The following is a 56828-nucleotide window of genomic DNA, read 5'->3' as shown; positions in this document are numbered from 1 at the left end:
AATCGTGAGCACCCAGACAAGCGGGGGCATGACAGAAACCATGAGCGATCCTCCGGACGCGTGACAATGACATGGTCCGGAGGTCTCTTCCGCCTGGATCACTCCAGGCCGGCAGCACCGGTTCGGCCGCCCAGGCCTCCCGTGATGACGACACTGCCGTTACGGAATACTCCCCTCCACAAACACACCAACTGTATCCGATACCGATACAGGAGCGTATACCGCATACAGTCGCCCGCGCTACCCCCGCCGCGTCGGCATCACCACGAACACCGTCGGCGTAGCCCCGTTGAACCGCAACACCCGCTCCCGCACGACCTTCACCCCACGACAGCCGGCCACCGCATCCCGCAACAGCCGCTTGTCCTCGGTCAGCAACACCGCCCGCCCATCCGCGGTGAGCACCCGCGCGATCTCACCACCCGTACGCCGTCCGCCTGCCGACTCGCCGCGACCAGCAACGTCCCCGACCCACAACGGATCCAGCACGCGTTGCCCAGCCCGGACCTTCGCCAACCGCACCAACGCCTCAGCCACCACCGGATTAGTAGCCCAAGGCAACCGCTCCAACCACCCGAAACCTCCGGGGAGTGGTATCGCGGCTGACGAGTTCGGCGGCGAGCAGGTCTACCGCCCCTCGGCACACCGAAGGCTCAACACCCACCCCACAGCTTTCCGGGTCGGGTGGGTCTCGTTAGGCAAAAAGTTTCCGTTTCTGTCGAGGTCTGGGAGATTTCTGCTCTGAGGAGTACAAAGAAGTTCTGAGGTCTTACCGCCCCTAGACCTGGAGGAACGTCATGGATGTGATGTACGGACTTGTCGGCGAAGCGTCGTGGTTCTGTTGCGGGAACGCATGGGGACCTTGTGCGAGTACCGGGACCGGCGCTTGCGGGACGTGTCATTCGGGGAACTTCCAGCATGCGTGGACGAATACGTCGGACGCTTGCTACGCGATCACCAGGCCGGATCAGTGCGGGGTCACCGGGGTTTCCCGGCGGACCTGCGGGTTCCGGCATGCGACGACCAACCTGTGCAACGGGGCACGGGTGGTGACGTCGATCGCGGACTGTGGGCCGCGGACTCGGTCGTTCTGTGGTGAGCGGGCTTGCTGCGGAGGGACTTGTGCGTCGAACCGGGTGATGGATCTGACTCCGGCGGCGTTCACGCGGATCGCCAGTCTGAGCGCCGGGTTGATTCCGGCCGGCATCGATGTGGGATGAGGTGAGCTGAGATGACATCGACGATGGATCGGCGTGCTCTGCTCACGCGTGCCGCACTCGGCGCGACCGGGCTGGTTGCGGCCAGTGCGATGGGATCGCTGGCGCCGGAGGCTGCGTTCGCGGCGTCGGCGCAGGTACCGGATCCGGGTGCTCCGGATCCCAATTTCGCGGAAGGTCTGATCACCGGCCGCAACCAGGATCTCCTGCAGGTACAGGGATCTGACGGCCGGCTGCACAAGATCCAGTTGACCGGAGTGACGAGCGTCTGGAAGCTTCAGCCGACCACGATCGACCAGGCTAGGATCGGCGACGGTCTGTATGCACGTGGCGTGAAGCTGCCGAACGGCGTACTCGCGGCCGAGTCGGTCTGGATCAACATCGTCAACCTCGACGTGATGATCAACTCGATCGGCCGGACCGGTCTGAACCTGGACCACCACGGCCAGAAGGTCGTCGGCCATGTCCAGCAAGGGATCACGGCGGCCGTCTACAACGGGACACCCGCGGTCTCGGACCTGTCCATGCTGAAGGTCGGCCGGCACGTCCAGGTGATCGGCGCCTGGCGGCCGGGGACCAACGAGATCGACCTCGCGACGATCTACGCGGCGAACTGAACGGGGACCGCGATGTTCGCACAGCAGGTGGCGGCCGCCCAGCCGCTGCTGATCGGACTACTCCTCCTCTGGACGTCGTACGGGAAGTTGGCCCGGCCGGAGGAAGCAACCAAGACCGCACTCCCGAAGCTCGTCGGTGAGAAACGGGCCAAGCCCGCCTATCGCACCGTCGGCGCGATCGAAGCGGTCCTCGCCCTGGCACTGCTGAGTCCGCCCGCCTGGACTCCAGAAGTGCTGGCGGCAACCGCACTCGGCGTGGGCTTCACGGCCTACCTCATCTACGCCAAACTCGTCGTCCCCGAGGCGTCCTGCGGCTGCGCCGGTACGGCGGCCAAACCCGTGGAAGCGCGGTCGATCGGCCGCGCATTGTTGCTGACAGCAACAGCAACAGCCGCGCTGACGGCACCCCAAGGATGGTGGTCAGCCGGACCGGCGGCACTCGTCCTGATCGCGGAGGCGGCAGCGTTCGTCGTACTGTCTCCCGAGCTTGACCGCTACTGGCTACTCCCGCTCCGGAGACTGCGCATCCAGCTCAGTCACCCACTCGCCGGCACCGCGAGCAACGCCGTACCGCTCGCTGCCACCCAGCGCCTGCTCCTCCTCAGCCCCGCCCATCGCGCGGTGACCGGACTCCTGCGGTCCGACATCCGCGACTACTGGGACGAGGCGGACTGGCGGTTCGTCAGCTACACCGCCCGGTACGACGGTCGCCCGGCCACCGCCGTGTTCGCCGTACCGCATGGCGACACCACCCCGGAGGCCGTCCGGGTCGCCGTCGTCGACGAGACATCGGGTCACACGCTCTACCGCCCAGCGCCACTCGGCCTCGCCGGTTAACCAACCCACCCAGCCCTCGTGGAACCGCCCGACCGGTTCCACGGGGGCTGACCTCTGACTGCGCCTTTTGTTCACTCGCTGCGCTCGCTCACAGGGAAAGCGCATGCCCACCCGTGCGATCATCTTCGGAGGGCAGGCGTCACCCGTTGACACCAGTTGCTCACTGGTGGTGTCATGCCCAATATCGTTAGGAAACTTTCCTAATGATATGTGGTTCCCCTGCAGCTCCTACCGCCCCGGAACACCAGGAGACCTCCGATGACACCACGCACGCTCCGGCGCAGGTTCGTCTCGAGCGCGGCCGTACTGGCCACCGCGCTCGCCCTGACCTCCGCACCTCCCACCGCCACTGCGGCCCCGACTGATTACCAGGCGGAGACCGCGACCATCTCCCAAGGAGTGGTCGAGTCGAACCACGCCGGGTACACCGGCACCGGCTTCGTCAACTACGACAACCTCGTCGGCAGCTACGTCGAATGGACAGTCACGGCACCCGCCGGTCCGGCCGACGTGACGCTCCGCTTCGCCAACGGTACGACGGCCACCCGGCCGCTCGACTGGACCGTCAACGGCGTCTCCGGCGCCGTCGGCATCACCTATCCCGGCACCGGCGCGTGGACGACTTGGGCGACCAAGACCGTCCGTCTCCAACTCGCCGCCGGCAGCAACAAGATCCGCGCCCGCGCCACCACCGCCGACGGCGGACCGAACGCGGACAAGCTCACCGTCAACCCGGTCAGCGACGACACCACCCCGCCGACCCCACCGAGCAACCTGGTGGTCAGCAACATCAAGTCGAACGCGGCCACCTTCAGCTGGTCCGCGGCCAGCGACAACGTCGCGGTCACCCGGTACGAGATCAACCGTGGCGGCAACGTCCTGAAGGTCGTCGACGGCAACACGTTGACGGCGACAGTGGACACCTTGACCGCCAACACGGCGTACGACATCTCTGTCGGCGCATTCGATGCCGCAGGCAACGCTTCACAGCAGAGCAACGTCGTTGCCTTCACCACTCCGCCGAGCAACGACACCCAGCCGCCGACCGCGCCGGGCAACCTGCGCTCGACGGCGGTGACCTCGAACAGCGTCTCCCTCGCCTGGAACGCGTCCACCGACGACAGCGGCAGCATCGCCGGGTACGACGTCTACCAGGGCACGACCAAGGTCGCCTCGACCGGCTCGTTGACGACGACCGTGACCGGGCTGACCCCGAACACCAGCTACACGTTCACAGTGAAGGCCCGAGACCCCAACAACAACGTGTCGCCGGCGAGCAACGCACTGACCGTCCGTACGTCGACCACGGGCACCGGCGGCATTCCGGCGTACGACCGGGATATCGCGAAGGTCGACCTCGGCTGGAGTGTCGCATTCCTGCCGGACGGGTCGGCGCTGGTCACCGAACGAGACCGGTTCGAGGTCGTGCGGGTGACGGCGACCGGCCAGAAGACCACCCTCGGCAAGGTGCCGGGCGCGGTGACGACCACCGGTGAAGGCGGTCTGCTCGGTATCGCGATCTCGCCGAACTTCGAGACCGACCACTGGGTGTACTTCTACCACACGGCTTCGGGCGACAACCGGGTCGTGCGGATGAAGTACGAGAACGGCGTACTGGGCACGACGTCGTCGCCGGTGCTGACCGGGCTGTCGAAGAACCGATACCACAACGGCGGCCGGATCGCGTTCGGTCCGGACGGCAAGCTGTACGCGTCGGTCGGCGATGCGCAGAACACCGGCAACGCCCAGAACAACGGTTCGCTGAACGGCAAGATCCTGCGGATGAACGCCGACGGGACCCCGCCCAGCGACAACCCGTTCTTCAGCAGCGGCGGTAACGCCCGCTATGTCTGGAGCCGCGGGCACCGCAACCCGCAGGGCATCGCATGGGACTCGCGCGGTCAGCTGTGGGCGTCCGAGTTCGGCGACAGCAGCCAGGACGAACTCAACCTGATCCAGAAGGGCGGCAACTACGGCTGGCCCGCCTGCGAAGGAACCATCGGCGACTGCAGCGGCTACATCGCGCCGAAGCGCACCTGGTCCACCTCACAGGCCGGACCCAGCGGCCTGGAGATCGTCAACGACTGGATCTACATCGCCGGTGTCACCGGTCAGCAGTTGTGGGTCACCCAGATCAACTCGGCCGGCACCGGCGTCGGCACCCCGCAAGCCGTCTTCTCCGGCCGCTGGGGCCGCCTCCGCAGTGTCACCAAAACCCCAGACGGAGGCCTCTGGGTCACCTCCACCAACAACGACAAGAACGGCGGCAGCCCGAACACCCTCGACAACGTCATCGTCCGCCTCAAGTTCGGCTGACCTCTTGTAGCTAAGAACACGTAGTAGTCCCGAAAAGCCGCCCGGCCGCTCATCCCCTGAGCGTGCCGGGCGGTCTACGTAGACACCTACTACATGTCGTTACCGACGCCGACCGAAGTCGGAGTACTGCGGGATGCCGGTCTCCAGGGCGTGCAGGGCGAGGGTGAGGCGGCGGTGCATGGACGGGCGCATCTGGGGTGCGGCTTCGTCGAGGGTGAGGAAGACTGCTTTGCGTACCTCGGTCGGCTGCAGGACGAGGTGCTCGTCGCCGGTGAGGACACCGCCATCGAAGACGAAGGCCAGGGCGTCGTGCCAGACCCCGCGGGCCGGATCCCAGTCGGCGACCAGCATCGGACCGATGGTCAGATCGAGGCCGACCTCCTCGAGCACCTCCCGCTGACAGGCGTCGTACGGCGATTCGTCGGGCTCGGCGATGCCGCCGGGGATGTCCAGCAACGGCTTGTACGTCGGCTCGATGAACAGGATCCGGCCGTCCCGATCGCGGATCAGCGCACCACCCGACACCCGCTTGCGCGGCAGGATCTCCGCGATCCCCGGCTGAAACTCCTCCTCGGGCTCGCCGTCGGCGATCAGGTCGTCGTGTCTGCTCATGGGATAACCCTAGGAGCACGCTTGACCTCAACTCGGGTTCAGGTTGCACGATCGCCGGATGAGCATCTTCAGTAGCGGTGAGCTCGACTTCCTGAGCGGGCAGAAGCTGGGACGGCTGGCCACGAAGGTCCCCGACGGCACGGTGCAGAACAATCCGGTCGGGTACTTCGTCGGCGACGACCACATCGACATCGGCGGGCACGGCCTCGGTGCCAGCCGGAAGTTCCACAACGTCCAGGCCGACCCGCAGGTGTCCCTGGTGATCGACGACCTGAACACCGAGCAGGGCTGGGAGGTGCGCGGGATCGAGATCCGCGGCCGCGCCGAGGCCCTCGAGGACGTAACTCCCCCGATGCCGGGCTTCAGCCGCCAGATCATCCGGATCCATCCCGAACGCATCCTGAGCTGGGGTTTCGAGGGCAGCAGCCGCCGCAACGTCTGACGCACTGGGTCATCCGTCGCGACGGTGGAAGCGGCGGATGGCCACGGCGGCGAGGACCGCGATCCACGCGCCGATGACGAGCGTGCCGGTGGTCGCGGTGAGGACCGAGTCGGTTGGGCGGTAGAGCTCGGCCGCCGCTCGGTCGGGGAGCCAGCGGGCGTGTTCGGTGACCGCGGCCAGCAACAGCGACACGATCAGGACCAGGCAGAGCATGCCAACCACCGCAGGGACGAGGTGCCGGATGAGCAGTGCGACGGTGTACGCGAGTAGCCCGATCAGCGTGAGGTACGCCGCCGCTCCCACTGATCGCTCCGACTGCGCGAGGGCTGTTGCAATCGCGGTGAGCACAAGGGTGATGAGGGTCGCCACGGTCTTGCCGATGAGCAGCTGACCACGGGCCGGTACGGCGAGGAGCGTCGTACTGAATTGGCGGCCGGCATGCTCGTGTGCGACCGGGATGATCCCCAGGAGCACGAACCCTGCTTGGACATACGGCACCACGTCGACGGGTTCGCCGGATCGCTCCAGCGCGATCGCGATCAGGAGTGCGACTGCGATCGTGCCGGTGATCGTGAAGGTGGTGATTGGGAGGGTGCGGAGTTTGGCCAGCTCCGCTCGGATGACGTTCACGCGTCCCGGCGGATGAACACGAACCCGGCGGCGATGCAGAACAGCACCGCCCAGGCCGTCATCACCAGACCACCCGGTACGGCGTCGAGTCCGCCTTCGACCGTTCTGACGCCACCGAAGAGTCGGCGGCCGGCCATGTCCGGGAGGTATTGGGCGAGCGGGGTGAGCTTCGACAGCAGGAGCGATACCGAGACGAGCGAACTGTTCACGATCAGCACGATGAGCGGGATGACGCCGTTCCGGAGGATGATCGTGATCGCGAAGCCGAGGAGTCCGCTGAGCACCCAGTAGAGAGTTCCACCGAGGGATCGCTCCACGATGTTGGTCGCGGGCGCGGTGGTGTCGACGAGCAGGTGGGCAACGCCGGTTGTGACCGGCAGAGTCACCGCCGCGGAGGCGACGATGAGCAGGACGATCGCGACGATCTTGGTTGCCAGGACCTGCACCCGTCGTGGCGTGACCGTCAGAGTCGTGATGATCTGCCGACCACCTCCGGCGTCTGCGTTGTTGGCGGTGTATTCGCTGCTGAAGGCAACGACTCCGATCACGACCGCGCCGACCGTCCCCAACGGCATACTCGCGAACGCCGTGTCGAACGCCGACCCGGTCGCGTGACCTGCGTTGAGCGCCGTGATCGCTACGGATCCGAAGAGCGTGACGGCGAGACCGGCCCAGACCGCGGGGAGCGTGGATGCCTTGCGTAGCTCGGCTCTGAGCGCGTTCATCGGGTCACCCCGGTGAGCGCAAAGAAGGCTTCCTCGAGATCGGCGTACCCGGCCGTCACTTCGGTGACGGTTCCCGTCGTCACGATTCGGCCGCCTGCGATCACCACGAGATCGTCGGCGGCATCGGCGACTTCGGACATCAGGTGGCTTGAGAGCAGCACTGTGCCGCCCGCCTCGGCTCGGCCACGTAGCAGCCCGCGGATCCAGCGGATGCCCTCGGGGTCGAGGCCGTTGACCGGTTCGTCGAGCACGAGCATCTCGGGTTCGCCGAGCAGCGCGGCCGCGATCCCCAGACGCTGGCCCATCCCCAGCGAGTACTTCGCCACGCGGGCCTTGGCGTCTCCCGCCAGACCGACCTCGTCCAGCACCTCGTCGACCCGGCGCTGCGGGATGCCGTTGCTCCGGGCGATCCAGGCGAGGTGGTTCCGGGCTGTGCGGGAGCGGTGTGCTCCTGAGCCTTCGAGCATCGATCCGACGGTGCGTAGCGGGTCGGACAGTGTTCGGTAGGGGCGCCCGTTGAACAAGGCGCTGCCGCTGTCGGGGTGGTCGATCCCGAGCAGGATGCGCAGCGTGGAGGACTTGCCAGCGCCGTTCGGGCCGAGGAACGCGGTCACCCGCCCGGGGCGAGCCTCGAAGCCGACGTGATCGAGGATCGTGCGGGACCGGCGGCGTTTGACGACTTGGTCGATCGTGATCATGCGCCCATCCCAGCCGTTGTCGATCAGGTCCGGATCGGGCCCGGGTCCGGACCTGCTCGGCCTGAGGTCTGTCAGACCTAGGTCCGATGTGCGGGAGCCGTCGGCTACCTAGACTGGTCAGGTGGAAGCCAGCGATCGGCCTGTACTGCGTTCCCGCGCCTGGCCGATTGCGCTTGCCGTGCTGGGTTTTCTGGTACTCGTCCTCGCGGGTGTCGGGGCCAGCCCGCAGGCAGCCGCGATTGCCGTCACTCTCGTGTTGGTGAGCTGTGCAGCGGCGGTCGTTGTTTGGGCGCTGTTGTCCACCCGACGCAGGCGACGCCAGTACGAGGAGGAACTGACCGCCTGGGCCGCCGAGCGAGCGATCCAGGCCGAGCGGCTGCGAATCGCCCGCGACCTCCACGACCTCGCCTCGCACGGCCTCGGCCTAGTCACCGTCCGCGCCGCCGCCGCACGCACGCTAACCGGCCCAGCCGGCGACGCCGAACGCATCGCCGCCCTAACAGACATCGAGCACACCGGCCGCCAGGCCACCACCGAACTCCGCCGAATGCTCGCCGTCCTACGCTCCCCCGAAGACGACACGTCCCTACGCCCAGCCGACACCCTGGCCGACCTACCACAAATCGTCCAGGTCGCCCGCACCAGCGGAGTCCGTGTGAAGCTCGCCGTCGGCGAGGCCGGGGAGGGGTCGAGTGAGGTTAGCGAGATCGGCAAGGTCGCCGAGGTGGGCGATGCGTCGGGCGGGGATCAGCCGACGGTCGGTGACGTCGGCAAGGTGTCGGGTGGGGTTCAGTTGACGGTGTGTGCGATCGTCCGCGAGGCGCTTGCCAATACCGCCCGGCACGCCGGTCCAACATCCGCCGAGGTCGCCGTACGACGGGAGGCCGACGCGATCCTGATCACGGTCACGGACGACGGGCCCGGACCGGACTGGGTTCCGCATCCGGGTGCTGGTGCCGGGCTGGCCGGCCTGCGGGAACGGGTGGGCGCCCTGGACGGGACATTGGAGGCAGGCCCACGACGCGGCCCGGGCTACCAGGTCATCGCACGATTGCCCGATCGCCGGTGAGCGCCGTACGGGTGTTGGTTGTCGATGATCAGCCGATGATTCGGCACAGTCTGCGGTTGATTGTCGACGGGGCGAGTGATCTTGAGGTGGTCGGCGAGGCCGGGACCGGTGAGGGGGCGGTCGCGAAGGCCGTCGAGTTGCGACCGGACGTCGTACTGATGGACATCCGGATGCCCGGCGGAGACGGGATCGAGGCGACGCGACGCATCACCAGCGAGCTGCCGGGGACCCGGGTTGTCGTGCTCAGCATGTTTGAGCTGGACGAGTACGTTCACGCCGCGCTGCAGGCCGGGGCCAGCGGCTTCCTGCTGAAGGATGCCGAACCCGATCGGTTGGTCGACGCCGTGCGGCGGACGCACACTGGCGAGTCGCTCTTCGCCCCCAGCATCCTGACCCGCCTGGTCGAGCACTACCTCGGCCGATCGATGCCCAAGGCAACCTCTGCACTGCTCACCGAGCGCGAGACAGAAGTCCTCACCCTGATCGGCCGCGGCCTGTCCAACCAGGAGATCACCCACACCCTGACCATCTCGATGGGCACAGCCAAGACCCACATCGGCAACCTCCTCGCCAAACTCCAAGCCCGCGACCGGGCCCAACTGGTAATAGCCGCCTACGAACGAGGTCTGGTAACCACCCCACACCCGACCTGACTACCGTCAGCCGGACGCCCCCCACTCACCAACCACACCCAAGCACCCCAAACCAGGCGTGTCGCCGAGCAAAAGACGAGTTGGTGAGTGGCGGCGGTCCGCCCCAGGCACATACCCGAGATACCGCGAGTGCTGGGCCCGGTTGTCGTGGGGTGTGCGGTCGGAGGGTGGCATTACGGACAGGAGGTGGTGGGTGGATTGGGGTTGGTTCGGGGTGGGTTAGGCGTGTGGGGTGGGTGTACGTAGGTGGGTATGTCCTGTTCTCGTGCATTTGGGTGTGGGTCAAGCGGCTGGCGGAGGCCGCCACTTCCAGCTCCGGATCGGGCTTCGGAACGTTTCCAGCGTCTTGAGTAATCCGGTGGAATAGTGTTCGATTCTGAGTGATCTGACCCGATTCATCCGCCCATGTCTTGAGGTCAACCATGTCGCTGCGCCGTGCCGCCCTGTGGACCATCGCCGCTCTCCCGATGTTCGCCATGCTTCCCGCGACGGCAGTACCAGCAGCTGAGCCACCGCCGGACGTCTACCAGTACGTGGAGAATCCGGAGATTGTCGGCGAGGGGCAGCAAGCGCCGCATGCGGAGCTCAGGCCGTACGCCGATGCTGCGGCGGCGGTGCGGGCCGGGAAGGAAACGCCGTGGACGCGGTCGCTCGATGGCAAGTGGCGGATCCAGATGGCCGACCGGCCGGAGGACGTGCCGGCCGGGTTCCACGCCGACGGGTACGACACCAGCGGTTGGCGTGAGGTCGACGTACCGCACACCTGGCAGACCGATGGGCTGGATCATCCGATCTTCCGGAACATCCCGACCGAGATGTGGCCGGACAACCCACCGAAGGTGCCGCACGACGTCAACCCGACGGCCGCGTATGTGCGTGAGTTCGACGTACCGAAGAACTGGCGTGATCGCGAGACGTTCTTGAGGTTCGAGGGTGTCACGAGTGCTTACTTCGTGTGGGTCAACGGCAAGTACGTGGGCTACGACCAGGGCGGGTATCTGCCCGCCGAGTTCGACGTCACTCCCCTGCTGAAGGCCGGTCGCAACACCGTTGCGCTGCAGGTGCATCGGTGGTCCGCGGGGTCGCACCTGGAGGACTACGACCAGTGGCGGTTCGCGGGGATCTTCCGGTCGGTGTGGATGTACTCAACGCCGCAGGTCCGCGTCCAGGACGTCACCCTCAAGCCCAAGCTCGACGCCCAGTACGGCGACGCCGTGCTGAACGCCGAGATCGAGCTCGCCGGCCAGTCGGCCGGGTACTCGGTCCGGGCCACGCTGCACGATCCGGTCGGCCGCAAGGTCGCAACCACGACCGGGAACGCGATCGTCAACGGCAAGATCCAGCTCAGCGCACCCGTGAGCAATCCCGCTAAGTGGAGTGATGAGACGCCGAATGTCTATCGCGTCGTGGTCGAGCTGATCGATCCGACCGGCCGCGTCACGCACACGACCAGCCAGCCGACCGGATTCCGCACCATCGAGATCAAGAACAAGCAGCTCCTGGTGAACGGCAAGCGGATTCTGATCAAGGGCACCAACCGGGCCGAGACAGATCCGAATACCGGCCGGCACGCCACCACCGCGCGGATGCTCGAGGACGTCGCGTTGATGAAGCAGCTCAACATCAATGCAGTCCGTACGTCGCACTATCCCAGCGACCCGTATTTCTTCGACCTGGCCGACACCCGGGGTATCTGGATCGCCGACGAGATGGAGATCGAGACCCACCATCACGACGGCTGCCCGAACAACTGTCTGGCCGAGAAACCCGAGTGGCAGAAGGCGTTCCTGGATCGCTTCATCGGCATGGTCGAGCGGGACAAGAACCACCCGAGCGTGTTCATGTGGGATACCGGGAACGAGGCCGGGCTGGGCAAGGCGCACTACTCGATGGCCGAGTGGGCCACTGCCAACGACCCGAGCCGCCCGCTGTACCACCAGTCGAACGGGCCCGACGGTGATGCGCCGTTCGCGCACGTCTGGGGTCCGCGTTACCCGTCGCCGGACGGACTCGAGGCGATGGCGAAGACGACCGAGAAGCCGATCATCATGGGCGAGTACGCCCATGCCAGCGGCAACGGTTTCGGCAACTTCAACGAGTTCTGGAATGTCGTCCGGCGCTATCCGCAGGTCCAAGGCGGATTCATCTGGGACTGGGCCGAACAGAACATCTACCAGCCGCTCAAGATCACACCCGATGCCTCCGGCAACAACATCATGGCGTGGTTCACCGGCCTCCCCGAGCAGGTCGAGGGCAAGCAGGGCAAGGGTTTGTACCTGTCCGGCCTCGACGACTGGGTCGAGGTGTACCGCGACCGCAAGTTCGAAGAGGTGTCGACCGGTCTGACCCTCGACGTGTGGGTGAAGCCCGACAGCTGGACCGGTGATTTCACCATGATTGCCAAGGGCAACCGGCAGTACGCCTTGAAGATGGCCGACCAGAACACGCTGGAGTTCTTCGTGTACGGCGATGGCGGCTGGCACACCGTGCAATCCGCCGTACCGGCCGACTGGCGCGGCAACTGGCATCGCGTGAGCGGCACGTTCGACGGGCACACGCTAACGCTGTTGCTGGACGGCAAGGAAGTCGGGCGCACAGATTGGACCGGCACAGTCGCCGGTTCCTCCGACCCGCTCAACATCGGTCGGAACCCGGAGCCGCAGGAGAACCCGACGACGCGACCGTCCCACGGCACGTTCGACAACGTGCGGATCTACCACCGGGCGTTGACCGACGCCGAACTCGCCGCCGATCCGAAGATGACCGCCGTACTGGCTCTGGACTTCGACGAGGTCGAGACGAAGGGGCGTTACCTGACGTACGGCGCTGGGCCGGGCGGCGTGGATGGTCTGGTCAATCCCGATCGGACGCTGCAGCCCGAGACGCGTGAGCTCGCGCTGGTGCACTCGCCGATTCGCTTCACGAAAGCGCCTGGCTACGGTCGTGTGACGGTGACCAACGAGCGCGCGTTCACCGGCACCGACGACCTGCAGCTGCGGTGGTCGGTGCGGGAGGCGAAACGCACCATCGCGAGTGGGCGGCAGCCGCTCGATGTCGCGGCGGGGACGACGAAGACACTGCAGTTGCCGAAGCTGCCCGCCAATCCGGACGGCCTTGAGCGCTGGCTCGACGTACAGGCTGTTCTGCTGAAGGCCACGAGTTGGGCGCCGGCTGGGCATGTAGTGTCGCTGGGCCAGTTCGCGGTTGGCGGCACGCAGGTTCGCGGCGTCACCTCGCCGGAGCCGAGTGGGAAGCTCGCCGTTCGCCAGAGCGGATCGGACACGGTCGTGTCGGGTCGCGACTTCAGCTACACCTTCAACAAGACCGCCGGCACGCTGACCTCGATGAAGGTTCGCGGGCGCGAGCTGCTGAGTCGCGGACCCAAGCTCGATGCCTGGCGTGCGCCGCTCTACAACGAGATGTGGGGCGAAGGCGGCAGTTGGCGCAACGCCGGACTGGATCGCCTGGCGACCACAGTGTCCGACTTCACCGTCGATCAGACGACTGACGCAGTCACCGTCACGGCCCGTAGTACGGCGGCAGCGCCGGGCTCGTCGTTCCAGCAGACGATGATCCACACCGTGACGGGCAACGGCGAAATCAACGTGTCGCATCGCGCGGACCCGCAAGGGAAGGCACGGACGGTTCCGTACCTGCCACGCATCGGTTTCTCGCTGAAGGTTCCGGACATCCTCCAGCAGTTCACGTACTACGGCCGCGGCCCGGTCGAGAACTACAGCGACCGCAAGGACGCGACACCGATTGGCGTCTACTCGTCCACCGTGGCCGACCAGTACTTCCCGTACGTGCAGCCGCAGGACCAGGGCAACCACAGCGATGTGCGCTGGGCGACCCTCACCGACGGCAAAACCGGCGGCCTGCTCGTGGCTGGCGATCTGAACGTCGCAGTCGACCAGTACGACGACGCCGACCGCGCGCTCTATCCGCACGCCCTGCAACGCAACCAGGACGGTACGACGCTGCACGTCAGCCACGCAGTCACCGGAGTGAGCGAGACCTTCCACGAGCCGCTGCCGCAGTACCAGGTGGAAGGCGACCGCGAGTTCGCCTACTCCGTCCTACTGCGGCCGCTCAGTCCGGCAGAGGTGCGGGCCAACGGACAGCCGCACGACCAGGTGGTGTGCACACCGGACGCGACGCTGGTACCGAGCAAGCAGAACGTTGAGGCCGGCGAAACCATCGATGCGGTCCTCACGGTCACCAATCCGTGCCGCGACAACCTGTCCGCCGTCTCCGCAGCCCTGCGAGCTTCTGACGGCTGGACTGTCCAGCCCAGCGTGACCACCCTCGGCACGATCGCCCCCGGGCAGTCGGCCATCGCCGTCGTACAGGTGATTCGTGGAGCCGGCACACCACGCGGCCTGCGGCCGCTGACTGCTGAGGTCTCCGCTCAGGCAGCAGGGGTGCGCCACGTATCGGCCCAGCTCATCGGAGCGCCCGAACCACCGCGCGGAACCGTCGCCGTCAGCGCACTGGACTTTGTCTCCCAGCAGAACGGCTGGGGACCGGTCGAACGCAACCGCAGTAACGGCGAACAAGGTGATTCCGACGGACTCCCGATCACGATCGGCGGTACGACGTACCCATCCGGGCTCGGCGTGCACGCGGAATCCACGGTCGAGCTGTATCTGGGCGGTCACTGTACGTCGTTCACCGCCGACATCGGCGTGGATGACGAGGTCGGTGACGCCGGCAGCGTGCAGTTCGAGGTCGTCACCGACGGCACCAGCCGCTACACCAGTCCGACCCTGACCGGCGCCGACCCGGCAACCCCCATCACCATCGACACCACCAACGCCACCACTCTCCGCCTGAAAGTCGGCGCCGCCAGCAACGGCAACGCCCACGATCACGCCGACTGGGCGGCCGCCACCCTCCACTGCACATCCTGACCAGCAAGCGACATGGCAAGATCTGCGGAGTGCAGATCGCGATGCTGGGGCCGTTCGAGGTTCGTGGGGATGATGGCGTCCTCGTGGATGTGCCGGGCGCGCGGCTGCGAGGCGTGCTGGTAGCGCTGGCGCTCGACGCAGGGCAGGTAGTTCCGAAGGCGCGGCTGGTCGACTGGGTCTGGGGCGAGCAGCCGCCGGCGGAGGCTGCCAATGCCCTGCAACGGCTGGTTTCGCGGTTGCGGAAGGTCGTCGCCGTCGACGGTACGCCGGATGGCTACCGGCTCGTGGTCGAGCCGGACGCGGTGGACGCGGTCCGGTTCGAGCGACTGGTTGGCCAAGGACGGTTGCGCGAGGCGCTGGATCTATGGCGAGGCGCCCCTCTCCAGGACGTCGGGCTGCAGGACAGTACGGCGTTCGACGCGGCCGTCACGCGGTTGGAGGGGTTGCGGCTGACCGCGGCCGAGGACTGGTTCGACGCCGAGATCGCGCGCGGCCGAGGTGCCCAGTTGGTCACGGAGCTGACCGATCTGGTCGCCGTGCATCCCGTTCGGGAGCGGCTCGTTGGTGCGCTGATGCAGGCGCTGGCCGCGAGCGGGCGTGATTCCGAGGCACTGCTCGTCTACCAACGCACCCGAGATGCTCTCGTCGACACGCTCGGCGTAGATCCGTCGCCGGAGCTCTCCGCGCTGCACGTTGCGCTGCTGCGCGGCGAGTCGGTACGGCGTGATGAGCCGAACCGCGAGACGAACCTGCGCGCGGAACTCACCAGCTACATCGGCAAGGCGGCCGATATCGCCGAAGTCCGCGAACTCGTTGCCACCCACCGGCTCACCACCCTGATCGGACCGGGCGGGGCCGGGAAGACGCGGCTGTCCACAGAGGTCGGTCGCACGTTGACCGACGTACTGCCGGATGGCGTGTGGTTCGTGGAACTCGCGCCGATCGGTACCGAGGCGGATGTCGCCCAGACCGCGATCGCCACCCTCGGTCTGCGGGACGGCCTGCTTGGTGACGCATCGGACGTGGACCCCACCGAGCGGGTGATCGCTGCGTTCCGTGAGCGGGACGCGCTGCTGATCCTGGACAACTGTGAGCACGTGATCGACTCGGCCGCGCGGTTTGCCGAGCGTGTACTCGGGCAATGTCCGCAGCTGCGCATCCTCGCGACCAGTCGCGAGCCGCTCGGCATCACCGGTGAGGCGCTATGGCGCGTCATCCCGCTGAGCCTGCCGGAGACAGACGCCGACGCCGAGTCGTCGCCGGCTGTCCAACTGCTGCGGGACCGGGCGAGCGCCGTACGGATGGATCTTGGGACCGACGCGCACACCCTCGCGACGATGGCGCGGGTCTGCCGGGCGCTGGACGGGATGCCGCTGGCGATCGAGCTCGCCGCGGCCCGGTTGCGCACGATGTCTCTCGACCAGCTCGCGGATCGGCTCGACGATGTGTTCCGCCTGCTGACCGGCGGCAGCCGTACGGCGCTCCCCCGGCAGCGCACGTTGCGTGCCGTCATCGACTGGAGCTGGCAGCTGCTGAGCGACGACGAACGGCTCGTCTTGCGGAGGCTCTCGGTCTTCGCGGGCGGCGCGAGTCTGGCCGCTGCCGAACAGATCTGCGGTACCCCCGACGCACTGGAGCTGCTGACCGCCCTGACTGAGAAGTCACTGGTGGTTGCTGACAGCAACAAGGCGCCGCGGTACCGGATGCTCGGCATGATCAAGGAGTACGCCGCTCAACGCCTCGCCGAGGCGGATGAGGTGGAACTGGCCCGGCACGCGCACCTCACCTACTTCACCGAGTTGGCCGAGACCGCCGACCCGCATCTTCGCCGGGCCGAGCAGCTGGAGTGGCTGGCTGTGCTCGACGCCGAACACGACAACCTGAGCGCGGCCATGCGCGGCGCGATCCGGGCCGGTGAGGCCGCGGCCGCCATGCGGTTCGCCTCGGTCGCCGGCTGGTACTGGTGGCTGAGCGGGCACAAGGCCGAGGGCAACGACCTGATCAAGGCGGCCATCGACACCCCGGGCGAGGTGGACGACGAGATCCGGGCGATGGTCTATGCCCTGTTCATCATGTTCCTCAACTCCGGGCCGGGCGACGAACACCTGGCCCGCGAGTGGATCCACGAGGTCGACCGGCTCAGTCGGCGCACTCAGTTCGTCAATCCGATGCTGCAGCTGATCGAACCGCTGGAACGCATGCTGCAGTCGCCGACTGATTTCCTGCCGGCCTGGGAACCGTTGCTGGACAGCAAAGACCCGTGGGTGCGCGCCTTGGCCCAGCTGCAGCTCGGCAAGATGCGCGTCATCCTCGGACACGGTGGATATGAGGCGGACACCTATCTCGAGGCAGCGGTTGCCGCGTTCGAGTCGATCGGCGAACGGTTCGGGATCACGTTCGCGCTCTCCGAACTGGCCGATCGGATCGCCATGCGAGGTGAGTTCGCCGCCGCGTGTGCGCACTACGAGCACGCGATCGCGGTGATCACCGAGATCGCGGGCACCGACGACGTCGTCCGGATGCGGTCCCGGCAGGGGGAGCTCTACTGGCTGATGGGCGACCCGGAACGCAGCGCGGCCTCGATGGCCGAGGCCCAGCGGCTGGCGGAGCGGGTGAACTGGCCGGGCGCGCTGGCCAATCTGGCCCTCTCGAAGGCGGCGGTCGCCAGCTGGCGAGGCGAATCCGCCGAGGTGCTGGCACAACTGGACGCGGTCGCTGAACTTCTCGGTGAGCAAGCGGACCAACCGAACATTCAGACCCACACGCACAGTCTGCGCGGGGCCGCCGCGGTGGATCTCGACGAGGCCCGGAAGCACTGGGCGGCAGCCGCCGAATCCGCGGCCCAGACCGGCCACCCCAGCGGGATCGCCAGTGTGCTCATCGGGGTCGCGGGCTACGCCGTACGGCGGGATCGGTACGACGACGCCGTACGGTTGCTGGCGGCAAGCACCGCGCTGCGCGGGCTACCGGATCGGTCGAACCCGGATCTGACCCGGATCGAGCAGACAACGCGCAACCGCCTCGGTGACGTGGAGTACGCCGAGGCGGCTGCGGAAGGTGCGCAAGCGGACTGGAACCAGCTGGTCGCGGTCACGCTCGCTTCGTGAACGTGGACGCCGCCCAGAAGTAGCCGACGATCGCGATCCCGGCACACCAGGCGACGGCCTGGAGTACGTCGGAGGTCTGCGCCCCGCCGTTGAGGAATCCGCGCAGGGTCTCGATGATCGGCGTGAACGGCTGGTACTCCGCGAACTGCCGGACGCCCGGACCCATCTTGTCGGCCGGCACGATCGCGCTGCTGAAGAACGGCAGCATGACGAGCGGTACGGCGGCCATTCCGGCCGTCTCCGGCGATTTCGCCGACAGGCCGAGCGCGACCGTGAACCAGCCGACCGCGATCGCGAGCAGCAGGACGATCCCGAGTACGGCGAGCCAGTCGGTGAGACCGGCCGACGGGCGGAAACCGAGTGCGAAGGCGACCCCGAGCAACGCGACGATCGCGATCAGGTTGATCAGGACGCTGGAGACGACCTTGCCGGTCAGGACCGAAGACCGCGGAACGTCCATCACCTTGAAGCGGTTGATGATGCCCTTGGTCATATCGGCGTTCGCGGCGATCGCCGTACCGCCGAGGCCGTAGCAGACGGCCATCAGAATCATGCCCGGCGTTGCGTAGTCGACGTAGTCGACGCCGACGTTGAAGGCGTCGCCGAGCAGGTAGACGAACATGAACATCATCACGACCGGCATCAGGACCGCGTTGAAGATGCTGGTGGGGTTGCGGACGAGGTGCTTGACGTCGCGGCGCACCATGGTGAGGGTCGGGTTCATGATGCGGAAACCTCCGTGGAGTGGCCCGTCAGGGCGAGGAAGACGTCGTCGAGATCAGGGGTGTGCACCGAGAACTCCTCGGCGCTGAGTGCGTATTCGTCGAGCCGGTTCAGCAGGTCGCGCAGCGAGCTCGTCCCGGCGTCGCTGGGGACGCGCAGGGTCAGCGACTCGTCGTCGCGGGTGGCGTCGGCGAACAGCTGCGCGGCGGCGGCGAGCTGCTCGACATCGGCGAACCGGAGCCGGACATGCGTGCCGGGGATCTGCCGCTTGAGCTCGTCCGGGGTGCCTTGGGCAACCAACTTGCCCTGGTCCAGTACGGCGACCTGATCCGCGAGCTGATCGGCCTCGTCGAGGTACTGGGTGGTGAGGAAGATGGTCACGCCATCGGCGACCAGCTCCCGGATGATCGTCCACATCGTCCGCCGGCTGCGCGGGTCGAGCCCGGTCGTCGGCTCGTCCAGGAAGATGATCCGCGGGCTGCCGACCAACGTCATCGCGAGGTCGAGCTTGCGCCGCATACCACCCGAGTACGTCGCCGCCGGCTTCTGCGCGGAGTCGGTCAGGTCGAACCGCTTGAGCAACTCGGCGACGACCTTCCGGTCGGTTCCAGGGCTCAGGTCGACCATCAGCTCCAGGTTCTCCTGGCCGGTGAGCAACTCGTCGACGGCCGCGAACTGACCGGTCACCCCGATCGCCTTCCGAACCGCCTTCGCGTCGGTGGCGACGTCGTACCCGGCGACCTTCACCGTGCCGGCGTCGGCACCCAGCAGGGTGGTCAGCACGTTCACGGTCGTCGTCTTGCCGGCCCCGTTCGGGCCGAGCAGCGAGAAGACCGTGCCCGCGGGAACGTCCAGGTCGATGCCGTCCAGGACGATCTTGTCCTTGAATGCCTTGCGCAGTCCCGAGACTGCAATCGCCGTTTCTCTCATGCATTAAGCATCGGCAAGTGGTCAGACACCGCCCTGACACGGCGCTGACACACCTGCCTGGGGCTTAGACCACCAGTCGCAGCCACGCCTCGGCCAGGGCAGCGTGGCCGGCCGGGGTGGGGTGGACGCCGTCGTCGGCCCAGTGCTCCGGGTCGGCGAGCTCGCAGAGTTCGGTGAACATGCGATCAGCGGCCAGCAGCTCCGCGCCGTACTCCCGGGCCAGCTCGTTGACGACCTCGAGCTTGGGGTCCAGGTCTGCCCGCCACTGTTTGCGGAGCGCCTCGTCGATCCGCAAGTCCCCGTGCTCGAGCGTGCCCCGGATCGGCAGCATGAACGATTCGATCAGGATCAGCTGTGTGCCGGCCTCGGCGAGTGGGGTCAGCAGGCGCTCGTAGCCCGCGCGGTACTCCGCGGCCGTGATCACTCGACCATTCTCGGGATCGAACGACCACCAGGCGGCGTCATTGCCTCCGATCATGATCGATACGACATCGGGCTCAGCGGCCAGTACGTCGTCCTGCCAGCGGGCCTCGAGGTCCATCACCTTGTCTCCGCGCCAGCCGGTGTTCAGCCAGGTCACCGGCCGATCCGGGTGCCGGAATCCCCACTCTCCCGCGACGCGCAGCGGATAGCCCGTGCCGAGGCCGTCCGGATCTTCGAGACGGTGGGAGTCGGTGACCGAGTCGCCGGTGAACATCACGGTGCTGCCCGGCTTGAGCGTGATCGTCATGCGAACCACCGCTTCGCGGCCGCGTCGATGGCGTTGCGATCGGCATCCCCGGCCCAGGCGACCACGCCGTCCGGCCGGACCAGTACGGCGGCCAGTCCGAGATCGTCGTTCGCGCGGCCGGCGGCGTACCGGTAGTTGCTGTTGAGCTCCAGGTCGGCGAGCTCTCCAGTGAAGTCGAGCAGGACACCGTGTCCGTCCTGCATCAGGTCGGCGAGCCGGGTGCCGTCCTCGAGGCGGAACTCTGGTGCGATCCGGCCGACCAGGGGGTGGTCGCTGCCGAGGTCGTAGCGGTTCGCCATGCCGGAGATCTTGCTGTAGATGTACTGGGCGCCGTCGGGGGTGTCGAGCAGGTCGCGCATCACGCCTTGCATGGCTCGGCCGTGCGGACCGGGCTTCAGGACGGTCACCTGCGCGCGGGTCCAGTCGAGGACCCACTCGCCGATCGGGTGGCGCTCGGTGGTGTAGGTGTCGAGCAGTCCGTCGGGCGCGTGGCCCTGGATGGTCGCGGCGAGCTTCCAGCCGAGGTTCATCGCGTCACCGAGGCCGCTGTTGAGGCCCTGCCCGCCCAGCGGTGAGTGGATGTGCGCGGCGTCGCCGGCCAGCAGGACCCGACCCTTCCGGTACGTCGTCGCCTGCATCGCGCGGTCGGTGTACGTCGAGGCCATCCGGAGCTCGGTGATGGTCACATCGGTACCCGACACCCGGCGCAGTACCTCCTGCAGATGGTCCTTCGTCGGCTCCTGCGTCCGGTCGTAGGCACCGCCGTCGAAGTCCATCACGCCGATGTGACCGGGCGTCCACGACATCTTCACGTACAGGCCGTGCGGAGTGGGGTTGAACCCGAGGTTGAGCTTCGCCGGATCGTCGAATTCGGCCTGGAACGTGTAGCCGGTGAAGGTGGGTTCGGTTCCGACGAACTCGAACCCGGCCAGCTTCCGGACCGCGCTCCGGCCGCCATCGGCGCCGACCACCCAGCGCGCGGCGTACTCTGCATTGCCGGTTCGGACGGTGACGTGGTCGTCGTACTGGGTCAGGTCGGTGACGGGCTGGTCGCGGCGGACCTCCACGCCGTACTTGGTCGCGCGGTTCTCGAGGACCTGCTCTACGTGGGCGAGGTCGGTCATCACGGCGTCCGGGGCCTGCGTCGGCAAGCGGTACGGCATTGCGCTCACGTCGATCTTGGCCGGGTCGATCATGATGCCCGCGAAGTGGCCGACGCCTTGCAAGGTCTTTGGCTGGTCTTCTAGCTCGTCGACCTTCAAGAGGTCTTCCAGCATCCCGCGCCGGTAGAACCCGGCCAGCGAGGCGGCCATCAGTCCGCGCATGCCGAGCGGCGCCGAGCGCCAGACCGAACCGGCCTCGGGCTCGCGTTCGAGCACCACGACTGACAATCCCCGCAGGCCGAGTTCACACGCCAGGTACAGCCCGACTGGTCCGGCACCGACTATCGCTACGTCGTACATGAGGTCTCCCTGTTGTTGAGTCACAGGAAGACCGTCACACCGATGGCTTGTAGGGCCCTGGCACGAGACGCATTTCAGCGCTGGCACCGCATGTCAGCGGCAGAGCGCGTTGCCGATCAGTTGGTCGGCCAGCTTTTGCTGGCGGAGGGCGTCGGCCCATTCGCGGCCGAGGACGCTCGACATCGAGACGACCGCGCTGCGGCGCCCGTCGGTCGTGACACCGGTCTCGGTGATGAAGCCGCCGTCGCCGCCACCGTGTCCCCAGTACTCGCCGCCACACGGGAGCGGGCGCTTGAAGATGCCGAGGCCGTACTGGCTGTCGGGCATGAGCTCGGCGACCACGGGGTCCAGGTCGCTGAGGTTGGTGGTCATCTCGGTCAGCTGAGCGGGCTTGAGGAGACGGCCGTCGAACAGGGCCCGGAAGAACTCGTTGAGGTCTGCGGTCGTCGATACGAGCGAGCCGTCCAGGTCGTTGATGACCTGTTCGGTGACGTCGATCAGGCGGTTCTTCTCGAAGGGCTGGTACGACTGCGCGTGTGGATTGGGTAGCGCCGGGCTGCGGTCAGGTCGCGTGTGGTGCAGGCCGAGTGGGCGGATCACGCGTTGGCGGAGTTCGTCGTACCAGTCGTGGCCGGTCGCTTCTTTGATGATCATGCCGAGCAGGACGTAGCCGATGTTGGAGTAGCGCCATCCCGTGTCGGTCCGTGGCTCGTGGCGGAGGGTGCGCGCGACGAGGTCGGCCGAGGTATAGCGGTCGAAGCGGTGGCGGTAGAAGTCTGCTTCGGTGGCGAAGTCGGGGAAGTCGTCTTGTAGGCCGTGCGTGTGCTGGAGCAGTTGGCGGATGGTGATCTTGCGGCCGTCGTTGCCGTTGCCTTTGATCAGCCCGGGCAACCATCGCTCGACCGTGTCGTCGAGCGAGAGCCGTCCCTCCGCGACGAGCTGCAGGACTACGACTGCCTTGAACGTCTTGCCGGTGCTCGCGATTCGGAAGTATCCGTTCGACGGGACCGGACGCTTGGACGGCAGACTCGCGACACCTGCGGTGGCGACCTCGGTCCGTACGCCGACCGCGCGGGCTTGCACTCCGGTGACACCGGCCGCGTGGATTGCCGCGGTGTCCCTTGTCAGCTGGGGCGTTGGGGCCGCAGTACCGATCATTGCCATCACTAGCGCGAGGATTCTCATGTCCAGAACGCTATTTCTGGCGCTGGCGTATCCCCAGGGTCTTATCCCCCGGAAGAAATCGCGCGGAAGGTATTGACAGCGGTCAGCTGCTGCGCAGGATCTTCGCCATCGCCTTGCCGCGCGCCAGCTCGTCGACGAGCTTGTCCAGGTAGCGGATCTCGCGCATCGTCGGTTCCTCGATCTCCTCGACCCGGACACCGCAGACCACGCCCTTGACGAGGGCGCGATCCGGGTTGGGGCGCGGCGCCTCCGCGAGGAAGGTCTCGAAGTCGACCTCCTTCTGCAGCTGCGCCGCCAAACCCTCCTGGGTGTACCCCGTCAGCCAGCAGATGACCTCGTCCACCTCCGCGCTGGTCCGCCCCTTGCGCTCCGCCTTGGCGACGTACAGGGGGTAGACGCTCGCAAAGCTCGTCGCATAGATCCGAGGTTTCGCCATACCGACAGGGTGCCAGCTCCGTGCGTCAAACCCGCTCAGGGTCGTCCATGAACCTGCGGACATCCTGCGCACACCGACAAGCCACCGCAATCTTGGCGGCCCACCGCAGAGCCTCTTCCCGAGTCGGTACGTCGACGATCGTCACACCACCGATGAGTTCCTTGCTCTCCGGATAAGGCCCGTCGGTGATCACCCCGTCGGTCCCGACCACCGCAGGATCCGCGGCGAGCAACGGTTCGTCGGTGTCGTAGTGAACCCCACCAGCAAACACCAGCACCCCCGCATCCTTGGCCTCCCGACAGACCGCATGCGACTCCTTCCCCACCTGCGGAAAGTCCTCCTCAGGAATGTGATCCATCGCGCCCCGGTCGAACGAGATCAAGTAGTAAGTCATCCCAGCACTCCCAATCCGGCGGCCACCCGACCACCTCTCACCCCTGCAACGAACCGCACCCATCGAATCCGACAGATCTCCCGAAGCACAGGCACCCCTGGAGCTAAGGGTGTCAAGCAGCGATGGTTGGGGCGCGGTGGGTCGGTTGACGATGAGGCGTCGCAGGACTCCACTCCACCTGCGGGGATATCCCTTCATGTGGGGGGGTGCCCATCGAGAATCTCCACGGGCAACCCCCCACCTCGACGGGCAACCCCTCACCTCGACGGGCGACCCCCGACGTCGACAAGGCACCCCGGCGCCCCGGTTCCCAAGGAGCAGCCCCCCGTTCCCCAACCCCCGCGCCGCTCTCTGTGCACGCCACTCATCTTTGGGAACCCACCAACCACTTCGAGCCCCCGGAAACGGTTGGTGGATACCCAAAGATGGATCTTGCGCACAAAGACAAGGCGACCGTCAGCTACCCGGCCCGGTCGCTGCTGTCCGGCAGCAACCACAGCCCGCCAGCCCCAGGCGACATTCACCTCGAGCGCTGACCTCGCCAACCAGCTCAGCCACAGACCCGCCTAGCCACCCAACCTCTGTCAGCTGGCCGCAGCGGCGAGCAACCAGCGCCGTACCTCCCCGGCCGCATCCGAGCGGCCCGGGGAGATGCACAAGTACAGGACATATGGCCCCACCGGACGCCCGTGTCACGCTCACGACCGACAGTCCGACGACCCAACAGACGTATACGTCCTGTCGGTCGGAGGAAAATGCCTGCACCGCCTCGTCGCTCCCGCGATAGTGGCCGGCGTGGATGAGGTCACAATCGTCGTCGCCCATAGCGAGCGTACGACGCTTCGCGTGGGCGACGTCTTCCTGAAGGTGGATGCGAACCCGGCCAACCTGGCGGTTGAGGTCGAGGCGATGGCGCTGGCGCCTGTCCCGACTCCAGAGGTCCTTTGGCACAACCCACCTGCACTTGCGCTGGCTGCAGTCCGCGGTACTGCGCTCGGCGTTCTCGGCAAGCCCTCCCTCGCCTCGCCGGCCGCCTGGGCCGCGGCGGGTGCCGTCATTCGTCAACTCCACGAGGCGCCGCTACCGCCCTGGCCCGGTCGCCGCCTCGACGACATCCGGACCCGCCTCGATACCGAATGCGAGTGGCTGACCAGGAACGCCGTACTGCCGACCGACGTGATCGAGCGCAACCGAGAGATCGCCGAAGCCGCGCTCCGCCCGTACACCCCCGCCTTCACCCACGGCGACCTGCAGATCACCCACGTCTTCACCGACGACGACGCCGTCACCGGCATCATCGACTGGTCCGAGGCCGGCCAGGACGACCCCCTCTTCGACCTGGCCACCCTCACCCTCGGCCACGAAGACCGCCTCCCCCACCTCCTCGCCGGCTACGGTCAAGACGTCGACCACGAAATCATCCGAGCCTGGTGGTCGCTGCGCAGTCTCTCCGCCGCCCGCTGGCTCATCGAACACGGCTTCGACCCGAACACCCCCGGCGCCGAATTCGACGTACTGAGAGCCCGGATGTAGCGCAACGTAACAATCTGCCCCGGACACCGCACCACATCTGGACGACGGCCGTACCGAGGATCACTCTCCGGATAAGGGGAGCGTTTCAGGGGGGTCATGATGTTGTCTGCCACGTCGCTATTCGTTGCCGTCACACTGGCAGTGCTTCCGCTCCAGGCATGCGTCAAGCCCACTCCAGCCGAGGCATCCATAGTGAAAAGCTGGATCGGCAAGGCCAGTCAGCTGGACGATCCGCTCAAGGGCACCTTCAAAGGCGGCGACGACGTCTTCCGGAACCAGAAGAAGTCCCTGACCCAGACGATCAACGAACTGCCGCCACCGGAACAGATCAACAAGGTCTCGCCAGAGCTGCAGGCCGAGATCCGCGCCGCCGCGGCCCGGGTTCAGGTGCAGATCACGTTCTACAACAAGGTCGACGCGGTGGCGGCCTCGATGGCGACGAAGCGGGTGGTTGCCGCCCAGGAGATACCGGCGCTCATCAACTCCACGCGACGCCAGTTGCTGACCGACGAAACCAGCGACGCCCTGTGGGACTTCGGCCGCGATGTCCTGCAGGAAACAGCCTGCGAGCTCGCCTGGCGGTACTACCTGCGGGAGAACGAGCGAGAGGCCGTCACGGACCAACTCACCGCCGGCGCCGTCGAACTGTCCTACACCGACCAGATCCGCAACCCGGACGACATGACAACCGACATCCTCCTCAACGCGATCGCCAGTACCGCGAAAAGCCGCTTTGCGCCCGCCATGGCCTGGCGAGACTATGCCGACGGCCTCCGCCAGAAGGCCTACACCCTGACGAACAACGGCGCCGAGCTCATCGAACACCCCGACGGCGGCGACTTCACCTTCGCCCTCCTGTACTTCATCGGAGGCTGCCTCAACACTCCAACTCCCTGAGATACGCCAGCGCCGTAGGCAGGTACTCCGAGATCGGCGCGCTGGTGTCCACGACAAGGTAGTCGGAGCTCGGCCGCTGCATGCTCTCCACCGCGCGAGCGAACCTCTCCGCCTCACCCGGCGTCGCCTGGAGATCGACCGGCGGCTGGTCAATACTCAGCCGCTGACTACGCAACCGCTTCCTCGTCCGAAGCCTTGAGTCAATCAGCGACAAGTCACCCGTCCTGCATTCGATGTACTTGTACACCACCCCATGCTCTTTGGCCATCGTCTGCCCCTCGTCGAGAACCCTGGGCCAAAAGCAAGGACTGTCGATGATGACGCAGCTGCCACCCCCAAGAGCATCCCGAGCCAAGGCATACAACACCTCGTACGACGCCGGTCCGCTCTGCTCCACCGCGATCCCAGCCTCCAGCAACCCACTCTTCACCACGTCATGATCAAGCCGAACCGCCCCAACCGCCCGAGCGATCTCCTTCGCCAACGTGGTCTTCCCCGACCCCGGAACCCCCGACATCTGCAGCAGGAACAAGCGATCAACCACCTTGTCTGTCTCGGTACGTAAACTGAACTGTGCCTGACCGACCTGAGATTGTGTGTATTTGCGGGTCTACCCGCTTCGTGGACGAGATGCGCGCGGCGAACCGCGACTTGACCTTTGCAGGCGTCATCGTCGTCGCGCCAGGCGAAGCCAACGAGGTGATCACCGACGAGCAGAAGGCTGCGTTGGATGCCCTTCACCTGCGCAAGATCGACCTGGCCGACCGCGTCCTGATCGTCAACCCCGGCGGGTACGTCGGCGAGTCCACAAGCCGCGAGATCGCCTATGCACGCGCCGCCGGCAAGCCGGTCTCGTTCACCGATCCTGTGTGACCTGACTTGTCAGGTGCCAGACCTCCTGCATCGGCGCCCACGGGGAGTCGGCGGTCATCGGTTCTTGGCAGGGGTCGGTGAAGGTCCACCAGCGTTGGGTTTCGGGGTCGGCGGCGATGCGGGCCTGGTCGGCCGCGTGGTCGGTGCCGGTGTATTCGTAGTAGCCGAAGAGTAGGTCGTCGTGCAGGAAGATCGTGAAGTTGCGGATGTTGGCGTCGAGCAGCATCCGCTCGACGGAGGGCCAGACGTCCGCGTGCAGCCGGAGGTATTCCTCGCGTTTGTCGGGGCGTAGCCGGGTCAGGATGCCGTAGCGCTGCTGGCGTTCCATGTCGATCTCCTCAGGATTCAGGCGTTGAGCGGGGCGTTGTTCGATTCCTGGCCCGAGCGGCCCGGGTCGCTCGGGAGTAGGCGGCGGCCGGCGTGTTCGGGTCGGAGGTGGGAGCCGGCGGACCTCGGATCGGGGATTCGGTGGCGAGCTGCGGCGATCGCCTTCTCGTCGAGGTGGATGCCCAGGCCGGGGGTGTCGCCGAGGAGGTATGCACCATCCTCGACACGCAGGTCGAGTACGACGCCGACTGGTGGCCGGAGGTCCTGTAGTTCACTAACTAAGTGGTTGGGTACCGAAGTCGCGGCGTGCAGCAGCCCGACCGGTGTCGTGCCGATCGGGCTGACCGGCAGGTCGTGCGCGTGGGCAAGGGCGGAGACCCGCAGGAAGTGCGTGACGCCCCAGACCGCGGCCGTCTGGACGATGTCGACAGCGCCCGCCGCGATCAGCGGGCGGAACTGCTCCAGGCCGGTGAGATTCTCCCCGCTGGCAACCGACGCGCGGATTCCCCGGCCGACGATCGCGTGCCCTTCGGCGTCCCAGCGCCGTACCGGCTCCTCGATCCAGGTCAGGTCTAGGGTTCGCTCAAGCTCGCTGACGTGGCGGACCGCTTGCTTGCGCGTCCAGGTCTCGTTGACATCGAGCATCAGGCCTGGCCGTGCCCCGTGACCGGCGTCGGCGAGGACGTCCCGAACGAAGGCGAGGCGGTGCCGGTCGCGTTCGATGTCTAGGCCGCCTTTGAGCTTCGCCACGCGCAGTCCGTGGTCGGCGTAGGTCCGATACAGCGCGACGAGTTCGTCGTCGTCCAGGGCGATGTCCAGCCCGGAAGCGTACGCAGGCACGCGGCGGTCACGTCCACCGAGCAGGCGCCACAGCGGCTCCCCGGCTGCCTGCGCCTTGATGTCCCACAGTGCGGTGTCCAGTGCACCGATGGTGCCGAACAGCGCGCCAGCGTGACCTGCCTTGAACGTACGACGCAGCATCCGGTCGTAGAGGGCAGTGACACTGCGCGGATCCTCGCCCTCGATGGCGGCGAAGATGTTCTCGAGCTCCACATGGGGTCCGAGCCCGATGCCGGTGATGCCTTCATCGGTGTCGATGGCAACGATCGGGACCGGTACGACGCCATCGGCGTACAGGCCGTTGGCGTCGCCGACCGGCCGGCCCCAGTCGTGGACCGTGGTGAAGGTCCGGTAGCCAGTGATGCGCATGTCAGCCCTTCGTCGAGCCGGCGGTGACACCGTCGGCGATCTGGCGTTGCAGGAAGAGATAGACGACCAGCACAGGGATCGCCGCGATCAGTACGCCGGATGCGAACGTCGGGATGTCATCGGAGTACTGGCCGCGCAACGCGGTGACTCCGACCATCAGCGTGCGGTGCTCCGCGGACGGCATCATCAGCAGCGAGATGAGTACGTCGTTCCAGCAGAACAAGGCGTTGAGCACGCCGACCGACAACAGCGCCGGGGCGCCCATCGGGAGCATGATCCGCCAGTAGACGCCGTACACGCCGTTGCCGTCGATGCGGGCCGCGTCGATGATCTCCGCCGGCACCGTCGAGTAGTAGCTGGTGAAGAGGAAGATCGTGAACGGGAGGAACTGCGCGACGTACGCGAGTACCAGGCCGGGGTAGGTGTCGATCAGGCCGGTGTCGGCCATGATCCGGGCCAGCGGAACCATGATCACCTGGAACGGGATGAACAGCGCGGCCAGGATCCCCACGAAGAACGTGGCCGAGCCGCGGAAGCGCAGCCGGCCGATCGCGAAGCCGGCCATCGACCCGAGCAGGAGGAGCAGCGCGACCGAGCAGGCCACCACGACCACCGAGTTCAGGAAGTACCGGGACATCCCGACGCTGGTCCAGGCCTTGGTGAGGTTCTCCCAGTGCAACGAGTCGAACAGCGAGAACCGGTCGAGGATGTACTCGCGACGCGTCTTCATCGCGACGTTCGCAGTGAACAGCAAGGGGTAGATCGTGGCCAGCGCGAGAGCGGCCATCGGGACCGCGATCACCCATTTCGTCCAGCGGGCGCCGGTCATCGGTCCTCCTTGGTCGCGCGGCGCAGGATGGCGATCTGGGCCAGCCCGACCACGAGCATGATCAGGAACAGCACGCTCGACGCCGCGGAGGCGAGCGCGGGGTGATTCATCTGTCCCTGCTGGATCCAGATGTAGTACTCGGGCAGGTACGTCGTTCCCGCGGGCCCGCCGCTGGTCATCACGTACAGCAGGCCGAACATCGAGGTCAGCATGCCGATCATCGTGGTGACGAAGACGAACTGGATCGTCCGGGACAGGCACGGGACGATCACGTACCGGATCGTCTGCGCGAGCGAGGAGCCGTCGATCTTGGCGGCGTCCAGCAAGGCCGCATCGAGGGTCGAGAAGCCGGCCAGGAAGACCACCAGAGCCATCCCGAACGTCGCCCAGATGTGTACCCCGACGACCGAGAAGATCGCCACCTGGGGATCGCCGAGCCAGTCCACCGGCCCGACGCCCGCCGTACCGAGCAGCTTGTTCAGCGGACCGTCGTACGCGAGCAGCAGGTTGAAGATCGCGCCGACGATGACGGGCGAGAGCACGGCGGGGAAGAAGTAGACACCACGATGGAACCGGTGCCCCGGCACGCGCAGGTAGATGAACGTGGCGAGCAGGCCCGGGATCGCCACCGCCACCGGGAGCAGCAGCACGAGCAGGCCGACGTTGCGCAGCGCGACCCGGAACAAGGGATCGGCGAGCAGCGTCGCGTAGTTGTCGAAGCCGACCGACTGGCCGTTGCGGTCGCCGTCACCAGTGAAGGAGAAGTTGACCCCGAGCAGCAGCGGCCACAGCCGCAGCCCGAGGATGATCAGCACCGCCGGTGCGAGCAGCACGTACGGCGCGAGGCGTTCGGCCCGTGACCCGCGCCGAGACGACGGTCCGGCTGGTGGCGACCGGCGTACCGGCGTTGCCTCCTCGGCAGGCCCGGCCGGAGCCGGGACGGCCGAGGACAAGGACTGTGGAGTCACGCAGATCAGCTCGTCTTGTCGGAGGCGGCCAGTTGCTGCACGGCCTTGTCCACGGTGATCGAGCCGCTGAGCAACTGCTGGGAAAGACGGCCCATCAGCTCGAGCGTCTTCGAGGAGAGTGCGACGTGCAGAGCGGGCTTGCCGGTCTTGACCTCGGAGACAATCGTCGCGACGGCCGGGCCGCCGGTGGAGACGTCGAGTGTGGTGTCCGACGCGATCGCGCCGCCGTCGTCGTAGAAGGCCTTCAGGGCATCGGTCGAGGTCAGCGACCGGACCAGATCCGCGGCCACCTTTGGATCCTTGGTCCACTTTGCGACCGCGTAGCCGATACCACCGTCGTACGGGAGGCTCGGCTTGGCCGCGGGGTTGACCAGCGGCGCCGGCATGACGCCGACCTTGTCCGCGCCGAGGAACTCACCGAAGTCCTTCCAGTGCCCGATGTCGGACATCAGGCCGATGACGTTTGCGGCCTTACCGGACTGGAAGACCGCGAACGCGTCGTTGAACATCGCGGTGGAGTTGGCGCCGGGGTTGTTCAGGCCGGCGTCGTTGGTCTGCTTCCAGAGTTCGAAGATCCGCTTCACGTCCGGTGCCGACCAGTTCCGCTTGCCGGCGATCCAGTCGTCGTACTCCTGCGGTGTCAGCGTCGCCGATCCCATCGCGGACAGGAAGAACTGGATGCCGAACCCTTCCTTGTTGCCGAGCGCGAAGCAGTTCGCGCCGGTCTTCGCCTTGATGACACCGCAGTTGGCGGTGAACTCGGCCCAGGTCCGGGCCGGGGCGTCCGGGTTCAGGCCGGCCTTCTCGTACAGCGACTTGTTGTAGTAGAAGGGATGGCCTTGCAGCGTGACCGGGGCCGCGTAGATCTTCTCCGACTTGGTGAACGCGCCCCACCCGGCCAGCCGCTCCTTGTCCTCGGCGACGTAGTCGTCCAGCGGGGTGAGCGCGTCGGCCCGGTCGCGGATCTGGCCGCCGCCGTTGAAGAGGATGACGTCGGGTCCCTTGCCGGCCTGGATCGCCGCCCCGAGCAGTGTGTAGTACTGGTCGTACGGCTGGGCCACGAACTCGACCGTGACACCGGGGTGTTTCTTGGCGAAGTCGGCTTTGGCCTTCGCCACGTAGCCGGCCGCCTTCGCGTCGCCGGACTTCCAGTCCCAGACGACGAGCTTGTCGGTGCTGCTGGTGGGCGAGGAACCCGGTCCCGCGGCGCTGCCGCAACCGGCGGTCAACGCCAGGCCCAGGGCCAGGACGGCGGACCAGAGTGTGCGCTGCTTCATGTCGTGCTCACTTCTTCCGACGAGTGACGGGCGTCCGGCCCGCGAGGTGGCGTAAACATAATTCGTATGACGTATGACGTCAACGGCTCGAGTGCAGTACACTCGGCCCGACGCTCACCGCTCGGCACCGGAGGAAAGATGACGGCTTCAGGCCAGCAACCGACCGCGAGCGCGCCCGCCGCGGCGTGGCCGCGCCGGCCCGCGAATCTCGCGAGCGCGGTCACCGCCGAGCTCGTGCAACGCATCGTCCGCGGAGTTCACCCCTCCGGTACGTCGTTGCCGCCCGAGCCCGCGCTGTGCGAGGCCTTCGCGGTCAGCCGGACCGTCATCCGCGAGGCGGTGAAGGTCCTCCAGGAGAAGGGCCTGGTCCAGGTGCGCCAGGGCGCGGGCACGGTGGTCACCCCGCCGTCGCAGTGGAACATGCTCGACCAACTCGTCCTCGGCGCAGTCATCGCCGACGACGACAGCCTGACCGTCCTCGACGACCTGGTGGTCACCCGCCGGCTGCTGGAATCCGATATGGCGCTGGTCGCCGCCCGGACCGCCGACCAGGAGAGCATCGACCGGATGCGCACCCTCGTGGACCTGATGGACGAGCTCGTGGACGACCCCGTCGCGTATCGCGACCAGGACCAGGCCTTCCACGACACGATCATGCAGGCGTCCGGCAACCGGATCGCGCGTGGCGTCGTACGGGCGCTGGAGAGCCAGGTCGGCAACACCGCCAGCTACATGGGCAGACGAGAACGCGCGCTGTGTGTCGCCTCCAACCAGGGACACCGCCGGATCTACGAGCGGATCGCGGCGCACGACCCTCGCGGCGCGGCCGACGCCATGACTGCCCACATCACCGAGGCCTGGCTCGTGCGTCGCGACGGATCGTCGAACCCCGGCCGCCTGGACCGCTGATGAGCATCGTGCGGCTCGCGTACGGCGAGACCGGTCTGGACCTGGCCGTCGATCCGGCAGTCACCACCGTAGTCACACCGACCCACCACCAGGCGACCGAGTCGCCGCGAGAGCTCCTTCGCCGGGCGCTTCGTACGCCGGTCGCGGGTCCGCCACTGCGGGAACGTGTGCAGCGTGGTCAGACAGTCGCCATCTCGGCCTGCGACGGGACCCGGCCGCAGCCCCGGCACCTGATGATCCCGGCAATCCTGGAAGAGCTCGACGGACTTGTCGATCTCGACGACGTCGTCGTACTGGTTGCCACCGGCACCCATCGCGGCAATTCCGAAGCCGAGTTGCGAGCGATGTTCGGCGACGAGGTCGTCGACACGGTGCGCATCGTCAACCACGACGCCCGCGATCGCGACAGCCTTACTTGGCTGGGCTCGCTGGGTTCCGACGTACCGGTCTGGCTCAACAGCGAATGGGTCGCCGCGGACGTCCGCATCACCACCGGTTTCGTCGAACCGCACTTCTTCGCCGGCTTCTCCGGCGGCCCCAAACTGGTCGCACCCGGCCTCGCCGCCCTGGAAACCGTGCTTGTACTCCACGACGCCCGCCGCATCGGCCACCCCCAGGCGGCCTGGGGAATCATCGAGGGCAACCCGGTGCACGACGACGTACGAGCCATCGCCGCAGCCACCGGCGTGACCTTCGGTTTCGACGTAGTCCTCAACCAGGACAAGGAAGTCGTCGCCGCCTTCGGCGGTGACCTACTACCGATGCACGCCGCGGCGGTCCACACCGCCCGCGCAGTCGCCATGCAACCGGTGCCTCACCTGTACGACGTGGTCGTCACCACGAACTCCGGCTACCCCCTCGACCAGAACCTCTACCAGGCCGTAAAGGGCATGTCGGCTGCCTACCAGGTGACCAAGCCCGGCGGCACCATCGTCTGCGCAGCCGAGTGCCGCGACGGTTTCCCCGACCACGGCTCCTACCGCGAGGTCCTGGCTTCAGCCGACTCACCTGCTGCCCTGTTCGCCGAGATCTCCGCCCGAACAGTGACCGTCCCCGACCAGTGGCAGGTCCAGATCCAGGCCCGCATCCAAGCCGACTGCCACGTCATCATGCACACCTCACACCTAACCGACGCCGACCTAGCAACCGCACACCTGCAACAAACCAAAGACATCACCGCGACCGTAGCCAACGCCCTCGCCACAGCCGGCCCCAACGCCCGCCTCTGCGTCCTACCAGAAGGCCCCCAAACAATCCCCTACGTCGACCCAGCCGCTGCAAACAAAAGACCGGCCGGTAGCGAAGGCCATCGCCGTCGCGAAGATCCACCGCCCGGCAGCATCTCGATACTCGGTTGACGGCAGACGGGTCCGATCGATCGGATGGCCTTGTGAGTTACCGCAAGGTCTACGCCGACCAGGCCGACATCGACACCCCGCTCGTCCGTGAACTGGTGGCCGCGCAGTTCCCGCAGTGGGCCGCGCTGCCACTGGAGCCGATCGACTCCGGTGGATTGGTGAACGCGATCTTCCGCCTCGGTTCTGACCTCTCCGTACGGCTGCCGCTCCGCCCCTCAATCAACGGCATAGTGCACCGAGAGCAGGCGAAACTCGCAACACTCGCGCCGTTCCTACCTGTGACCATCCCTTCTGTCGAGGCAATCGGCACACCCACCGACGCCTACCCGGGCGAGTGGTCCGTCCACGGCTGGCTCGCCGGTACGCACCCCTCCCCCGACGCGCTGGTGGATCCGCGCGGTCTGGCAACGGACCTCGCGGCGTTCATCCAAGCGTTCCGGCAGATCGACCTGCCAGACCGACCGCCGGCCTACCTGGGCGAGCGCCGTACAAGATCTCCAATGGTGTCGATGGACTCCCCAACCCGGGACGCAATCCACGAACTGGACGGCCTCATAGACACTCGCGCCGCGCTAGCGTCATGGGAGGAGTCACTCGCAGCCCCGTACGACGGGCGCGAGGTCTGGGTCCACTCCGACCTGACCCCAAGCAACCTGCTCGTCTCAGCGGCCGGCCGCCTAACCGCAGTACTCGACTTCGAAACCTGCGGCGTCGGCGACCCAGCCTGCGACCTGTTTCCCGTCTGGTACCTGCTGCCCCCCACCGTCCACAACGACTTCCGCGCCACCCTGAACGTCGACGACGCAACCTGGCTCCGCGGACGCGGCCGCGTCCTATCCCAAGCCCTGATCGTGCTGCAGCACTTCAACGACACCAACCCGGCACTCGCAAACTACGCACAACACGCCGTCGACAAGGTCCTCACAACTTCTCAAGCCTGCTCAAGCTGACCGAGCACCCAGGCCCACCGGAAGTTGCGCGCAGACGTCGCCACCAGCAAGAGCGTCTAGCACTTCGTACGACGCCCGCGGGCAGAACGGCATTGTTACGCGTCGAAGGCGTAGCGCAGAGATCCCCTCAAGATGCGCTGCTAATCAAACTTGACTAGACGTTCCTCCTCGTGCATTCTGGTCAAGTAGTCAAACTGGACTAGTCTCAACCAGTCCGTTCGCACCACCGAGAGAAGGAATCGAACCCATGGGAAACCTCGCGATCGAGACGAGAGGGTTGAGCGGAGGTGGGCGCACGTCGGCGACCAAGCTCCTGGTACTCGGCATCGTGCACCTCTCCGGCGGCGCGCATGGCTACCAGGTGCGGTCCGAACTGCAGAGCTGGGGTGCGGAGAGTTGGGCCAAGATCAAGCCCGGCTCGGTTTATCACGCGCTGAAGAAGGCGGCGGCTGATGGCCTCCTCACCGAACACGCCGAGCCGGGCAACTCCGGGCCGGAGCGCGTTCTGTACCGCGCGACAACTCGGGGACGTGACGAGATGGTCGAACTGGTCCGCGACGGTCTGCGGCGCACCCACGACCCGGACATGCTCAACGCGTCCATCGCCATGTTGCCCATGCTGACCAGGACAGATGCCATCGCGCAGATTAACGAGCGGGTCGGGCGCCTGGAAGCGGAACTCGTAGTGCAGGCCAAGTGGCGGGAGCACCCCAATAGGGACGCCCCCGAGCACGTCCGCGATCAGGCCGAACTGTGGGCGGGGCAGGCACGCACCGAACTGGAGTGGGCGAAGAGCCTGAGCAAGCGACTGTCTGAGGGCGCCTACACCATGGCCGATGATCCGGGTTCGTGGCGAACGGTCCCCGATCCCCTCAAGATGCGCTTCTAATCAAACTTGACTAGACGTTCCTCCCCGTGCATTCTGGTCAAGTAGTCAAACTTGACTAGCCAACCCAACCCGTTCGCAACACCGAGAGAAGGAATCGAACCTATGGGAAAGTTCGCGATCGAGACGAGAGGGTTGAAGAAGAGCTTCGGCAAGACCCACGCGGTCGCCGGTGTGGACCTGGCCGTGAGCGCCGGGGGCGTGTACGGCGTGCTCGGTCCGAACGGGGCGGGCAAGACCACCACGATCCGCATGCTGGCCACGCTCCTGCGCCCCGACGCCGGAGAGGCGCAAGTGCTCGGCTACGACGTCGTGCGTGACGCCCGGGCGGTGCGGAGCAGGGTGGGCCTTACCGGGCAGTTCGCGTCGGTCGACGAGGACCTCACCGGGGTGGAGAACCTGTTGCTGCTCGCCAGGCTGCTCGGCTACTCACGCCGCCGAGGCAGGGAGCGGGCGGCCGACCTGCTCGACGCGTTCGGTCTTGCCGAGGCAGCCGACCGGCAGGTGAAGAAGTATTCCGGCGGGATGCGCAGGCGCATCGACATCGCGGCGAGCCTGGTCGTCACCCCCGAACTGATCTTCCTCGACGAGCCCACGACCGGGCTCGACCCGCGCAGCAGGAACCAGGTCTGGGAGATCGTCAGGGGCATGGTCGCCGAGGGCGCCACCGTGGTGCTGACCACGCAGTACCTCGACGAGGCCGACCAGTTGGCCGACCGGATCGCGGTGATCGACCACGGGAAGGTGATCGCCGAGGGCTCGAGCGGCGAGCTCAAGGCATCGGTCGGCGCCGGCTCGCTGCACGTACGCCTCCGTGGCCCCGAGCAGCGGGCCGAGGCCGAACGGGTCCTCGCCGCCGCTCTCGACGTGCCGATCGAGCTCTCCGCCGACCCGGCCGCGCTGTCCGCGCGGATCTCCGACCCCGAGCGGGTCGCCCGTTCCCTGGCCGAGTTGTCCCGCAGCGGCATCGACGTCACCGAGTTCGCGCTCGGTCAGCCCAGCCTGGACGAGGTCTTCCTCACCCTGACCGGACACGCCGCCGAGGAGACACCCGAGGAGGATGCCGCATGACCGCCACGTCCGCAGAACAGGCGCCGGTCACCGAGGACGCGCTGCGCAGCGTGCTGTTGGCCGGTGAGCGGCCGGCACGCCCCGGCCCGGTGCGCACCTCGTTGACATTCGGCTGGCGCGCTCTGCTGAAGATCAAACACGTCCCGGAGCAGCTCGTCGACGTGACCATGTTCCCGATCATGTTCACCCTGATGTTCACCTACCTGTTCGGTGGCGCGCTCGCCGGGTCGACTCAGGAGTACCTGCAGTTCCTGCTGCCCGGGATCCTGGTGCAGGCGAACGTCATGATCACCATGAACACCGGCATAACGCTGAACACCGACATCCAGAAGGGGGTGTTCGACAGGTTCAGGTCACTTCCGGTGTGGCGACCGTCGCCGCTGGTCGGCGCCCTGCTCGGCGATGTGATGCGCTACTCGATCGGGTCGGCGATCGTGATCGCGCTCGGCCTGGTCCTCGGGTTCCGGCCGGAGGGCGGCGCCGTCGGGGTGCTGCTGTCGGTGGCGCTGCTGCTGGTGTTCTCGTTCTGCCTGTCGTGGCTGTGGACGATGCTCAGCCTGATCCTGCGCACGCCGAACTCGGTGGCGGGGGTCAGCATGATGGTGATGTTCCCGCTGACGTTCGCGAGCAACATCTTCGTGGACCCGAAGACGATGCCCGGGTGGATGCAGGCGGTCGTCGAGGTCAACCCGATCACCCACCTGGCGACCGTGGTACGCGGCCTGATGCACGGCTCGGTGCCCGCCGGAGAAATCGGCTGGGTGCTCGTCTCGTCCGTACTTCTCGTCGCGGTCTTCGGTCCCATCACCATGGTCCTCTACCGCAACAAGAAGTAGCTGCCGCTACCGCGAGCACTTGGTCGAAATCAACTCCGACAACCCGGCCCACTCGGCCAACGCCATCACCGGTACCAGGCCCGGACACGACAAGGAGAGCCGAATGAGCACCATCCCCAAGAACAACTCGGAAACCGTTGCGCACACGCCCGGGCGGGCGAGCAGCATCGGGGTCTGGATTCTGCACGTCGTGCTGGCGGCGATCATCGCCGGCGGCGGAATCTCGAAGCTCGCCGGCGACCCGGTCATGGTGGACATGTTCGCCGACATCGGGGCCGGCCAGTGGCTCCGGTACCTGGTCGGAGCGCTGGAGGTCGCGGGAGGGGTTGGACTTCTGATCCCGGCTCTGGCGGGCCTCGCCAGTCTCGGGTTGGCGGCATTGCTGACCGGTGCTGTCATCACCGATCAGTTCGTGCTCGAACAGAGCCCTTGGCTGCCGCTCGCCTTACTCGTCGTGGCGGCCGTGATCGCAAGGACGCGGTGGTCGCGCACCAAGTCCGTCGTCGGCACGCTGCTCAGGCGCTGAGACAAACCTCTCGAACGGAGATGTGAGATGAACGAGATGGCCTTTCGCGTGACATCAAACGATGGCACCACCATCGCCTACGACCGGAAGGGAAGCGGTCCGGCCGTCATTCTGGTGGGCGGAGCACTCGACGACGGGGTGGAGAACGCTCCCTTGGCGCCGGCTCTCGCCGAGCACTTCACGGTCTACAACTTTGCCCGTCGGGGACGCGGCGCGAGCGGCTTCACCGAGCCGTACGCCGTGGAGAGGGAGATCGAGGACCTGGATGCGTTGATCGCGGAGGCGGGCGGCTCGGCACACCTGTTCGGGGCGTCCTCTGGTGGCGCGCTGGCGCTGGAAGCCGCCGCGGCCGGGTCAGCCATCGACACGATCGCCGTCTGGGAGGTGCCCTACGCGGTGGGGGACGACATCCGCCCGCGATTCGAGGAGTACATCGCAGACACCCGACGCGCCTTCGAGGCCGGGCGAGACGAGGAGGTTCTCGAACTGTTCATGCGCCTGTCCGGCGCTTCCGACGACAACATCGCGGCCAGGAAAGCGGCAGGCAAGCAGACGTCGCATTGGGCGGATTCGGTCGCCCTCGCGCCCACGCTGGTCCACGACAGCGTCTTCCACAACCGCTACCAATTGCCGACCGATCGACTGGCAACGGTCACCCAACCGGTCCTGGTCACCACCGGAGGACCGATCACGGTCCCCTACATGGCAGGCCTGCCCTCGGACTTCTTCGACCGCGCAGCCGACGAGCTTGCAGACCAATTACCCCACGCTCAACGGGAGACCCTCGAGGGACCGGATCACGTCGTCGACCCACAGACCGTCGGCCCGCTGTTGCTACGGTTCTTCAGCACCGAACACTGAGGGGCCCGCGAGGTGTTGCGGGAATACCGATTAGGCACCGCGCCAGCAGATCTTCGTCGCGCCAGGGAACCTCCGCAGCGACGCACAGGACGGTGAGTGGGTACGAGTAGGCGTTGCCGTTTGACCATGCGTTGAGGGTGTTGAAGGTTGTCGGGACAACGACCACGGCGTCGGCCGTACGCGCGGCGAGCGGCGCACCGCAGACGACGATGTAGAGGGTTCTGGCAGTCAATCGAGGACTCCTGCGTTCATGGGCAGTCGCTCGACAGGACAAGCGAAAAGGCCGGTCACCCTCAGGTGACCGGCCTCAATACTTTGTGGAGCTTAGGGGATTCGAACCCCTGACCTCTTCCATGCCATGGAAGCGCGCTACCAACTGCGCCAAAGCCCCGCGGTGTTTCCCTTGCGACTCCGGAAGTTTAGCGGATGGGGGGTGGAGAAGAAAAATCGAGGGTCGGCCTGCGGCTGGTGAGGTAGATGACAGGGCGGTTGGGGGTGTTGGGCTTGCGTCGGCCGGTGCTGAGGGTTGGCCCGATGGCCTCGGAGGGGGACGCGGCGGACACGGGCTGTCGCCGGAGGCGACCAAATGTGCTGTCGCCGCCGGAGGCGGTGTCCTTTAGCGTTGGGGGTCGTCGGACATTACTGGTTCGGGGAGGGAGCCGGCGTTCCATTCTTCGATGCGCCAGCCGGTGGTGCGGTTGGGGAGGAGGGAGACCCAGTTGCAGTTGGAGAGGGCGCCGAAGGCGGGCCAGTGGGGGGCTGGGATGTTGAGGAAGTTGCAGATGCCTACTCGGGCGGCCATGCCGTGGGTGGCGATGACGGTGGTGTCCTCGGGCGAGCCTTGGAGGGCTATGCGGGTGAGGGCTTCGGCGAAGCGGGTGGCTACTTCTTCTACGGTTTCGCCGGCGGTGCCGCGGCGTTGGGGGGCGCCGGATTTGATGCGGGCGGCGGCTTCGGGGTTGCGGGCGGCGAGTTCGGCTTGGGTGAGGCCGGCCCAGTCGTCGACGTCGATCTCGCGGAGGGCCTCGTCGTACTCGATTTTGAGGCCGGTGAGGAGGGCCAGCTCGCCTGCTGTGGCTGCGGCTCGTTGGAGGTCGCTGGAGAACAGGCGGGTGGGGGCCAGGGCGGCCAGGCGGGCGGCGGCGGCTCGGGCCTGGCCGATGCCCACCACGTCGAGGGGGATGTCGGCCTGGCCCTGGATCTTGTCCTGCAGGTTCCACTCGGTCCGGCCGTGCCGCCAGACGATCAGTCGCCCAGCGGTCATTCGGCCGGGCCCGAGGCCGAGCCTGTGCCCGGTACGGCGGACGGGAGCTTGATGATCGGGCAGTCGCGCCAGAGGCGTTCGAGGGAATAGAAGCTGCGCTCCTCGTCGTGCTGGACGTGGATCACGATCTCGAGGTAGTCGAGCAGCACCCAGCGGCCTTCGCGGGCGCCTTCGCGGCGTACCGGTTTGGCGTCGAAGTCGACCCGGAGCTTCTCCTCGACGGCGTCGACGATGGCCCGCACCTGCCGGTCGTTGGAGGCGGAGGCGACCAGGAAGGCGTCGGTGATGGCGAGCTGTTCGGAGACGTCGAAGGCGAGGACGTTCTCGGCCTTCTTGTCGTGGGCCGCTTCGGCGGCCGCGGTGAGCAGCTCGATGGCGCGTTCACTGGCTGACATCTGAAACACGTTCCTAACGGTTGGTGTAGAGCTCGCGCTTGGCGATGTACTGGACGATGCCGTCCGGGACGAGGTACCAGGTCGGGTTGCCCTTGGCGACCCGGGCGCGGCATTCGGTCGACGAGATCGCCAGCGCCGGGACTTCCAGCAAGGTGATCCGGTCCATCGGCAGCTTGTCGAGCGGCAGCTCGAGACTCTCGGTCCCGGGCCTGGTACAGCCGACGAACTGCGCGAGTTTGAACATCTCGTCGACGTCGCGCCAGGTGAGGATCTGGGCCAGCGCGTCGGCACCGGTGATGAAGAACAGCTCGGCGTCGGGGTAGAGCGCCGACAGGTCGCGCAGGGTGTCGATCGTGTACGTCGGTCCTGGCCGGTCGATGTCGACCCGGCTGACCGAGAACCTGGGGTTCGAGGCGGTGGCGATCACCGTCATCAGGTACCGGTCCTCGGCCTCCGAGACGTCCCGGTCGGACTTCTGCCACGGCTGGCCGGTCGGGACGAAGATGACCTCGTCCAGATCGAAGTACGCCTGCACCTCGCTGGCGGCCACCAGGTGGCCGTGGTGGATCGGGTCGAACGTCCCACCCATCACGCCCAGTCGGCGGACCCGCTCGACGGCAGTCATATCAGCTGTGCGGCCGGCCCTTGCCCATGATCACCGTGACGAGCAGCAGCAGGACCAGGACGAAGAGCGCGAACCCGCCGTACCACCACGGCGAGATGTGGGCGGCCTCGGAGGCCTCCTCGAGGGCCGCGAGCTGCGGCACGACAAGCTTGAGCATGGACAGAGCCTATCTCGTGGCCGGACGCACGAGCGCGACCGGTGGCACTGTCGGCCATCCGGTCGCGCGAGGGGTCGATCAGCTGTGGCGGATGTGACGGGTCAGCAGCCGGCGCCAGAGCGAGGGCACGGCGGCGGCGCGCTGGTACTGCGCGGCGACACGGTGCATCTCGTCGATGTGGGCACGGGCGACGTCGGGGGTGATCATGATTCCTTCACGGGTTGTACGACGGAGGTCGGGCGGACTGGCCCGACACCTCAAATTGTACGACAATCTGACAGCGCGGACAAACGAATTAAAGGCAGATCAGGTCACATGCCTACGAATCTGCAGTGAACAGGAGGTTCACCCGATATGGACGCGATCGATCGGCAACTGATCGAGGCACTGAGGCTGAACGGCCGCTCGAGCTGGGCGGAGCTCGGCCGGGTGGTCGGGCTGTCCGGTCCGAGCGTCCAGGAGCGGGTACGGCGCCTGGAGGAGCGCGGCGTACTTCTCGGCTACCGCGCAATCGTCGCGCCTGCCCAGGTCGGCCTCGGCACCAGCGCGCTGATCGGGCTGTTCCAGCGTGACGACGTGGAGACCGACGACATCGTCGACCAGGTCCGCGAGATCGCCGCGGTCGAGGACTGCTGGTTCGTGGCGGGCGATCAGGAGCTGGTGGTGAAGATCCGCGTTGCGGATGTCAGCCAACTGGAGGCCGTGGTCGGCTCCCTGCGCCGCGTGAACGGCGTGGTCAGGACCCGGACGACCGTCGTACTGTCGACTCGCTGGGAAGGGCGTCCCGCGCCGCTGCCCGACGAGTGAGAGCCAGTACGACGCCTGCCGCGACCGCGAGTCCGCCCGCGACCGGGAAGAGCAGCCGCGGCACGTGGTCATACGCGACGCCGCCAAGAGCCGGGGCGAGGAACATCCCGCTGACCGACGCGGCGGCGTACAGGCTGGAGTAGCGCCCGACCATGCCCTCGGGCGCGAGATCCGCGACGTGCGCGGTCGCGGTCGGCTTGTAGAGCATCTCCCCCGCGGTGATGACGATGATCGCGAGGACCGCGCCCATCAGCGCCGGCCAGACGCCGAGGACCGCGAGCCCGAGGCCGACCAGCGCGCTCCCGGCGGCGATCACGCGGAGGGCGTGATGACTGCGCAGCCGAATCGCGAGAGGTGCCTCGAGGCAGACGATCAAGACCGAGTTCACTGCGATCAGTACGCCGTACGCGACCGGCGGCGAACCGGCGTCCCGGAGCAGCAGTGGCATGGTCACGTAGATCTGCCGGCAGGCGGTGTCGACCACGACGATCATCGCGAGCAGGATCAGCAGCGAGCGATCCAGCGAACCCCGCATCGGCGCCGCCTGATGCATGCGGCGCGCAGTCGGCACCCAGCGCCAGATGACGAACGCCAGCACCAGACTGGTCACAGCATCGAACACGAAGACCAAAGAGAAGTCGTACGCCGCCACCAGCCCGCCCAACGGTGGTCCGATGATGAACCCGGCGTTGCTCGCGGTCCGCGACAGCGCGATCCCCTCCCGGCGACGCTCGGCAGGGAGCGAGATCGCGACGAGCGCGCTGAGGTTCGGCCGGGTCGCTCCCCCGCACAGACCGGCCAGCGCACCGAGAGCGGCCAGCCAGGCATTCGGCGCCAGCGGCATCGCGGCGCAGGTGATCGCCCAGGTCAGCTGGCTGGCCACGGCCGCGGTCCGCAGTCCGAAGCGATCGCCGACCCAGCCGCCGCCGAGATTGCCGCCGACCAGACCCACGCCGTACGCCGCCGCTGCGAAGCCGGCCTGCTGTGCCGACATCCCGCGGTCCTGGACGAGGTAGAGGGTCAGGTACAGCCAGGCCAGCGCCCCGGCCGCGCTGACCAGCTGGCCGAGCATCACCGCACGCATCCAGGTGGGCAGTTCGGCGATCCGGCGCCAGTACATGGTTCCCCCGCGAGCTAGAGTGAGTTCCTCAGAGGAACTTACGACGGCGGCTAGCGTGGTGGCAACCGGATTGGGGGTCGATCGTGCGACGGAGTACCTTCTCGCCCGAACCGGACTGTGCGATCGCGCAGTCCCTCGGGGTGATCGGCGACGGCTGGGAGCTGCTGATCGTGCGCGACCTCGCGCGCGGGCTGGACCGATTCGATCAGCTGGCGGAATCGCTGCGGATCTCCCGGAAGGTGCTGACCGAGCGGCTCGGTGGGCTGCTGGACTCGGGCGTGATCGAGCGGACGGCGTACCAGGAGCGGCCGACGCGCTACGCGTACGGGCTGACTCCGCGCGGGCGGGCGCTGCTGCCGGTGCTGGTCGCGCTGCAGGACTGGGGTGATCGGTGGGTGCTCGGCGATGGTGAGTTGACCGGGACGAACACGGTCGACGAGGCGCCAGCTCAGCGTGTGCATGAGCTGGTGGGGCGACGGGTGCCAGCCGTCGTGCTGCCGTCAACAGCCGGTACGACGCTCGACGTGGTCGATGGTCAGGCGCGCTCGACCGTACTGTTCGGCTACCCGGCGACGGGCCGGCCGACGCCGTTGCCGGAGGGGTGGATGGATATCGCGGGGACGGCGGGGTGCACGCTGGAGAACCGGTTGTTTGCGGCGAAGTACGACGAGTTCCTGGCTCGGCGGATCTCTGTTCGTGGTGTCAGTACGCAGCGCAGGGATGAGCAGCAGGCGTTTGCGGCGGCCGAGGAGATTCCGCAGGTACTGCTGTCGGATGTGGAGCTGGAGTTGGCGGCGGCGCTGCGGTTGCCGACGTTCCGCGCGGGCGGGTATGAGCGGCTCAAGCGCGTCGTGCTCGTGGTCGGCGCGGATCGGGTGGTCAATGCGGTGAAGTACCCGGTGACGGATATTGCGGAGGCAGTCGAGTGGGCGCTGGCGACCGCGTGAACGAGGTCGAGGTGTGGTGGGCACGGGTCGATCAGGCCCGTCCCGAGTTCATCGCGGATCTGAACGCGGTTGAGCGGGAGCGGTATGCGCGGTATCTGCGGGAGGCGGACAAAGCACGGTTCCTGCTGGGGGTGACGATGGTACGACGGTTGCTCGGGGCCCGGATGTCGTTGCCCCCGGCAATCGTCGTACTGGATCGGGCGTGCCGGGATTGCGGAAAGCCGCACGGGAAGGTGCGGGCCGAGGGGGTTGAGCTGTCGGTGACGCATTCCGGTGAGTGGGTCGGCGTGGCGATCGGTACGGCGCCGGTCGGGCTCGACGTGGAGCGGATCGATGCTGCTCAGGATGTTGACGGGGTCGCGCGGATGAGTCTCGCGCCCGAAGAACAGTTGGTGCTGAGGGGGTTTGAGGGCGGCGAGAAGGCGCGGGCGTTCACCCGGTACTGGACGCGCAAGGAGGCGCTGCTGAAGGCGACTGGGGACGGCATCGCGGCGGGGCTGTGGACGGTCGTGGTGAGCGGACCGGATGAGCCGGCGGCCGTCGTGCGGTGGGAGGGGCGCGACGGGCCGGCACACCTGGTAGACGTGCGTGTTGGCGAGGCCTCGGCTGGCGCCGATCACCCGCTGGACGTGCAGGTCGGCGGGCCGGCGGCCGACGCCGATCATCTGGCGGCTCTGGCTGTGCTGTCGGCCGAGCCGCCTGTCGTGCGGGTGGATCAGTTTCGGGTTTGACCTTCGCCGGTGACGACGTACTTGGTCGACGTCATCTCGGGGAGGCCCATGGGGCCGCGGGCGTGCAGTTTCTGGGTGGAGATGCCGATCTCGGCGCCGAAGCCGAACTCGCCACCGTCGGTGAACCGGGTGCTCGCGTTGACCACGACTGCCGCCGAGTCGACCGCTTGCACGAAGCGGCGGGCGGCCGCCTGCGAGCGGGTGATGATCGCGTCGGTGTGCCCGGAGCTGTAGCGGCGGATGTGCTGTACGGCGCTCTCCAGCGACTCGACCACCGCGGCCGACAGGTCGAGTGAGTTGTACTCGGTCCCGTAGTCCTCGTCCGTCGCCGCCACAATGTCGTTGCCCGCAGCAACCACCGTCGGATCGCCATGGACTGTCACACCTGCAGCTGCCAACGCGGGAAGGGCGAGCGCCAAGAAGTCGTCAGCCACCGAAGCGTGTACGAGCAGGGACTCGGCGGCGTTGCAGACGCTCGGGCGCTGGGTCTTCGAGTTCAGCAGGATCTCCAGCGCGAGGTTGAGGTCCGCGTCGGCGTCGACGTATACGTGGCAGTTGCCGACGCCCGTTTCGATCACCGGCACGGTCGACTCGCTGACCACGGTCTGGATCAGACCGGCACCACCGCGCGGGATCAGTACGTCGACCAGCCCGCGCGCCTGCATGAGCTCCTTGACCGCGGCGCGATCGGTCGGAACGCCCTGCACCACGTCGGCCGGCAACCCCACGGATGTCGCGGCATCCCGCAGTACGTCGATGATCGCGACATTGGACGCAGCTGCGGACGAGGAGCCGCGCAGCAGCACCGCGTTACCCGACTTGAGGCAGATGCCGGCGGCGTCGGCGGTCACGTTCGGCCGAGCCTCGTAGATGATCCCGACGACGCCGAAGGGGACGCGGACCTGGCGGAGCTCGAGCCCGTTCGGCAGCGTGTATCCGCGCACCACCTCACCGACTGGATCGGTCAGCCCGGCCAACTGCTCCAGCCCCACAGCCATCCCGTCGACACGACCGGCATCGAGCGCCAACCGGTCGACGGTGGATTCCGGCGTACCGGCCTCGCGTGCCGCCGCCACATCGACAGCGTTCGCCGCGACGATCTCGTCAGTATGAGACCGCAGCGCCGCCGCCATCGCGTACAGTGCCGCATCCTTGGTCGCCCGCGAGGCTTCCGCCAACGCGTACGACGCCTCCCGCGCCCGCCGGGCCAGTTCGATGATCTCGCTCACGTGTTCATCGTAGGCTGCGCCGGCGCAACCGCGGCAACCGTGCGATCGCGTGAGACAACGGGACCACCGCCGCCAGCGCGAGATTCAGCCGCGGATCCGACGGCGCGATCGGCACCCCGGACCGCTTCAACCGCCGCCAGGCCCAGACGGAGTACGGAATGACCACGAGCGGCGTCGTCACCAGACCGGGTGTGTAGCGTCGGAGCGCGACCGACTGAGCGACATGCGTGCCCGCGTGCAGCCCAAAGCCCAGCAGCGATGCCTGGAAGAACCTGCTCCGCCCACCACTCGCAGCACCAGCAGCCGACGCCGCAGCCATCGCCAATCCAGTCAGCCCGATCGCCGTCGCCGCCTCGGCCTTCGACGTACGAACGACTTTGGGTAGACCAGGCTGCTGCGACCAGCCAGGCATGGTGGCTAGTTCTTCTAGGTCGTGGATGATCCAGGCGCCTAGTAGGCCCCAGGCGACCTTCTTCACAGCAGCACCATGTCGTCGCGGTGGACGACTTCGCGTTCGTACGCCGCACCTAGTTCGCGGGCCAGGTCGTGGGTGGTGCGGCCGAGGAGGCCGGGGAGTTCGGCGGCGTCGAAGTTGACCAGGCCGCGGGCGACGACGACGCCGGTGGGCGAGACCAGGTCGACGGGGTCGCCGGCGGCGAAGGTGCCTTCGACGGCGGTGATGCCGGCCGGCAGGAGGGATTTGCGGCGGGCGGTGACGGCTTGGACTGCGCCCTCGTCGAGGTGCAGGATGCCTACGCCAGAGGTGGCGTGGGCTAGCCAGAGGAGGCGGGTCTTCTGGCGGCGGCCGGTTGGGTGGAAGAGCGTGCCGACTCGCTTGCCCTGCAAGGCGTCCGCGACCAGGGCGGCCGACGTCAGTACGACGGGGATCCCGGCCTCGGTGGCGATCGCGGCCGCCTCCACCTTCGTCTGCATACCGCCGGTACCGACGCCGGACGAGCCGCTCTTGCCAATCGCGAGCGGCTCGAGGTCGGCGGCACCGCGGACCTCGGTGACCATCGTCGTACCGGGTTTGCGCGGGTCGCCGTCGTACAGGCCGTCGACGTCGGAGAGCAGCAGCAACAGGTCGGCGTGCACGAGGTGGCTGGTGAGCGCGGCGAGGCGATCGTTGTCGCCGAAGCGGATCTCGGTGGTGGCGACGGTGTCGTTCTCGTTCACTATCGGTACGACGCCCAGCTCCAGCAGGCGGGCGAATGTCCGGTACGCGTTGCGGTAGTGGCTGCGCCGGGTCACGTCGTCGACGGTCAGCAACACCTGGCCGACGCGCAGGTTGTGCGCGGCGAACGCGTCGCTGTAGCGGGCCATCAGCTCGCCCTGCCCGACCGAGGCCGCCGCCTGCTGCGTCGCCAGGTCACGCGGTCGCGAACGCAACCCCATCGGCGCGAGCCCGGCCGCGATCGCCCCGGACGAGACGAGCACGACCTCGGTCCCGGTCGCCCGGCGCGCCGCGATGGCGTCGACGAGCGGCCGGAGCCGGTCCAGGTCGATCCGGCCGCGCTGCGTCAGCGACGACGAGCCGACCTTCACGACGATTCGCGTGGCCGCGACGGCCTCCGCGCGTAGGTCCATCAGGTATCAACCGTTCAGTCGTGTCTGGTGATTCGTCGCCGTAGCGAGCATGTGCCCGGTGCGGTGCATCGGTGCGCTGGAGGGGAGGCCTCGATGTGGTTCATCGTGGCCTTTCCTCCAGTGCGGCGAGGTGCCGTGCCGGGTGCAGCGCAGTAGGCGAGGAATCATCAGACACGGCTTAGTCGAGTTCCTTCTGCAGAGCGAGCTCGCGTGCTTCCTTGCGCGCCAGCTTCTCCGCCTTCTCCGCAGCTCGCTTGGCCTCGGCCGGGGACAGGTCGACCTCGTCCTCGACCCAGCCGTGCCCGTACTCCGACAGGTCGGACTTGGCCTCGCCCGATCGGAGCGCGTGGTACTCCTCGTCCTTGCGCCGGCGCCGCTGCGCCGCGGGCCGGTCCTCCTCCAGCCGCTGGTCCTCGCCACGCCGGGACAGCAGCTCGGCACCGGCCTGGACGTCGGGAGCGAAGTCGAACATGACCGCGTTCGGGCCGTCGCCGATGACGACCCCGTCGCCGGCCATCGCGCCCTTCTCCAGCAGCGTCTTCTCGACGCCGAGCCGGTTCAGCCGGTCGGCCAGGTAGCCGACGGCCTCCGGGTTCGTGAAGTCGGTCTGCTTGACCCAGCGCTCGGGCTTGTCACCCTGGACCAGCCATCCGCCGTCCTCCGGCAGCTTCTTGACCTTGAACTCGGGCCCGCCCTGCACCTGCGGCCGGATGATGATCCGGGTGTTGTCGGGCTTCTCCTGCTCCGCGCGACGCTTGACGACGATCTCGGCCATCGCGAACTTCAGGGCTTCCAGGCCTTCGTGCGAAGCGGTCGAGATCGGGAACACCCGCAGCCCGCGCTCCTCCAGCTCGGCCTGCACCATCTCCGCGATCTCGCGCGCATCCGGTACGTCGATCTTGTTCAGGGCAACGAGTCGCGGCCGGTCCTCGAGCCCGCCGTGCGCAGTCAGCTCGGCCTCGATCGTGTCCAGGTCACTGAGCGGGTCCCGGCCCGGCTCGTACGTCGCGCAGTCGATCACATGCACGAGTGCCGCACACCGCTCGACGTGCCGCAGGAAGTCGTGCCCGAGCCCACGACCCTCGCTGGCGCCCTCGATCAGACCCGGTACGTCGGCCACCGTGAAGGTGGTCTCGCCCGCGACCACGACCCCGAGGTTCGGAATCAGCGTGGTGAAGGGGTAGTCGGCGATCTTCGGCCGGGCGCGGCTGATCGACGCGATCAGCGACGACTTGCCCGCACTCGGGAAACCGACGAGGCCGATATCCGCGACGACCTTGAGCTCGAGGACGAGCTGACGCTCCTCGCCGTCCTCACCGAGCAGCGCGAAACCAGGCGCCTTGCGGGAGCTGCTGGCCAGGGCAGCGTTGCCGAGACCGCCCTTGCCGCCTTGCGCTGCAACGAATTCCGCGCCGGGACCGACGAGATCGGCGAGCACCTCGCCATCCGCCGTACTGATGACTGTGCCGTCCGGGACGGGCAGGACGACGCTGTCGCCGTTGCTGCCGGCCTGGTTGTCACCCTTGCCCTGGGCACCGTTCGTCGCGGTGCGGTGGCTGGAACGGTGGTAGTCGACGAGCGTCGTGGTGTCGGGGTCGACGCGCAGGATCACGCTGCCGCCGTCACCACCGTTACCGCCGTCCGGACCGCCGAGGGGCTTGAACTTCTCCCGGTGCACCGAGGCACATCCGTGTCCGCCGCGGCCCGCGGTGACATGCACCGTCACGCGGTCGACAAAGCTGGGGATTGCCATCGGTGCTTCTCAACTTCCTGTAGGTAATGCTTAAGACAGCAAAAGGACGGGTCCGCGGTATTCCGCGACCCGCCCTCCTGAAAGAGCTGTGACAAAACCCGGGTGGCGGTGTTACTCCGCCGGGGCCGGGACGATGTTGACGACGCGGCGACCGCGCCGGGTGCCGAACTCCACCTTGCCCTCGGCGAGCGCGAACAGCGTGTCGTCGCCGCCGCGGCCCACCAGGTTGCCCGGGTGGAAGTGCGTGCCGCGCTGCCGAACGATGATCTCGCCGGCGTTGACCAGCTGGCCGCCGTACCGCTTCACGCCGAGGCGCTGCGCGTTGGAGTCACGACCGTTGCGGGTCGAGGCCGCTCCCTTTTTGTGTGCCATGAGTTAATCAGCTCACTTCTTCGCGTCGATCGCGGTGACCTTGACCTGGGTGTAGTGCTGACGGTGCCCCTGGCGCTTGCGGTAACCGGTCTTGTTCTTGTACTTCAGGATGTGGATCTTGGGGCCCTTGGTGCGGCCGAGAACCTCAGCCGACACGGCAACCTTGGCCAGCGCCGCCGCATCGGTCGTCACGGTGTCGCCATCGACGACCAGGACTGCCGGCAGGACGACGGTGTCGCCCGCCTTGTCCGTGAGGCTGTCGATCTCGATGACATCGCCGACGGCGACCTTCTGCTGGGTGCCGCCACTGCGCACGATCGCGTACACCGTGGATCTCACTCTCTGCTGGATCGGAAGTTCTGTACAAAGTGCGCTGGTCCGTTACCCCGGGCAGTGCCCCAGTAACACACTCACAACACACAAGTCGGCACGCCTGGAGCGCACCGAAGGTCCAGGATACTACGCGAACGCAGCATCCTGGAAATCGGGTTACTGACCGGCCGAGACCAGCTCCGCAGGCGTCTCTGGAGTCTCGCTGGCCGCCTTACCGCGGCTCCGGCTGCTGCGCCGGCGTCGCGTGCTCTTGGTGCCGTTCTGCGCGGCTTCCGCCTCGTCCGCCGGTACGTCGGCCGTCGGGAACCCGGTCGCTTCCGGGCTCACGGGCTCGTCCGCCTGGGCAGCGACCGGGTAGCCGGTCGGCTCCGGGGTGCCGTTGGTCGGCTCCTCGGCGTCCTTCTTGGCGGATGCGGCGGCGATCTGGGCCAGTCGCTGAGCGGCGTCCGCGTGCTGCTGAGCGGTCTCCGCCTCGGTGCCCTCCTCGTCGGAGCGCCCCTTGCCGCGACGACGACGGGAGCTCTTCCGGCCGGTCTCGTCGGCCTGGGCAGCCGGCTTGCTCTGCTCCGGGCCGTTGCCGCCACCGTTGCCGTTACCGCCGTTGCCACCGCCCGCGTTGCCCCGGCCGCCGTCGCGGCGGCGGGACTCCTTCGGCTCGTCGTGCAGGATCAGGCCGCGGCCACCGCAGTGGTCACAGTTCTCGCTGAACGCCTCGAGCAGACCGGTACCGATCCGCTTCCGGGTCATCTGGACCAGGCCGAGCGAGGTGACCTCGGCGACCTGGTGCTTGGTCCGGTCCCGGCCCAGGCACTCGACCAGGCGACGCAGGACGAGATCCCGGTTCGACTCCAGCACCATGTCGATGAAGTCGATCACGATGATGCCGCCGATATCGCGCAGCCGGAGCTGGCGGACGATCTCCTCGGCCGCTTCCAGGTTGTTCTTGGTGACCGTCTCCTCGAGGTTGCCCCCGGAGCCGGTGAACTTGCCGGTGTTGACGTCGACGACGGTCATCGCCTCGGTCCGGTCGATGATCAGCGAACCACCCGACGGCAGCCAGACCTTGCGGTCCAGCGCCTTCTTGATCTGCTCGTCGATGCGGAAGTTGGCGAAGACATCGCTGTCTCCGGTCCACTTCTCGACCCGGTCGGCCAGGTGCGGCGCGACACCCGCGACGTACTCGCGCACCTCGTCGACTGCATCGCCGCCGGAGATGACCAGCTTCGTGAAGTCCTCGGTGAACAGGTCACGCACCACGCGGATCAGCAGGTCGGGCTCGGCCGACAGCATCTGCGGGGCCTGGCCGTTCTTCGACTTCTTGTCGATCTCGGCCCAGACCGCCTGCAGGCGGCTGACATCCGCGGTCAGCTCCTCCTCGGACGCACCCTCGGCCGCGGTCCGGACGATCACGCCGGCCTCGTCGGGGACGATGTCCTTCAGGATCGTCTTGAGCCGGTTCCGCTCGGTGTCGGGGAGCTTGCGGCTGATACCGCCGTTGCCGCCGCGCGGGACATAGACGACGTACCGGCCGGGCAGGCTGATCTGGTTGGTGAGCCGGGCGCCCTTGTGGCCGATCGGGTCCTTGGTCACCTGGACCAGGACCGACTGACCGGACTTCAGCACCTGCTCGATCTTGCGCGGGCCGTTGGCCCCACCGAGCGTGGCCCAATCGACCTCACCGGCGTACAGAACCGCGTTGCGGCCCTTGCCGATATCGATGAAGGCCGCCTCCATGCTGGGCAGCACGTTCTGCACGCGACCGAGGTACACGTTGCCGATCAGCGAGGTGTGCTCGGCCTGGGCGACGTAGTGCTCGACCAGGACGTTGTCCTCGGAGACCGCGATCTGGGTCAGGTCCTCACGCGACCGGATCACCATCGTCCGCTCGACCGACTCACGCCGGGCCAGGAACTCGGCCTCGGTCACGATCGGCGCGCGGCGGCGACCGGCGGCGCGACCCTCACGGCGACGCTGCTTCTTCGCCTCCAGCCGGGTCGAACCCTCGATCGCGGTGACCTCGTTGGCCGTGTTCTTGCTGCGCGGCTCACGCACCCGCACGACGGTCTCGTCCGGGTCGTCGGCCGCGCTGGTGCCCTCTTCGCCCTTACGGCGACGACGACGCCGGCGGCGACGCGAGGAGCTGCCGCCTTCCTCACCGTCGTCCGCAGAACCGTCCTGCTCGTCGTCAGCCGAGGCTTCCGAGTCGTCGGACTCCTGCTCGTTCTCGTCCTGCTCGTCGGCGCTGTCGTCAGCGTCACCGGTCTTGCGGCGACGACGACCGCCCCGACGACGACGCCGGCGGCGGGTGCCCTCGCCGGACTCGTCCTCGTCGCCGTCCTCAGCCTGTACGTCGTCAGTCTGGTCGGCGTCGGTCTCGTCAGCCTCGGCCGTCTCGTCCTCGGCCTCTTCGTCGTCCTCGAGCTCCTCGACGGGCTCGACAACTTCCTCGCGCGCCTGCCCACGACGACTCCGCCGACGACGCGACGTGGCCGGCTGCTCGTCGTCACCAGGCTCAGCGGCCTCGACGATCGGCTCAGCCGCGACCTCCGCGGTCTCGGTCTGGGTGTTCTTGGCGCCGCGACGGCTCCGCGAACGGGTAGTCGGGGCCGGCTCAGTCGCCTCAACCGGGCTGGTCGCCCCAGCCTGCGCCGGAGTCTCGGTCTGCGCCTGGCCTGCTGGCGCGGTCTGTGCCTGCCCGGCCGACGCGGTCCGCGTCCGCCCGGCGGGCGCGGTGCTCGGCACGGTAGGTGCCTGGAACAGCACAGCAGCAGCAGCCGGAGCCCGCCGACGGGTGCGGCGCGTGCCGGTGCTGGTCTCGTCGGCGGGTGCGTCGTCCGCAGCCGCCGCGTCCTCAGCCGTCGGGAAGAGCGGGGTTGCCTCGGATGCGGCGGGCGCGTCAGCGGTGGGCTGAGCGCCGCGGCGCCGCGAAGTGCGCTTGGCGGTGCGGCCGGAGCCTGCTTCCGCTGCGGTGTCGGCGTCGCCTCCGGCGGCGCGGCCCGAGCCGGTGCCCGCTGCGCTGGCGGAGTCACCTGCGGCGGTGCCTGCCGTGTCGGCCGACCGAGCCACTACGTGGGAACTGCCGGTGAAGGTCGTCGGGCGGGCGGGGGCAGCTGCGGCTTCGGTGGAGGCGCCCGCGGAGGCGGTCGCAGTCGCGGCTTCGGCGGTGTCGGCGGTCTGCGCGGCGCCACGCCGGGAGCGGGTACGGCGAGCCGGCGCGGCGTCCGGCGTACCGGTCTGCTCGGCGTCGGCTACGGGGCCGTCGGTGAGGGGGGTGTCGGTGGCTACCAGGGTGGTGGCGGCCTTTTTGGTGGCGCGCTTGCGGGCGGGCGCCTTCTTGGCCGGGGTCTCGTCGGCGACGGGCTCGGCGGTCTTCTTGGCGGCGCGCTTGGTGGCGGTCCGCTTGACCGGGGTCTCGGCGGCGGTCTTCTTGGCCGGGGCCTTCTTCGCGGCGGCCTTCTTGGCGACGGCCTTCTTCGCGGTCCGCGGGGCCGGGTCGGCGGCCACGTCGTCGGACTGGGTCGGAACCTCGGCGGACTTGGCCACCCGCTTGCGCGTGGTGGTGGCCTTCTTCACCGCGGTCTTCTTCACCGTCTTCTTGGCGGTCGAACGGGTGCCGGCAGCCTCGGCTGCCTCGGTGGTCGGCTCGTTGTCGAGCATGTGGTGCGGTCTCCTCAAGCCCGGCGGCGCCTCCGGCCACCCCTGTCACGGGTCCGGTGCTGCTGCCTGGCGGTCACGGTTCGCCGCTCCTGGCCGTTGAGCCGGGGCGACGGAAGCCTGCTGGATCCGCTCCGCCGGTACTTCAGGGCACAGAGGGAGCGGCGGCGTCGCCCTCCGCGGTATGCGTCTGGTGGGGATCTGCCTGGCCGGTCGCGGTCGCCTGGGTGGCGTCGCGGTCACGAGCGAGCGGATCGTCCACTGTGCCGGTCGCCGCGATCAGCGGGCCCTGGGCGAGCCTGGTCAGAAGAGCCGGGCCCGTCACCGCGAGCGTCGCTACATCGAGCAAGCCGGCGAGAACGTCGTCGGGTCTCACGGCCGGGGTTCCGTGCCGTAACACCACTTGCAGTATCGCACATGTCTCAACCGACCCCGGTTCATCACCGACGGTGAGTCGGAGGACGGCGTCCCGACAGTCGAACGAGCGAAGCCCCCGTTTGGTCATGCGCTCGACCGTGATTTCGGTCCGGGCGAGGAACGCCTCCACCGCGGCCGCGGCCGGCTCCGGATCCACCCCGGGTAACGCGATCCGCCACTCACTGACCTCCAGCCGCTCGGCCAGCGCACCCGGTCCGGCGACTACCACCTCGAGGACGTCCAGCCCCGGCGGCAGGGCCTCGTCCAGCGCGGCCCGGACCTGCTCGGCGTCCCGCTCATGTGTGAGCGAGATCTCCAAGTACTCGGCCTCGGAGGCGGCCCCGGTGGGCGCGGCCCCGGCGTACGAGATCTTCGGGTGCGGGCTGAAACCGTGCGAGAAGGCCACCGGGAGCTCGGCGCGCCGGACGGCGCGCTCGAACGCCCGCTGGAAGTCGCGGTGTGAGGTGAATCGCAGCCGCCCCCGCTTGGCGAACCGGATCCGGAGTTTCTGGACCGCGGGGAGCTGCTGCGACGGCGGAGCTTGAACAGGTGCCACAGCTGCATTCTGTCAGGATTCGCAGCCCTCGCCGTACGGAAAGCGATTGCCTCAGGGCTGGGTGGCGGATTTGCCGGTGAGGTAGAGGGCCCAGGCGAGGAGGGTGAAGGCGGCCAGGTCGAGGACGATGCGGACGTTGTTGAAGGTGCGCCAGCGGGCCTCGTTGAAGGCTTCTCGGGCTGCCGTGACGTCGATCGTGTTCGGATCGCCGGCCGCCTTGAGGGCGTCGTTCAGGGGGACGTTGACCGCGATCGTGAGGATCATCGTGATCAGGTAGAGGACGAAGGCCGCCGCGATCCACGGGAGCGCCTTCTCCTTGAGGCTGACCAGCCCGGCCAGCGCAGTGAACAGCAGGGTCCCGACGAAGCCGATCCCGAGGAAGACCGGGTTGATGATCGCCCGGTCGGCCGCCTGGAACGCTCCGACGAAGGTTTTGTCGTCGACCTTGGCCAGCCCGGGCATGAAGGCCATCCCGTACGCCCAGTAGACCCCGGCCATCATTCCGGTCGTGATCGTGGCCGCCATCAGCGCCGCCACCCGCAGTCCGTTCATGTTGCTCCTCCCAGTACGGCGGGCTTCGTCCCGCCGTACTGAGAAAGTTATGGCAGCGGACCTGTCACCGACATGTCGCGAAAACTCAGGTTGATGTCTGGGTGGCTCAGAGGCCGGCGCACTGGCCGGATCGGGGCCCGGACACCTGGTTCGGCGCTTCCAGGTTGGTCGGGGCGACGGTGTTGCCGGCGCAGGACAGCGGGCCGTTGATCGTGTTGCCGGCCAGGGCGACCGGTTCGCCGGTGGTGGCGATGCCGACCGAGACCGGACCGCTGATCGTGCTGCCGACGAACGCCGCGCTGCGGGTGGTTCCGGACAACGAGACTGGTCCGCGCACCGACGTACGGAGCAGGTGGACGTCAGCTGCCTTGGAGGCGTTGACCGGGCCGGAGATTCGGGCATCGGTGGCAACCAGCGAGGCGTCGGCGGCGATCTGGATCGGGCCGTTGACGGTTGCCCCGGTCAAGCAGGTGACCCCGGATCGCAAGGCCAGTGGGCCGTTGTGGGTCCCGGTGATCGTCGTCGTACAGGTCGGGGCCGGGCGCAACAGCGTGACCGCGAACCGGCTCGCCGTACCGATGTTGCCGGTGGCATCGATGGCCCGGTACTCGACCTTGTGCCGCCCGTAGCCCGGCGGTACGTCGTCCCACGGGACCACCCGCGGTACGCCGAGTTTGCCGTAGACGAGTTGGTCGATCGCGGTCCCCTCGGCGGTGAACTTGAACGGCGCGGACGCGTCGGTCGGCCAGCCGAAGTAGTTGAACCAGCCGTCGCCGTCGACGCGGAACTCCGGTACGACGTAGCCCGTGCTGTCGTCTGTCGCAGCCAGCTTCATCGTGAACGCGTCGTTGTAGATGTACTCCGGCCCGGTCAGCTTCTGGACCGTGACAAGCGGCTTGGACATCGTCGAGGTGACCTTCGGTTCGACCCCGTCGACCTCCCAGGTCAGGGTCTCGGAGCCTGCGGTCGCAGTGAGGGTATGGCGGCCCGTCAGACCGAGCGCGCCGAGGTCGAAGTCACGGTCGTTGCCAGGGTTGTCGGCCGGTTGGCCGTCCAGCTTCCAGGCGATCGCGGGCTGATCGGTGTCCGACTGCGTGGTCTCGGCGTACACGACCTCTTCCGCGTTCACCGGGTGATCCGTGGCGGTGGATCCGGTGAAGGCCACCGGAGCGGTCGTGGGCTTGGCGGTCAGGGTGGTGTTGACCGTCCAGGTCCGGGATGCGGTCGGTCGTACGGCGGGATCGCGGACGAACTCGGTGGGGTCGACGATCTTGGCGGTGAGCGTGTGCAGACCGGGTGCGAGGTCGAGCGTGGCGAGGTCG

The 56828-nt window shown here is 67.5% G+C and carries 57 protein-coding genes and 1 tRNA gene (2 of these 58 cut by a window edge); 22 read left to right on the top strand and 36 right to left on the bottom strand.

The features are described 5' to 3' along the window. Together ABD231_RS11205 and ABD231_RS11200 are read right to left on the bottom strand one after the other, a co-directional pair. A protein-coding gene (locus tag ABD231_RS11205) for a TerC/Alx family metal homeostasis membrane protein (protein WP_344149205.1) crosses the window boundary here: on the bottom strand, positions 1–30 show its start. The gene continues 963 nt to the left of window position 1, outside the view; 30 of the gene's 993 nt are visible here — the first part of the coding sequence; it begins with the start codon at positions 28–30; its stop codon lies beyond the left edge, outside the window. Positions 31–240: 210 nt separating this feature from the next. Continuing rightward, complete coding sequence (locus tag ABD231_RS11200) at positions 241–537, bottom strand: hypothetical protein (protein WP_344149204.1); 297 nt, start codon at positions 535–537, stop codon at positions 241–243. Positions 538–1231: 694 nt separating this feature from the next. On the opposite strand from ABD231_RS11200, the gene ABD231_RS11195 reads away from it, so the two are divergent. From ABD231_RS11195 to ABD231_RS11185, 3 genes are all read left to right on the top strand, one after another. Beyond that, positions 1232–1834, top strand: coding sequence for a cell wall protein (locus ABD231_RS11195; RefSeq protein ID WP_344149203.1), 603 nt, complete (start codon positions 1232–1234; stop codon positions 1832–1834). 12 nt (positions 1835–1846) lie between these two features. Continuing rightward, the gene (locus tag ABD231_RS11190) at positions 1847–2671 is read left to right on the top strand and encodes a MauE/DoxX family redox-associated membrane protein (RefSeq protein WP_344149201.1); all 825 of its coding nucleotides are present in this window, start codon (positions 1847–1849) and stop codon (positions 2669–2671) included. A gap of 258 nt (positions 2672–2929) precedes the next feature. Then, positions 2930–4987 carry a PQQ-dependent sugar dehydrogenase gene (locus ABD231_RS11185; protein WP_344149199.1) on the top strand — a complete coding sequence of 686 codons (2058 nt, stop codon included), beginning with the start codon at positions 2930–2932 and terminating at the stop codon, positions 4985–4987. 99 nt (positions 4988–5086) lie between these two features. Here the strand turns inward: ABD231_RS11185 and ABD231_RS11180 are convergent, their stop codons facing one another. After that, positions 5087–5599 (bottom strand): NUDIX domain-containing protein, encoded by a 513-nt coding sequence (locus tag ABD231_RS11180; RefSeq protein WP_344149197.1) that lies wholly within the window; start codon positions 5597–5599, stop codon positions 5087–5089. A gap of 58 nt (positions 5600–5657) precedes the next feature. On the opposite strand from ABD231_RS11180, the gene ABD231_RS11175 reads away from it, so the two are divergent. Further along, the gene (locus ABD231_RS11175; RefSeq protein ID WP_344149195.1) at positions 5658–6041 is read left to right on the top strand and encodes a PPOX class F420-dependent oxidoreductase; all 384 of its coding nucleotides are present in this window, start codon (positions 5658–5660) and stop codon (positions 6039–6041) included. A 9-nt stretch (positions 6042–6050) separates the two neighbouring features. On the opposite strand, the gene ABD231_RS11170 is transcribed toward ABD231_RS11175, so the two are convergent. From ABD231_RS11170 to ABD231_RS11160, 3 genes are read right to left on the bottom strand one after another with little or no spacing between them, the layout of a single operon-like run. Next, complete coding sequence (locus tag ABD231_RS11170; protein ID WP_344149193.1) at positions 6051–6671, bottom strand: hypothetical protein; 621 nt, start codon at positions 6669–6671, stop codon at positions 6051–6053. Next, on the bottom strand, positions 6668–7396 hold the full coding sequence (locus ABD231_RS11165) for a hypothetical protein (protein WP_344149191.1): 729 nt from the start codon (positions 7394–7396) through the stop codon (positions 6668–6670). The genes ABD231_RS11170 and ABD231_RS11165 overlap by 4 nt, the downstream gene beginning before the upstream one ends. After that, on the bottom strand, positions 7393–8094 hold the full coding sequence (locus ABD231_RS11160) for an ABC transporter ATP-binding protein (RefSeq protein WP_344149189.1): 702 nt from the start codon (positions 8092–8094) through the stop codon (positions 7393–7395). The genes ABD231_RS11165 and ABD231_RS11160 overlap by 4 nt, the downstream gene beginning before the upstream one ends. Before the next feature lie 121 nt (positions 8095–8215). Between ABD231_RS11160 and ABD231_RS11155 the strand changes: the two genes are divergently transcribed. The 4 genes from ABD231_RS11155 (at position 8216) to ABD231_RS11140 (ending at position 17836) form a co-directional block, all read left to right on the top strand. Further along, complete coding sequence (locus tag ABD231_RS11155) at positions 8216–9163, top strand: sensor histidine kinase (protein ID WP_344149187.1); 948 nt, start codon at positions 8216–8218, stop codon at positions 9161–9163. Continuing rightward, positions 9160–9816 (top strand): response regulator transcription factor, encoded by a 657-nt coding sequence (locus tag ABD231_RS11150; RefSeq protein ID WP_344149185.1) that lies wholly within the window; start codon positions 9160–9162, stop codon positions 9814–9816. Before ABD231_RS11155 ends, ABD231_RS11150 begins: the two co-directional genes overlap by 4 nt. Before the next feature lie 422 nt (positions 9817–10238). Further along, on the top strand, positions 10239–14729 hold the full coding sequence (locus tag ABD231_RS11145) for a glycoside hydrolase family 2 TIM barrel-domain containing protein (protein ID WP_344149183.1): 4491 nt from the start codon (positions 10239–10241) through the stop codon (positions 14727–14729). A gap of 29 nt (positions 14730–14758) precedes the next feature. Then, positions 14759–17836 carry an ATP-binding protein gene (locus tag ABD231_RS11140; protein ID WP_344149181.1) on the top strand — a complete coding sequence of 1026 codons (3078 nt, stop codon included), beginning with the start codon at positions 14759–14761 and terminating at the stop codon, positions 17834–17836. Here ABD231_RS11140 and ABD231_RS11135 read toward each other — a convergent pair. The 7 genes from ABD231_RS11135 to ABD231_RS11105 form a co-directional block, all read right to left on the bottom strand. Next, positions 17820–18560, bottom strand: coding sequence for an ABC transporter permease (locus ABD231_RS11135; protein WP_344149179.1), 741 nt, complete (start codon positions 18558–18560; stop codon positions 17820–17822). The two genes, ABD231_RS11140 and ABD231_RS11135, sit on opposite strands and share 17 nt — an antisense overlap. Then, the gene (locus ABD231_RS11130) at positions 18557–19489 is read right to left on the bottom strand and encodes an ATP-binding cassette domain-containing protein (RefSeq protein WP_344149177.1); all 933 of its coding nucleotides are present in this window, start codon (positions 19487–19489) and stop codon (positions 18557–18559) included. Before ABD231_RS11130 ends, ABD231_RS11135 begins: the two co-directional genes overlap by 4 nt. Positions 19490–19553: 64 nt before the next feature. After that, positions 19554–20219 carry an SGNH/GDSL hydrolase family protein gene (locus ABD231_RS11125; protein WP_344149175.1) on the bottom strand — a complete coding sequence of 222 codons (666 nt, stop codon included), beginning with the start codon at positions 20217–20219 and terminating at the stop codon, positions 19554–19556. Further along, positions 20216–21682 carry an FAD-dependent oxidoreductase gene (locus ABD231_RS11120; protein ID WP_344149173.1) on the bottom strand — a complete coding sequence of 489 codons (1467 nt, stop codon included), beginning with the start codon at positions 21680–21682 and terminating at the stop codon, positions 20216–20218. Before ABD231_RS11120 ends, ABD231_RS11125 begins: the two co-directional genes overlap by 4 nt. A 93-nt stretch (positions 21683–21775) precedes the next feature. Further along, on the bottom strand, positions 21776–22867 hold the full coding sequence (locus ABD231_RS11115) for a serine hydrolase domain-containing protein (protein WP_344149171.1): 1092 nt from the start codon (positions 22865–22867) through the stop codon (positions 21776–21778). A gap of 82 nt (positions 22868–22949) precedes the next feature. Further along, positions 22950–23303: a DUF2200 domain-containing protein gene (locus ABD231_RS11110; RefSeq protein ID WP_344149169.1), complete on the bottom strand. Its 354-nt coding sequence runs from the start codon at positions 23301–23303 to the stop codon at positions 22950–22952. Positions 23304–23328: 25 nt separating this feature from the next. Beyond that, positions 23329–23697 (bottom strand): YciI family protein, encoded by a 369-nt coding sequence (locus ABD231_RS11105; protein WP_344149167.1) that lies wholly within the window; start codon positions 23695–23697, stop codon positions 23329–23331. Between the two features lie 795 nt (positions 23698–24492). Here ABD231_RS11105 and ABD231_RS11100 point away from each other — a divergent pair. After that, positions 24493–25230 (top strand): phosphotransferase family protein, encoded by a 738-nt coding sequence (locus tag ABD231_RS11100; RefSeq protein WP_344149165.1) that lies wholly within the window; start codon positions 24493–24495, stop codon positions 25228–25230. 192 nt (positions 25231–25422) lie between these two features. Continuing rightward, positions 25423–26127 carry a hypothetical protein gene (locus tag ABD231_RS11095; protein ID WP_344149163.1) on the top strand — a complete coding sequence of 235 codons (705 nt, stop codon included), beginning with the start codon at positions 25423–25425 and terminating at the stop codon, positions 26125–26127. Here ABD231_RS11095 and ABD231_RS11090 read toward each other — a convergent pair. Then, positions 26108–26659 (bottom strand): P-loop nucleotide/nucleoside kinase family protein, encoded by a 552-nt coding sequence (locus ABD231_RS11090; RefSeq protein WP_344149161.1) that lies wholly within the window; start codon positions 26657–26659, stop codon positions 26108–26110. The two genes, ABD231_RS11095 and ABD231_RS11090, sit on opposite strands and share 20 nt — an antisense overlap. Positions 26660–26757: 98 nt before the next feature. Here ABD231_RS11090 and ABD231_RS11085 point away from each other — a divergent pair, with 98 nt between their 5' ends. Next, complete coding sequence (locus ABD231_RS11085; RefSeq protein ID WP_344149278.1) at positions 26758–27000, top strand: hypothetical protein; 243 nt, start codon at positions 26758–26760, stop codon at positions 26998–27000. On the opposite strand, the gene ABD231_RS11080 is transcribed toward ABD231_RS11085, so the two are convergent. The 5 genes from ABD231_RS11080 to ABD231_RS11060 are packed head-to-tail and all read right to left on the bottom strand — an operon-like array spanning position 26984 to position 31610. Continuing rightward, positions 26984–27328 carry an L-rhamnose mutarotase gene (locus ABD231_RS11080; RefSeq protein ID WP_344149159.1) on the bottom strand — a complete coding sequence of 115 codons (345 nt, stop codon included), beginning with the start codon at positions 27326–27328 and terminating at the stop codon, positions 26984–26986. The genes ABD231_RS11085 and ABD231_RS11080 overlap by 17 nt on opposite strands. 17 nt (positions 27329–27345) lie before the next feature. Beyond that, positions 27346–28536, bottom strand: a complete 1191-nt coding sequence (locus ABD231_RS11075; RefSeq protein WP_344149157.1) for a mandelate racemase/muconate lactonizing enzyme family protein — start codon at positions 28534–28536, stop codon at positions 27346–27348. A gap of 1 nt (position 28537) precedes the next feature. Next, positions 28538–29365 (bottom strand): carbohydrate ABC transporter permease, encoded by an 828-nt coding sequence (locus ABD231_RS11070; RefSeq protein ID WP_344149155.1) that lies wholly within the window; start codon positions 29363–29365, stop codon positions 28538–28540. Continuing rightward, positions 29362–30333 carry a carbohydrate ABC transporter permease gene (locus ABD231_RS11065; protein WP_344149153.1) on the bottom strand — a complete coding sequence of 324 codons (972 nt, stop codon included), beginning with the start codon at positions 30331–30333 and terminating at the stop codon, positions 29362–29364. Before ABD231_RS11065 ends, ABD231_RS11070 begins: the two co-directional genes overlap by 4 nt. 5 nt (positions 30334–30338) lie before the next feature. After that, positions 30339–31610: an ABC transporter substrate-binding protein gene (locus tag ABD231_RS11060; protein WP_344149151.1), complete on the bottom strand. Its 1272-nt coding sequence runs from the start codon at positions 31608–31610 to the stop codon at positions 30339–30341. A 138-nt stretch (positions 31611–31748) separates the two neighbouring features. Between ABD231_RS11060 and ABD231_RS11055 the strand changes: the two genes are divergently transcribed. The 8 genes from ABD231_RS11055 (at position 31749) to ABD231_RS11020 (ending at position 39007) form a co-directional block, all read left to right on the top strand. Further along, positions 31749–32519 carry a FadR/GntR family transcriptional regulator gene (locus tag ABD231_RS11055; protein ID WP_344149149.1) on the top strand — a complete coding sequence of 257 codons (771 nt, stop codon included), beginning with the start codon at positions 31749–31751 and terminating at the stop codon, positions 32517–32519. Continuing rightward, positions 32519–33877 (top strand): nickel-dependent lactate racemase, encoded by a 1359-nt coding sequence (gene larA, locus ABD231_RS11050; protein WP_344149147.1) that lies wholly within the window; start codon positions 32519–32521, stop codon positions 33875–33877. The genes ABD231_RS11055 and larA overlap by 1 nt, the downstream gene beginning before the upstream one ends. Before the next feature lie 32 nt (positions 33878–33909). After that, complete coding sequence (locus tag ABD231_RS11045; protein ID WP_344149145.1) at positions 33910–34827, top strand: aminoglycoside phosphotransferase family protein; 918 nt, start codon at positions 33910–33912, stop codon at positions 34825–34827. 247 nt (positions 34828–35074) lie between these two features. Further along, positions 35075–35716, top strand: coding sequence for a PadR family transcriptional regulator (locus ABD231_RS11040; RefSeq protein ID WP_344149143.1), 642 nt, complete (start codon positions 35075–35077; stop codon positions 35714–35716). A 102-nt stretch (positions 35717–35818) separates the two neighbouring features. Further along, the gene (locus ABD231_RS11035) at positions 35819–36784 is read left to right on the top strand and encodes an ATP-binding cassette domain-containing protein (RefSeq protein ID WP_344149141.1); all 966 of its coding nucleotides are present in this window, start codon (positions 35819–35821) and stop codon (positions 36782–36784) included. Continuing rightward, on the top strand, positions 36781–37620 hold the full coding sequence (locus tag ABD231_RS11030) for an ABC transporter permease (protein WP_344149139.1): 840 nt from the start codon (positions 36781–36783) through the stop codon (positions 37618–37620). Before ABD231_RS11035 ends, ABD231_RS11030 begins: the two co-directional genes overlap by 4 nt. A gap of 103 nt (positions 37621–37723) precedes the next feature. Further along, the gene (locus ABD231_RS11025; RefSeq protein WP_344149137.1) at positions 37724–38146 is read left to right on the top strand and encodes a DoxX family protein; all 423 of its coding nucleotides are present in this window, start codon (positions 37724–37726) and stop codon (positions 38144–38146) included. A gap of 48 nt (positions 38147–38194) precedes the next feature. Then, a complete protein-coding gene (locus ABD231_RS11020; RefSeq protein ID WP_344149135.1) occupies positions 38195–39007 on the top strand; it encodes an alpha/beta fold hydrolase in 813 nt (270 codons plus the stop codon). 318 nt (positions 39008–39325) lie between these two features. Here the strand turns inward: ABD231_RS11020 and ABD231_RS11015 are convergent. From ABD231_RS11015 to ABD231_RS10990, 6 genes are all read right to left on the bottom strand, one after another. Continuing rightward, positions 39326–39398 (bottom strand) — tRNA-Ala (locus tag ABD231_RS11015). A 225-nt stretch (positions 39399–39623) separates the two neighbouring features. Next, entirely contained in the window at positions 39624–40271 is a 648-nt protein-coding gene (locus tag ABD231_RS11010) for a histidine phosphatase family protein (protein ID WP_344149133.1), read from the bottom strand. Beyond that, entirely contained in the window at positions 40268–40666 is a 399-nt protein-coding gene (gene rsfS / locus ABD231_RS11005) for a ribosome silencing factor (RefSeq protein WP_344149131.1), read from the bottom strand. Before rsfS ends, ABD231_RS11010 begins: the two co-directional genes overlap by 4 nt. A gap of 13 nt (positions 40667–40679) precedes the next feature. Beyond that, entirely contained in the window at positions 40680–41255 is a 576-nt protein-coding gene (gene nadD / locus ABD231_RS11000; protein WP_380156884.1) for a nicotinate-nucleotide adenylyltransferase, read from the bottom strand. A gap of 37 nt (positions 41256–41292) precedes the next feature. After that, on the bottom strand, positions 41293–41448 hold the full coding sequence (locus ABD231_RS10995; protein ID WP_344149127.1) for a hypothetical protein: 156 nt from the start codon (positions 41446–41448) through the stop codon (positions 41293–41295). A 78-nt stretch (positions 41449–41526) separates the two neighbouring features. Continuing rightward, positions 41527–41655 carry a hypothetical protein gene (locus tag ABD231_RS10990; RefSeq protein ID WP_272948569.1) on the bottom strand — a complete coding sequence of 43 codons (129 nt, stop codon included), beginning with the start codon at positions 41653–41655 and terminating at the stop codon, positions 41527–41529. A gap of 147 nt (positions 41656–41802) precedes the next feature. Between ABD231_RS10990 and ABD231_RS10985 the strand changes: the two genes are divergently transcribed. Then, a complete protein-coding gene (locus tag ABD231_RS10985; RefSeq protein WP_344149123.1) occupies positions 41803–42255 on the top strand; it encodes an Lrp/AsnC family transcriptional regulator in 453 nt (150 codons plus the stop codon). Here ABD231_RS10985 and ABD231_RS10980 read toward each other — a convergent pair. Further along, positions 42185–43375, bottom strand: coding sequence for an MFS transporter (locus ABD231_RS10980; protein WP_344149121.1), 1191 nt, complete (start codon positions 43373–43375; stop codon positions 42185–42187). The genes ABD231_RS10985 and ABD231_RS10980 overlap by 71 nt on opposite strands. A gap of 83 nt (positions 43376–43458) precedes the next feature. Between ABD231_RS10980 and ABD231_RS10975 the strand changes: the two genes are divergently transcribed. Beyond that, positions 43459–44322 carry a winged helix-turn-helix transcriptional regulator gene (locus tag ABD231_RS10975; RefSeq protein ID WP_344149119.1) on the top strand — a complete coding sequence of 288 codons (864 nt, stop codon included), beginning with the start codon at positions 43459–43461 and terminating at the stop codon, positions 44320–44322. After that, positions 44319–45053, top strand: coding sequence for a 4'-phosphopantetheinyl transferase family protein (locus ABD231_RS10970; RefSeq protein ID WP_344149117.1), 735 nt, complete (start codon positions 44319–44321; stop codon positions 45051–45053). The genes ABD231_RS10975 and ABD231_RS10970 overlap by 4 nt, the downstream gene beginning before the upstream one ends. Here the strand turns inward: ABD231_RS10970 and ABD231_RS10965 are convergent. The 10 genes from ABD231_RS10965 to ABD231_RS10920 form a co-directional block, all read right to left on the bottom strand. Continuing rightward, on the bottom strand, positions 45038–46282 hold the full coding sequence (locus ABD231_RS10965) for a glutamate-5-semialdehyde dehydrogenase (protein ID WP_344149115.1): 1245 nt from the start codon (positions 46280–46282) through the stop codon (positions 45038–45040). The genes ABD231_RS10970 and ABD231_RS10965 overlap by 16 nt on opposite strands. Positions 46283–46286: 4 nt before the next feature. Beyond that, entirely contained in the window at positions 46287–46760 is a 474-nt protein-coding gene (locus tag ABD231_RS10960; protein WP_344149113.1) for an HXXEE domain-containing protein, read from the bottom strand. Continuing rightward, on the bottom strand, positions 46757–47869 hold the full coding sequence (gene proB / locus ABD231_RS10955; protein ID WP_344149111.1) for a glutamate 5-kinase: 1113 nt from the start codon (positions 47867–47869) through the stop codon (positions 46757–46759). The genes ABD231_RS10960 and proB overlap by 4 nt, the downstream gene beginning before the upstream one ends. Positions 47870–48047: 178 nt before the next feature. Further along, positions 48048–49622, bottom strand: coding sequence for a GTPase ObgE (gene obgE / locus ABD231_RS10950; RefSeq protein ID WP_344149109.1), 1575 nt, complete (start codon positions 49620–49622; stop codon positions 48048–48050). 111 nt (positions 49623–49733) lie between these two features. After that, complete coding sequence (rpmA, locus tag ABD231_RS10945; protein WP_132405181.1) at positions 49734–49994, bottom strand: 50S ribosomal protein L27; 261 nt, start codon at positions 49992–49994, stop codon at positions 49734–49736. A 12-nt stretch (positions 49995–50006) separates the two neighbouring features. Next, a complete protein-coding gene (rplU, locus tag ABD231_RS10940; RefSeq protein WP_132405183.1) occupies positions 50007–50321 on the bottom strand; it encodes a 50S ribosomal protein L21 in 315 nt (104 codons plus the stop codon). Positions 50322–50483: 162 nt separating this feature from the next. Then, positions 50484–53984 carry an Rne/Rng family ribonuclease gene (locus tag ABD231_RS10935; RefSeq protein WP_344149104.1) on the bottom strand — a complete coding sequence of 1167 codons (3501 nt, stop codon included), beginning with the start codon at positions 53982–53984 and terminating at the stop codon, positions 50484–50486. Positions 53985–54126: 142 nt separating this feature from the next. Next, the gene (locus ABD231_RS10930) at positions 54127–54954 is read right to left on the bottom strand and encodes a TIGR03936 family radical SAM-associated protein (RefSeq protein ID WP_344149102.1); all 828 of its coding nucleotides are present in this window, start codon (positions 54952–54954) and stop codon (positions 54127–54129) included. A gap of 51 nt (positions 54955–55005) precedes the next feature. Next, positions 55006–55506 (bottom strand): anthrone oxygenase family protein, encoded by a 501-nt coding sequence (locus tag ABD231_RS10925; RefSeq protein WP_344149100.1) that lies wholly within the window; start codon positions 55504–55506, stop codon positions 55006–55008. Between the two features lie 106 nt (positions 55507–55612). After that, positions 55613–56828: the 3' portion of a M64 family metallopeptidase gene (locus tag ABD231_RS10920; protein ID WP_344149098.1), read on the bottom strand. 1049 nt of this gene lie beyond the right edge of the window; only the last 1216 of its 2265 coding nucleotides appear in the window; its start codon lies off the right edge, out of view; the stop codon is at positions 55613–55615.

It is taken from the genome of Kribbella yunnanensis, assembly GCF_039529655.1.
Lineage (GTDB): Bacteria > Actinomycetota > Actinomycetes > Propionibacteriales > Kribbellaceae > Kribbella > Kribbella yunnanensis.
This window is presented reverse-complemented; position numbering and strand designations above follow the sequence as displayed.

Coding starts and splice junctions, on each gene's coding strand:
- larA (WP_344149147.1), top strand. CDS start 32,519: ATGAGCATCGTGCGGCTCGCGTACGGCGAGACCGGTCTGGACCTGGCC.
- ABD231_RS11180 (WP_344149197.1), bottom strand. CDS start 5,599: ATGAGCAGACACGACGACCTGATCGCCGACGGCGAGCCCGAGGAGGAG.
- ABD231_RS11160 (WP_344149189.1), bottom strand. CDS start 8,094: ATGATCACGATCGACCAAGTCGTCAAACGCCGCCGGTCCCGCACGATC.
- ABD231_RS11080 (WP_344149159.1), bottom strand. CDS start 27,328: ATGGAACGCCAGCAGCGCTACGGCATCCTGACCCGGCTACGCCCCGAC.
- ABD231_RS11055 (WP_344149149.1), top strand. CDS start 31,749: ATGACGGCTTCAGGCCAGCAACCGACCGCGAGCGCGCCCGCCGCGGCG.
- ABD231_RS11070 (WP_344149155.1), bottom strand. CDS start 29,365: ATGACCGGCGCCCGCTGGACGAAATGGGTGATCGCGGTCCCGATGGCC.
- nadD (WP_380156884.1), bottom strand. CDS start 41,255: ATGGGTGGGACGTTCGACCCGATCCACCACGGCCACCTGGTGGCCGCC.
- ABD231_RS11120 (WP_344149173.1), bottom strand. CDS start 21,682: ATGTACGACGTAGCGATAGTCGGTGCCGGACCAGTCGGGCTGTACCTG.
- ABD231_RS10990 (WP_272948569.1), bottom strand. CDS start 41,655: ATGATCACCCCCGACGTCGCCCGTGCCCACATCGACGAGATGCACCGT.
- ABD231_RS11040 (WP_344149143.1), top strand. CDS start 35,075: ATGGGAAACCTCGCGATCGAGACGAGAGGGTTGAGCGGAGGTGGGCGC.
- ABD231_RS11060 (WP_344149151.1), bottom strand. CDS start 31,610: ATGAAGCAGCGCACACTCTGGTCCGCCGTCCTGGCCCTGGGCCTGGCG.
- ABD231_RS10980 (WP_344149121.1), bottom strand. CDS start 43,375: ATGTACTGGCGCCGGATCGCCGAACTGCCCACCTGGATGCGTGCGGTG.
- ABD231_RS11145 (WP_344149183.1), top strand. CDS start 10,239: ATGTCGCTGCGCCGTGCCGCCCTGTGGACCATCGCCGCTCTCCCGATG.
- rpmA (WP_132405181.1), bottom strand. CDS start 49,994: ATGGCACACAAAAAGGGAGCGGCCTCGACCCGCAACGGTCGTGACTCC.
- ABD231_RS11085 (WP_344149278.1), top strand. CDS start 26,758: ATGCGCGCGGCGAACCGCGACTTGACCTTTGCAGGCGTCATCGTCGTC.
- ABD231_RS11115 (WP_344149171.1), bottom strand. CDS start 22,867: ATGAGAATCCTCGCGCTAGTGATGGCAATGATCGGTACTGCGGCCCCA.
- ABD231_RS11075 (WP_344149157.1), bottom strand. CDS start 28,536: ATGCGCATCACTGGCTACCGGACCTTCACCACGGTCCACGACTGGGGC.
- ABD231_RS11135 (WP_344149179.1), bottom strand. CDS start 18,560: ATGAACCCGACCCTCACCATGGTGCGCCGCGACGTCAAGCACCTCGTC.
- proB (WP_344149111.1), bottom strand. CDS start 47,869: ATGGACCTACGCGCGGAGGCCGTCGCGGCCACGCGAATCGTCGTGAAG.
- ABD231_RS10925 (WP_344149100.1), bottom strand. CDS start 55,506: ATGAACGGACTGCGGGTGGCGGCGCTGATGGCGGCCACGATCACGACC.
- ABD231_RS11165 (WP_344149191.1), bottom strand. CDS start 7,396: ATGAACGCGCTCAGAGCCGAGCTACGCAAGGCATCCACGCTCCCCGCG.
- ABD231_RS10985 (WP_344149123.1), top strand. CDS start 41,803: ATGGACGCGATCGATCGGCAACTGATCGAGGCACTGAGGCTGAACGGC.
- ABD231_RS10995 (WP_344149127.1), bottom strand. CDS start 41,448: ATGCTCAAGCTTGTCGTGCCGCAGCTCGCGGCCCTCGAGGAGGCCTCC.
- ABD231_RS10935 (WP_344149104.1), bottom strand. CDS start 53,984: ATGCTCGACAACGAGCCGACCACCGAGGCAGCCGAGGCTGCCGGCACC.
- rsfS (WP_344149131.1), bottom strand. CDS start 40,666: ATGTCAGCCAGTGAACGCGCCATCGAGCTGCTCACCGCGGCCGCCGAA.
- ABD231_RS11195 (WP_344149203.1), top strand. CDS start 1,232: ATGACATCGACGATGGATCGGCGTGCTCTGCTCACGCGTGCCGCACTC.
- ABD231_RS11105 (WP_344149167.1), bottom strand. CDS start 23,697: ATGACTTACTACTTGATCTCGTTCGACCGGGGCGCGATGGATCACATT.
- obgE (WP_344149109.1), bottom strand. CDS start 49,622: ATGGCAATCCCCAGCTTTGTCGACCGCGTGACGGTGCATGTCACCGCG.
- ABD231_RS11175 (WP_344149195.1), top strand. CDS start 5,658: ATGAGCATCTTCAGTAGCGGTGAGCTCGACTTCCTGAGCGGGCAGAAG.
- ABD231_RS11030 (WP_344149139.1), top strand. CDS start 36,781: ATGACCGCCACGTCCGCAGAACAGGCGCCGGTCACCGAGGACGCGCTG.
- ABD231_RS11185 (WP_344149199.1), top strand. CDS start 2,930: ATGACACCACGCACGCTCCGGCGCAGGTTCGTCTCGAGCGCGGCCGTA.
- ABD231_RS11130 (WP_344149177.1), bottom strand. CDS start 19,489: ATGAGAGAAACGGCGATTGCAGTCTCGGGACTGCGCAAGGCATTCAAG.
- ABD231_RS11010 (WP_344149133.1), bottom strand. CDS start 40,271: ATGACCGCTGGGCGACTGATCGTCTGGCGGCACGGCCGGACCGAGTGG.
- ABD231_RS11025 (WP_344149137.1), top strand. CDS start 37,724: ATGAGCACCATCCCCAAGAACAACTCGGAAACCGTTGCGCACACGCCC.
- ABD231_RS11110 (WP_344149169.1), bottom strand. CDS start 23,303: ATGGCGAAACCTCGGATCTATGCGACGAGCTTTGCGAGCGTCTACCCC.
- ABD231_RS11190 (WP_344149201.1), top strand. CDS start 1,847: ATGTTCGCACAGCAGGTGGCGGCCGCCCAGCCGCTGCTGATCGGACTA.
- ABD231_RS11035 (WP_344149141.1), top strand. CDS start 35,819: ATGGGAAAGTTCGCGATCGAGACGAGAGGGTTGAAGAAGAGCTTCGGC.
- ABD231_RS11125 (WP_344149175.1), bottom strand. CDS start 20,219: ATGACGATCACGCTCAAGCCGGGCAGCACCGTGATGTTCACCGGCGAC.